Annotated in this window: 57 protein-coding genes (2 of these 57 only partly in view); 36 read left to right on the top strand and 21 right to left on the bottom strand. The window is 32.2% G+C overall.

The features are described 5' to 3' along the window. Positions 1 to 799 carry the 3' end of a DNA gyrase/topoisomerase IV subunit A gene (locus ACFO3N_RS11435; protein WP_379797830.1) on the top strand. The gene continues 1919 nt to the left of window position 1, outside the view, so only the last 799 of its 2718 coding nucleotides appear in the window; its start codon lies beyond the left edge, outside the window; the stop codon is at positions 797 to 799. A gap of 57 nt (positions 800 to 856) precedes the next feature. Here the strand turns inward: ACFO3N_RS11435 and ACFO3N_RS11430 are convergent, their stop codons facing one another. Both ACFO3N_RS11430 and ACFO3N_RS11425 read right to left on the bottom strand, forming a co-directional pair. Then, the gene (locus tag ACFO3N_RS11430; protein WP_379797828.1) at positions 857 to 3319 is read right to left on the bottom strand and encodes an AAA family ATPase; all 2463 of its coding nucleotides are present in this window, start codon (positions 3317 to 3319) and stop codon (positions 857 to 859) included. Positions 3320 to 3326: 7 nt separating this feature from the next. Next, a complete protein-coding gene (locus ACFO3N_RS11425) occupies positions 3327 to 4379 on the bottom strand; it encodes a PKD domain-containing protein (protein ID WP_379797826.1) in 1053 nt (350 codons plus the stop codon). 346 nt (positions 4380 to 4725) lie between these two features. On the opposite strand from ACFO3N_RS11425, the gene ACFO3N_RS11420 reads away from it, so the two are divergent. From ACFO3N_RS11420 to ACFO3N_RS11295, 26 genes are all read left to right on the top strand, one after another. Next, on the top strand, positions 4726 to 5367 hold the full coding sequence (locus tag ACFO3N_RS11420) for a C40 family peptidase (RefSeq protein ID WP_253251878.1): 642 nt from the start codon (positions 4726 to 4728) through the stop codon (positions 5365 to 5367). Continuing rightward, entirely contained in the window at positions 5351 to 6295 is a 945-nt protein-coding gene (locus tag ACFO3N_RS11415) for a type VI secretion system baseplate subunit TssG (protein WP_379797824.1), read from the top strand. Before ACFO3N_RS11420 ends, ACFO3N_RS11415 begins: the two co-directional genes overlap by 17 nt. A 2-nt stretch (positions 6296 to 6297) precedes the next feature. Further along, a complete protein-coding gene (locus ACFO3N_RS11410) occupies positions 6298 to 7266 on the top strand; it encodes a TssN family type VI secretion system protein (RefSeq protein WP_379797822.1) in 969 nt (322 codons plus the stop codon). A gap of 16 nt (positions 7267 to 7282) precedes the next feature. Further along, positions 7283 to 8341: a LysM peptidoglycan-binding domain-containing protein gene (locus ACFO3N_RS11405; RefSeq protein WP_379797820.1), complete on the top strand. Its 1059-nt coding sequence runs from the start codon at positions 7283 to 7285 to the stop codon at positions 8339 to 8341. 67 nt (positions 8342 to 8408) lie between these two features. Next, complete coding sequence (locus ACFO3N_RS11400; protein ID WP_379797818.1) at positions 8409 to 8906, top strand: DUF4280 domain-containing protein; 498 nt, start codon at positions 8409 to 8411, stop codon at positions 8904 to 8906. Between the two features lie 33 nt (positions 8907 to 8939). Next, complete coding sequence (locus ACFO3N_RS11395; RefSeq protein ID WP_379797816.1) at positions 8940 to 11816, top strand: peptidoglycan DD-metalloendopeptidase family protein; 2877 nt, start codon at positions 8940 to 8942, stop codon at positions 11814 to 11816. Further along, positions 11800 to 13014 carry an XAC2610-related protein gene (locus ACFO3N_RS11390; RefSeq protein ID WP_379797814.1) on the top strand — a complete coding sequence of 405 codons (1215 nt, stop codon included), beginning with the start codon at positions 11800 to 11802 and terminating at the stop codon, positions 13012 to 13014. The genes ACFO3N_RS11395 and ACFO3N_RS11390 overlap by 17 nt, the downstream gene beginning before the upstream one ends. A gap of 143 nt (positions 13015 to 13157) precedes the next feature. Then, a complete protein-coding gene (locus tag ACFO3N_RS11385; protein WP_379797812.1) occupies positions 13158 to 13832 on the top strand; it encodes a hypothetical protein in 675 nt (224 codons plus the stop codon). Between the two features lie 179 nt (positions 13833 to 14011). Beyond that, on the top strand, positions 14012 to 14854 hold the full coding sequence (locus tag ACFO3N_RS11380) for a hypothetical protein (RefSeq protein WP_379797810.1): 843 nt from the start codon (positions 14012 to 14014) through the stop codon (positions 14852 to 14854). A 122-nt stretch (positions 14855 to 14976) separates the two neighbouring features. After that, positions 14977 to 15954: a hypothetical protein gene (locus tag ACFO3N_RS11375; RefSeq protein WP_379797808.1), complete on the top strand. Its 978-nt coding sequence runs from the start codon at positions 14977 to 14979 to the stop codon at positions 15952 to 15954. Positions 15955 to 16047: 93 nt separating this feature from the next. Then, a complete protein-coding gene (locus ACFO3N_RS11370) occupies positions 16048 to 16785 on the top strand; it encodes a hypothetical protein (protein WP_379797806.1) in 738 nt (245 codons plus the stop codon). Positions 16786 to 16995: 210 nt separating this feature from the next. Further along, positions 16996 to 18165, top strand: a complete 1170-nt coding sequence (locus ACFO3N_RS11365; protein ID WP_250835489.1) for a hypothetical protein — start codon at positions 16996 to 16998, stop codon at positions 18163 to 18165. A gap of 23 nt (positions 18166 to 18188) precedes the next feature. Further along, a complete protein-coding gene (tssO, locus tag ACFO3N_RS11360) occupies positions 18189 to 18701 on the top strand; it encodes a type VI secretion system TssO (protein ID WP_095930975.1) in 513 nt (170 codons plus the stop codon). Positions 18702 to 18752: 51 nt separating this feature from the next. Further along, on the top strand, positions 18753 to 19202 hold the full coding sequence (locus ACFO3N_RS11355; protein ID WP_095930974.1) for a hypothetical protein: 450 nt from the start codon (positions 18753 to 18755) through the stop codon (positions 19200 to 19202). A gap of 21 nt (positions 19203 to 19223) precedes the next feature. Then, positions 19224 to 20594, top strand: a complete 1371-nt coding sequence (locus ACFO3N_RS11350) for a DUF5458 family protein (protein WP_095930973.1) — start codon at positions 19224 to 19226, stop codon at positions 20592 to 20594. A 97-nt stretch (positions 20595 to 20691) separates the two neighbouring features. After that, complete coding sequence (locus ACFO3N_RS11345; protein ID WP_379797803.1) at positions 20692 to 21219, top strand: hypothetical protein; 528 nt, start codon at positions 20692 to 20694, stop codon at positions 21217 to 21219. 58 nt (positions 21220 to 21277) lie between these two features. Next, positions 21278 to 21991 carry a hypothetical protein gene (locus tag ACFO3N_RS11340; RefSeq protein ID WP_379797801.1) on the top strand — a complete coding sequence of 238 codons (714 nt, stop codon included), beginning with the start codon at positions 21278 to 21280 and terminating at the stop codon, positions 21989 to 21991. Positions 21992 to 22002: 11 nt separating this feature from the next. After that, positions 22003 to 22434 carry a GPW/gp25 family protein gene (locus ACFO3N_RS11335; protein WP_095930970.1) on the top strand — a complete coding sequence of 144 codons (432 nt, stop codon included), beginning with the start codon at positions 22003 to 22005 and terminating at the stop codon, positions 22432 to 22434. 183 nt (positions 22435 to 22617) lie between these two features. Then, positions 22618 to 23004: a type VI secretion system tube protein TssD gene (tssD, locus tag ACFO3N_RS11330; RefSeq protein WP_012025247.1), complete on the top strand. Its 387-nt coding sequence runs from the start codon at positions 22618 to 22620 to the stop codon at positions 23002 to 23004. A gap of 151 nt (positions 23005 to 23155) precedes the next feature. Then, on the top strand, positions 23156 to 23551 hold the full coding sequence (gene tssD / locus ACFO3N_RS11325) for a type VI secretion system tube protein TssD (RefSeq protein WP_379797798.1): 396 nt from the start codon (positions 23156 to 23158) through the stop codon (positions 23549 to 23551). Between the two features lie 38 nt (positions 23552 to 23589). Continuing rightward, positions 23590 to 25398, top strand: coding sequence for a type VI secretion system Vgr family protein (locus tag ACFO3N_RS11320; protein ID WP_379797796.1), 1809 nt, complete (start codon positions 23590 to 23592; stop codon positions 25396 to 25398). 3 nt (positions 25399 to 25401) lie between these two features. Next, positions 25402 to 26724: a hypothetical protein gene (locus ACFO3N_RS11315; protein ID WP_379797794.1), complete on the top strand. Its 1323-nt coding sequence runs from the start codon at positions 25402 to 25404 to the stop codon at positions 26722 to 26724. A 210-nt stretch (positions 26725 to 26934) separates the two neighbouring features. Beyond that, positions 26935 to 27210 (top strand): hypothetical protein, encoded by a 276-nt coding sequence (locus ACFO3N_RS11310; protein WP_379797792.1) that lies wholly within the window; start codon positions 26935 to 26937, stop codon positions 27208 to 27210. Between the two features lie 1013 nt (positions 27211 to 28223). Further along, a complete protein-coding gene (locus tag ACFO3N_RS11305; RefSeq protein WP_379797789.1) occupies positions 28224 to 28358 on the top strand; it encodes a hypothetical protein in 135 nt (44 codons plus the stop codon). A 27-nt stretch (positions 28359 to 28385) separates the two neighbouring features. Further along, positions 28386 to 28853, top strand: coding sequence for a hypothetical protein (locus ACFO3N_RS11300; protein ID WP_379797787.1), 468 nt, complete (start codon positions 28386 to 28388; stop codon positions 28851 to 28853). A gap of 139 nt (positions 28854 to 28992) precedes the next feature. Then, on the top strand, positions 28993 to 30834 hold the full coding sequence (locus ACFO3N_RS11295) for a type VI secretion system baseplate subunit TssF (RefSeq protein WP_379797785.1): 1842 nt from the start codon (positions 28993 to 28995) through the stop codon (positions 30832 to 30834). Positions 30835 to 30895: 61 nt separating this feature from the next. Here the strand turns inward: ACFO3N_RS11295 and ACFO3N_RS11290 are convergent, their stop codons facing one another. The 9 genes from ACFO3N_RS11290 to murQ all read right to left on the bottom strand — a co-directional run bounded on the left by ACFO3N_RS11290 (position 30896) and on the right by murQ (position 39949). Next, entirely contained in the window at positions 30896 to 32680 is a 1785-nt protein-coding gene (locus tag ACFO3N_RS11290; protein WP_379797783.1) for a cytochrome-c peroxidase, read from the bottom strand. Between the two features lie 68 nt (positions 32681 to 32748). After that, positions 32749 to 34224 carry a PhoX family protein gene (locus ACFO3N_RS11285; RefSeq protein ID WP_379797781.1) on the bottom strand — a complete coding sequence of 492 codons (1476 nt, stop codon included), beginning with the start codon at positions 34222 to 34224 and terminating at the stop codon, positions 32749 to 32751. Positions 34225 to 34382: 158 nt separating this feature from the next. After that, positions 34383 to 35015 carry a 3'-5' exonuclease gene (locus tag ACFO3N_RS11280; RefSeq protein ID WP_379797779.1) on the bottom strand — a complete coding sequence of 211 codons (633 nt, stop codon included), beginning with the start codon at positions 35013 to 35015 and terminating at the stop codon, positions 34383 to 34385. A gap of 2 nt (positions 35016 to 35017) precedes the next feature. After that, positions 35018 to 36937: a DUF294 nucleotidyltransferase-like domain-containing protein gene (locus tag ACFO3N_RS11275; RefSeq protein WP_379797777.1), complete on the bottom strand. Its 1920-nt coding sequence runs from the start codon at positions 36935 to 36937 to the stop codon at positions 35018 to 35020. 183 nt (positions 36938 to 37120) lie between these two features. Further along, positions 37121 to 37492: a DNA topoisomerase IV gene (locus tag ACFO3N_RS11270; protein ID WP_250835502.1), complete on the bottom strand. Its 372-nt coding sequence runs from the start codon at positions 37490 to 37492 to the stop codon at positions 37121 to 37123. Positions 37493 to 37577: 85 nt separating this feature from the next. Then, complete coding sequence (locus ACFO3N_RS11265; protein ID WP_379797775.1) at positions 37578 to 38153, bottom strand: DUF1572 family protein; 576 nt, start codon at positions 38151 to 38153, stop codon at positions 37578 to 37580. Between the two features lie 2 nt (positions 38154 to 38155). Next, complete coding sequence (locus ACFO3N_RS11260) at positions 38156 to 38728, bottom strand: pentapeptide repeat-containing protein (protein ID WP_379797773.1); 573 nt, start codon at positions 38726 to 38728, stop codon at positions 38156 to 38158. Positions 38729 to 38758: 30 nt separating this feature from the next. After that, positions 38759 to 38980 carry a DUF6095 family protein gene (locus ACFO3N_RS11255; RefSeq protein WP_095930955.1) on the bottom strand — a complete coding sequence of 74 codons (222 nt, stop codon included), beginning with the start codon at positions 38978 to 38980 and terminating at the stop codon, positions 38759 to 38761. A gap of 156 nt (positions 38981 to 39136) precedes the next feature. Then, positions 39137 to 39949 (bottom strand): N-acetylmuramic acid 6-phosphate etherase, encoded by an 813-nt coding sequence (murQ, locus tag ACFO3N_RS11250; RefSeq protein ID WP_379797771.1) that lies wholly within the window; start codon positions 39947 to 39949, stop codon positions 39137 to 39139. A 169-nt stretch (positions 39950 to 40118) separates the two neighbouring features. On the opposite strand from murQ, the gene ACFO3N_RS11245 reads away from it, so the two are divergent. Together ACFO3N_RS11245 and ACFO3N_RS11240 are read left to right on the top strand one after the other, a co-directional pair. Continuing rightward, positions 40119 to 41252, top strand: coding sequence for a helix-turn-helix domain-containing protein (locus ACFO3N_RS11245; RefSeq protein ID WP_379797769.1), 1134 nt, complete (start codon positions 40119 to 40121; stop codon positions 41250 to 41252). A 156-nt stretch (positions 41253 to 41408) separates the two neighbouring features. After that, on the top strand, positions 41409 to 43787 hold the full coding sequence (locus ACFO3N_RS11240; RefSeq protein WP_379797767.1) for a TonB-dependent receptor domain-containing protein: 2379 nt from the start codon (positions 41409 to 41411) through the stop codon (positions 43785 to 43787). Positions 43788 to 44207: 420 nt separating this feature from the next. Here ACFO3N_RS11240 and ACFO3N_RS11235 read toward each other — a convergent pair whose 3' ends face one another. Both ACFO3N_RS11235 and ACFO3N_RS11230 read right to left on the bottom strand, forming a co-directional pair. Beyond that, positions 44208 to 44876 carry a ZIP family metal transporter gene (locus ACFO3N_RS11235; RefSeq protein WP_095930951.1) on the bottom strand — a complete coding sequence of 223 codons (669 nt, stop codon included), beginning with the start codon at positions 44874 to 44876 and terminating at the stop codon, positions 44208 to 44210. Between the two features lie 81 nt (positions 44877 to 44957). Beyond that, positions 44958 to 45722, bottom strand: coding sequence for a class I SAM-dependent methyltransferase (locus ACFO3N_RS11230; protein ID WP_095930950.1), 765 nt, complete (start codon positions 45720 to 45722; stop codon positions 44958 to 44960). 137 nt (positions 45723 to 45859) lie between these two features. On the opposite strand from ACFO3N_RS11230, the gene ACFO3N_RS11225 reads away from it, so the two are divergent. The 3 genes from ACFO3N_RS11225 (at position 45860) to ACFO3N_RS11215 (ending at position 48096) form a co-directional block, all read left to right on the top strand. Further along, positions 45860 to 47017, top strand: a complete 1158-nt coding sequence (locus ACFO3N_RS11225) for a THUMP domain-containing class I SAM-dependent RNA methyltransferase (protein WP_379797764.1) — start codon at positions 45860 to 45862, stop codon at positions 47015 to 47017. Between the two features lie 137 nt (positions 47018 to 47154). Continuing rightward, entirely contained in the window at positions 47155 to 47391 is a 237-nt protein-coding gene (locus tag ACFO3N_RS11220; RefSeq protein WP_095930948.1) for a hypothetical protein, read from the top strand. A 12-nt stretch (positions 47392 to 47403) separates the two neighbouring features. Next, the gene (locus ACFO3N_RS11215; RefSeq protein WP_379797762.1) at positions 47404 to 48096 is read left to right on the top strand and encodes an aspartate/glutamate racemase family protein; all 693 of its coding nucleotides are present in this window, start codon (positions 47404 to 47406) and stop codon (positions 48094 to 48096) included. 183 nt (positions 48097 to 48279) lie between these two features. Here the strand turns inward: ACFO3N_RS11215 and ACFO3N_RS11210 are convergent, their stop codons facing one another. Genes ACFO3N_RS11210 through rlmD form a run of 3 tightly spaced genes read right to left on the bottom strand, consistent with a single transcriptional unit; the run spans position 48280 to position 51053 of the window. Continuing rightward, positions 48280 to 49125, bottom strand: a complete 846-nt coding sequence (locus ACFO3N_RS11210) for a DUF6048 family protein (RefSeq protein ID WP_379797760.1) — start codon at positions 49123 to 49125, stop codon at positions 48280 to 48282. After that, positions 49097 to 49633 (bottom strand): DUF6452 family protein, encoded by a 537-nt coding sequence (locus ACFO3N_RS11205; RefSeq protein WP_379797758.1) that lies wholly within the window; start codon positions 49631 to 49633, stop codon positions 49097 to 49099. Before ACFO3N_RS11205 ends, ACFO3N_RS11210 begins: the two co-directional genes overlap by 29 nt. A gap of 7 nt (positions 49634 to 49640) precedes the next feature. Next, the gene (gene rlmD / locus ACFO3N_RS11200) at positions 49641 to 51053 is read right to left on the bottom strand and encodes a 23S rRNA (uracil(1939)-C(5))-methyltransferase RlmD (RefSeq protein ID WP_379797756.1); all 1413 of its coding nucleotides are present in this window, start codon (positions 51051 to 51053) and stop codon (positions 49641 to 49643) included. 330 nt (positions 51054 to 51383) lie between these two features. Here rlmD and ACFO3N_RS11195 point away from each other — a divergent pair, with 330 nt between their 5' ends. Then, entirely contained in the window at positions 51384 to 52259 is an 876-nt protein-coding gene (locus tag ACFO3N_RS11195; protein WP_379797754.1) for a sensor histidine kinase, read from the top strand. 64 nt (positions 52260 to 52323) lie between these two features. Here the strand turns inward: ACFO3N_RS11195 and ACFO3N_RS11190 are convergent, their stop codons facing one another. The 3 genes from ACFO3N_RS11190 to epsC all read right to left on the bottom strand — a co-directional run bounded on the left by ACFO3N_RS11190 (position 52324) and on the right by epsC (position 55125). Then, positions 52324 to 53310 carry an aldo/keto reductase gene (locus ACFO3N_RS11190; RefSeq protein ID WP_379797752.1) on the bottom strand — a complete coding sequence of 329 codons (987 nt, stop codon included), beginning with the start codon at positions 53308 to 53310 and terminating at the stop codon, positions 52324 to 52326. A gap of 134 nt (positions 53311 to 53444) precedes the next feature. Beyond that, on the bottom strand, positions 53445 to 54332 hold the full coding sequence (gene cysM / locus ACFO3N_RS11185; protein ID WP_095930941.1) for a cysteine synthase CysM: 888 nt from the start codon (positions 54330 to 54332) through the stop codon (positions 53445 to 53447). 1 nt (position 54333) lies between these two features. Next, entirely contained in the window at positions 54334 to 55125 is a 792-nt protein-coding gene (gene epsC / locus ACFO3N_RS11180) for a serine O-acetyltransferase EpsC (RefSeq protein WP_095930983.1), read from the bottom strand. Positions 55126 to 55315: 190 nt separating this feature from the next. On the opposite strand from epsC, the gene ACFO3N_RS11175 reads away from it, so the two are divergent. Next, on the top strand, positions 55316 to 56017 hold the full coding sequence (locus ACFO3N_RS11175) for a DUF1003 domain-containing protein (protein ID WP_095930940.1): 702 nt from the start codon (positions 55316 to 55318) through the stop codon (positions 56015 to 56017). Between the two features lie 83 nt (positions 56018 to 56100). On the opposite strand, the gene ACFO3N_RS11170 is transcribed toward ACFO3N_RS11175, so the two are convergent. Then, a complete protein-coding gene (locus tag ACFO3N_RS11170) occupies positions 56101 to 56367 on the bottom strand; it encodes a DUF2752 domain-containing protein (protein WP_379798157.1) in 267 nt (88 codons plus the stop codon). Positions 56368 to 56493: 126 nt separating this feature from the next. On the opposite strand from ACFO3N_RS11170, the gene ACFO3N_RS11165 reads away from it, so the two are divergent. Then, entirely contained in the window at positions 56494 to 56667 is a 174-nt protein-coding gene (locus ACFO3N_RS11165) for a hypothetical protein (protein ID WP_008462622.1), read from the top strand. 1 nt (position 56668) lies between these two features. Further along, the gene (locus ACFO3N_RS11160) at positions 56669 to 57220 is read left to right on the top strand and encodes a Smr/MutS family protein (protein WP_379797748.1); all 552 of its coding nucleotides are present in this window, start codon (positions 56669 to 56671) and stop codon (positions 57218 to 57220) included. Between the two features lie 149 nt (positions 57221 to 57369). On the opposite strand, the gene ACFO3N_RS11155 is transcribed toward ACFO3N_RS11160, so the two are convergent. Beyond that, positions 57370 to 57671, bottom strand: the 3' portion of a protein-coding gene (locus ACFO3N_RS11155; protein WP_379797745.1) for a hypothetical protein. Its footprint extends 688 nt past the window's final position; the window shows 302 of its 990 coding nt (coding positions 689-990); its start codon lies beyond the right edge, outside the window; it ends in the stop codon at positions 57370 to 57372.

Genomic DNA, 57671 nt, shown 5'->3' with positions numbered 1-57671 from the left:
TTTTTCACATAATCCAAATGGAGAAGCTGAGGTTGTGACTATTTTGCTTCGTCAGGTTGGAACGATTAAGAAATTGAAATTTGATATTGATTTTGCTAATTTAGCGATTAAAGGACGTGGTTCTAAAGGAAACTTGGTTACCAAATATCCAATTAAGAAAATCGAATTAAAAGAAAAAGGAATTTCGACTTTACTGCCAAGAAAAGTTTGGTTTGATGATACAGTAAAACGTTTAAATGTTGATGCAAGAGGAGAATTATTAGGCGAATTTAAACCAAGTGATAAAATATTGGTAATTAGTCAATCGGGTAAATTGAAGGTTATTATTCCTGAATTATCGACTCATTTTGATGAAGATATGATCGTTCTGGAAAAATGGAAACCTAAAAAACCAATTTCTGCAATTTATTATGATGGTGAAAAAGAGCGCTATTTCTTGAAACGTTTCCTTGTAGAAAATGAAGGTAAGGAAGAAAGCTTTATTACCGATCACCCGAATTCGCAGTTAGAGATTGTTTCTACAGATTATCGTCCGGTTGCACAATTGGTTTTTGCCAAAGTAAAAGGGGTTCAAAAAGATGATTTACATATTGATGTGGAAGACTTTATAGCCGTAAAAGGTTTCAAAGCATTAGGAAATCAGTTGACAACAGATAAACTAAAGCAGGTAAACTTATTAGATCCGCTTCCTTATGAAGAACCTGTTGAAGAAGTTCCTGAAAGACCAGAAATTTCAGAAGACGATCCAGTCGAAACAGAATTAGATGACGATGGCCAGATAGGCTTGGTTTTAGAATAAAAAATAAAAAACGCTAAGATTAATTTCTTAGCGTTTTTTTATAGATGGATTCTTCGATTAATTTTCGACAGGAACAATTTCTTCTTTAATCCATTTGACTTCGTTATTCTCAATAATTACCGTAACGATATCGCCATCTTTAACTTCTCCAGAAATTAGCTTCTTTGCCAAAGGCCTTCTCAAGTGGCTTCTAATAATGCTTTTAATTGGTCTTGCTCCATATTTGGCATTAAATCCGTTTTCGGCGAGATAAGTTTTAGTCTCAATCGGAATTTCGACTTCGACATTGATGTTTTTCAATAAGTCCGTAAATTCTTTTTTAAGATGTATTTCAAATATTTTAAGAGCATTTTCTTTACTAAGTGGAGCAAACGGAATAATTTCAGTTAATCTTCCTAAAAACTCAGGTCTGAAATAATTTGCCATAATTTCCATTAAAGAAGTCGAACTCGGAATTTCGCCGCTGTTAAAGGTTTCTACAATGTGATCTGCTCCAATATTGGATGTGAAAAGGATAATAGCATTCGAAAAATCACCTTCTTTTCCTAAACGATCATGGAGTTTACCTTCGTCCATAACTTGCAAGAAGACATCAAAAACAGATGGATGCGCTTTTTCAATTTCATCAAATAAAACAATAGAGTAGGGCTTCTGTCTAATTTTGTTGACTAGCAAACCACCTTCTTCATAACCCACATATCCTGGAGGCGCACCGTATAGAAGAGCTGCAGAATGTTCCTCTTTAAATTCAGACATGTCAAATCTGATAATTGCATTTTCATCTTGAAAAAGAAATTCAGCTAAACTTTTGGCTAATTCTGTTTTTCCAGTTCCTGTTGGACCTAAGAAGAAAAAAGATGCAATTGGTTGACCTGCCTTACTTAAACCTGATCTTGATTCTAAAATAGAACCTGCAACCGTGGCAATGCAATGATCTTGTCCGATCACCCTCTTGCTTAAAACCTCTTCAATTGTGTTAAGTTTATTTTTTTCTTCTTCGTTTAACTTGCCTGCCGGAATTCCGGTCTTTTGTGCAATTATAAGAGACAAATCAAAAGCCTCAATATGAACACGTTTGTCTAAAGCTCTCTTTTCGATTATTTGCAGTAGGTTTTCAATATGAGCGATGATAACATCAGAAGATTCAAATATTTTAGGATTATTCTCCTCATCAGCAAGCATTAAAAAAGCAGTTTTGTTTGCTAAATCGGTTAAAAACCAATTGCATTCTTTAATTAATTGTTCTTCAGATAAGCCCTTTTCATTTTGTTTAAGAGCTTCCAGTTTGCTAACAAGCGCAACTTTTTCTTTTAAAAAAGTTTCACCAGAAGTTTTTAGAACAGACATTGTATGGTCAATCAGATTTATAGCTGATTCTGGTAGACTTTTTTCTTTTAAATACCTTTTAGATAATCGAATAGATTCAGAAATCGTTTCGTCATCAATTTGTATTTTATGATGTTCCTGATATGTTTTTATTGATTCGCGGATCATTCGAAACAAGGTTTCATCATCAGATTCTTCCAGTTTCACAATTTCAAACATGCCCGAAAGCCCTTGCTCTTTTTCAATCCTTTTTGTAAATTCATCAATTGTCGAGGTTGCAATAATGTTTAAACCTTTTGCCAACTCGCCTTTTAAGACATTCGAAACTCCAGAATCTCCGCCATTTTTATCTAAAAGAGTATGTATCTCTTCTATAATTAAAATTGCTTTTGGAAACTGTTTTAACTCCTGAATACAGTTTTTTAAACGGTCTTCAATTTCTCCTTTGTACGAAGCGCCAGCAATTAAAGAAGATAAATCCAGTTCGAATAACTGCACTTTGTCTAATACGTCTGGAATTTTATTATTAATGACATTTTCGACCAGAGCATCAATTAAAATGGTTTTTCCAATGCCACGATCACCAATTAGCAATACATTGGGTTTAGAGAAACGGCATAAAATTTCTTTAATAGTATTTAATTCGGCTTCACGGCCTATTGCAGGTATTCTTTTCTTGTTCTTTTCAAGATTTTTATGAATGCAGTATTTGCCCAAAAAGCCTTTTTTAACTTCTTGTTTGACCGCGTTATTATTTTGTGGAATAACAATCTGATCCTCCAATAGTTCATTTCTGGAAATAGGATATGATTTCATCTGGTCAAAATTGAAAGCTACACCAGGCGAACTGATGGCAATTACAACAGCATAAAGGCTAATTTCGTCTTCATTTAATGCTATTCGAACAGATTCAGATTCCTTTATAATTTCGTCAATGAGATCGTGTGGTTCAGCATCAAAAACATTAGTCGTTTTAGGTTCTTCTTCAATTCGTACTTCAGCCCATTCATCAAGATAATAGACATCTTTACCCATAGCTTCTAGTCGTTTTAAAAGCGATAAATCTCTATTTAAAATAGCTTTTAGCAAATGAGGAGCCGAGTAATACTTGTTTGAATTGGTTTTAGCAATCTTTTTAGCAATTTCTAATGCGCTTAACAGCTCTGTACTGAAAATGTTTTTTTCTTCTTCCATATCCAATTTAATCTTTAGACCATATCAAATACTTTTTTACTTTGTAGCTGATATTTAGTCCTTTAATGCAGTTAGTTTGTTTGTCTTTGTTTAAGCGTATTGATTCGATTTTAATCTTCTTCCCTTTAACAGAGGCGCATAATTGCGCAAAAGTCAATAAATCTGCGTCATTTTTTACAACTGGAATATCAAGATCATCACATAAAAATTCGGCAAAATCATCTTTTACTTTACTGCCTTCAGCCACTTTTTTAAATAAAATCTCAAACTGATCTTCAGACATTTTAGGTGCTTTTTTGACTGTGGCAGTACTGTCTTTTATTGTTTTTGCTTTAGGAGCAACGGGTACGTACTGCAACATTTCTTCCAGAGGATCTTTTTTTACAGAACCGCGAGGAAGCGCAAAAGCTTCTGCTTTTTTCTCAAATTCATACGAACTAACATCCAACGGATTGGTCTTTTTTATAACTCTTGGATGCACATAAATTATCTTTTTTGCGACACGGCTAAAATCGCCATTTATGACCAGCGTAATTGTTTTTTCACCAGGAGTAATGAAGTTGTAGACTGGGTTTGAAGAAGTCTCATCGATGCCTTTATTTTCACCAAATGCCCATTCCCAAGTCTTGGCATCTTCAGAAATTGACTTAAAATAAGCAGGCTGTCCAACGGTGATAGTTCTAGGTGCAATAATCTTTGGCGTGCCTATTTTATCGGCAGCAAATTTGTCTTTTATAACCAGCTCTTTTGTATGGGTGCAACCACCGTTTATGGTTAGTGTTACATAGTATTTTCCTGGGTTTTTGTAAATATGAAAAGTATGCTTTCTGACATCTTTTTCTGATCCGTCTCCAAAGTCCCAAACCCATGATTTTGCATTAGGAGTTTTATCATAAAATTCTATCGATTCTTCTGATTGCGATTGGTCTGAAAAGATATAAAATTTTGCGTCTTCACAATCGACATGATTAAAAAATTGAACTATAAAGGCAATGATTCCAGCTAATAGCAGGATGGTGAAAAAAAACACAATCCTAATATCGATATTTTTTTGATTCATTTTGAAATTTTGGAATATTTTACTATGTAAGATAATTTTAACAAAAAACGGAAGCAAATGTAGTTTTTATTATTTTAAAAAACTTATATTTTATACTATAAATTTTACAAAAAAGATTTGTATTCTTACAAAATATTTTGTTAGGTTTGTAACCACCTCGTTCCAAAATGTAAATAAATTCATAATAAACGAGTTACGTCCAAAAATGAGAATTTTCTCAAGGTTGAAAAAGGAAAAATGAGCGATAAGTTTGTTTGTAATGTTGCTGAAATTTTAAAAAAAGACCCATTTTGGGAAGTCAATTATTTTTTAATTATCTAAAAAGAGCGTATTAATATTATTTTTTATGAGGCAAATTGTTATAATGATTCTTATGATGCATTTATTTACAGAATGCCATGCTCAAAAATATATTTCCCAAATTCCCTTCAAATATGATTATTCTCTGGAGCTGTTAAAAAAACAGTCTCAAATGACCGAAACAGGTTTAAAGAATAAAACAGTCGTAAATGATAACTCCGAGAATTTAAGCGACGAAGTATTGGCTCTCAAAGAGAAATACTCTATTATTCTGGCTGTAATGCCAAATAAAATCACCAATTACAAATTATACTCCTACATAGATCCTTGGTTGAACACGCCGTATAAAGAGAAAAGCTTTTCTAAAAAAGGAATCGATTGCTCTTATTTTCTACAGTCTTTATACAGTGATGTTTACAAGGTTACTCTTCCTAAAGATCCTGCTGGAATGTGGAAATCTAAATCGATCCAGATTTTTACGGGGAGGAGTTTTCTTGCCGAAGGCGATCTGGTTTTCTTTAGATATGATAAAGATCATCCAATATCTGATGTTGGCTTGTATTTGCATAATGACCGAATTCTGGCTTGTACAGACAAAGGTTTGGCAATATATAATTTCAATGATGAATACTTTCAGTTACGATATATAGGCGCAGGACGAATCAACGAAGATGGAAAGAAAAAGTAAAAAAAGTCTTGAGGAGCTTGCATACGAAATAGAGAGTATTTCCTATGATATAAGGGCAGAAGTTGTTGCTAATGAACTTCTTGAAAATAAAGCCGTGGCACAAGACGAAATCACGATTTCGAACCATGGACAGTTTTCACGAGCATACAGAAGTGATATTCTAGGAGCAGGAATTCAGGACGATAATTACGACAAACAGGAATATCTTAATATTAGGCTGTCGCGAGATAGTATGTATGATGCATTACCTGAGGGTTTTGTTCATAGTTTGACTGAAAATAATGCGGATAAATCTGTAAAACAGATGATTAAGGAGCATAAACACCAGAAAAAGCAAGAAGCAGAAGCTCGTGTTTTTTTTACTCCTTTTGAAAATGAGATTTTTCATTATCGAACTAAAATTGAAAGTGTTGAAAGGAATTTTCTGTATCAGCTGAATGGAAGTAAGCCATTGGAGTTTTTCTATGATTTTTGGGGATTGTCGCACATTTATCCAGAAATTTTAGTTTCAAAGTTTATTCAGCTTTTACCCTATGCGTATAAAATAGTGGGAGATATAGACTTGGCTTGTCATTGTTTGTCTAGTATTATTGAAGAAAAAGTAACTTATACAACGACTACTTCGAAAGAATATAGTGAAGAAGGAGAGCAGATTAAGTTAGGTGAAAATAGATTAGGAGTTGATTTTATTACCGGGAAAAATTACATGGATTATTCGATGAATTTAACCATAAAAATAGGCCCGATAGCGAATAAACCGTATCAGCATTATCTTAAAAACGGCGAGATAAAAATATTTATAGATTGTTTTTGCGAACATTTCTTTCCGATGGAAGTAGAAGTAAAAACAGTTTTATTGATTAATGAAGAAACCGAAGAGTTTAATTTTAGTAAAGAACCTGTGTTAGGGTACACAACACGAATTTAGTAATGGTAAAAAAACATTTATTAGCCCTTATTGATATTAGGCTTATTGTATTTTTAGTAGCGATTATAGCGGTGAGTTTTATACTTACGATGGTATTCAGCGATAAAATAAAAGAATTTGTAGTACAGTATAAAAGAAAATTTTACATCTATGTTTTCTCATTTGTATTGATATATGCCCTTGTTGGTTTTTTGGGCTATAACAAATTATTCACAGAGTTATCAGACGAATTTCGATTTTATCAAATAGCATCACTTTTGTTCGGAATCCTTAATGTTTACCTGTACAGATGGTACTTTAACGAATTCAATAAAAAAGGATCTGTCGGTATAGAATTGTTGTTTTCTTTACTAATAACACTTTACTCAAGCGTATTATTTGTCATTATCTACACGGCATTAAACGGCATTGCCTTGACTTTTTTAATGTGTTCTCACTTCTTGGTATTTATCGTTCCAACAGGAGTTTATGCTGTATTTAATTATATGATGCAGATACCTCCTAAAGAGTATGTTACTTGGAGAATACCCGAAAGAAAAAATCCTTTTCCTGAGATAGAAAACGTTCAAATGAAGGATTTATTACTGATAACATTATTGATTCAGAAAAAAGAAAGCGATACAAAATATACCTCAATTAGATCAAAAGGTCCGGTTAGAATTGATTTTGGCGCTCTATTTTATCATACCGTTTCAGGATATAATGAGCATAATGCGGAAAGTAAAATTGATTTAAAGCATAATGGAGAAAATTACAATTGGGTTTTCTTTTTGCAACCTAAATGGTATCAGACAGCAAAATATGTGGATGCAAAATATACTTTAGGGATGAACGGCATCACTGAAAATTCAGTCATTATTTGTAAAAGACAAAGAGTAAAAGAAATTACTCAAACAAAAAAAGAAGAAAAAGGCAAAGACTTTATGTTTGAACCTAAGATGGAAAATAAAGAAAAAGAGCTTGAAGTTTAACATTTTTTGAGACAATATGTATCATATAGATAAACCTGAAGAGTCAACATACGACAAGTTCCGTACTTACAAGATCAAAAAAGGAGATACACTTGCAAGCGTAGCCAAAGATCTTGGCGTTGAGGCCGATGAGCTTAGGTGGTATCATAATATGTATTGTGAGATTCAAGATTTAATAGAAGCTGATTTTAAAAGTTATTCTCAGTTTTTGATTCTGGCTCCGGAAAAATATATTGAAGAAAGAAAAGAAAAAGAAGAGAAAAAGGGACAAAAAGTAAGTTTAGGAAATGATTATGGTCTACCCTTTTTGCCAGAAAGAATAAATGAAAGATACAAGGTAAAATATACATTTGAGGTTGGAGACCATGTTGATGTCACAGAAATGGCAATAAATGTAAAATGGCTTGCTACAGATAAAAATCGATACCATCTTTTTGAAATTAACAGAAGTAAAATTGTTCATATCAATGGTTTGCCTCCTAGTTCTTTGATTGAGAAACTTGGAGCAAAAAACGCAGAAATGCTTTATCCTCTAAAAATTGTGGTAGACAAATTTGGTAAATGGGTTGATATTTATAATTATGATGAAATTGAAAGTCGGTGGGAAAATTTAAAAAATGAAATTCTGGATTATTACGAAGGCGAATTAACGGAAGCTTATATTGATCATACGGAAAAAACCTTAACAAATTCAGATACTTTATTAAGATCGCTTCGTTCAGATTTTTTTTTCAGGACATTTTTTAATGGAATTTATGTTGGTTATACAGCAGATTATTCATTTAAAAATGAAGTTTCTTTCCCTTTAGAGGAAGAAGTAGAAGCTATTTTTGAAGTTATGCAAAAAATCACTCCTCTTTTAGATGATGATGGTTTTATTAAAATAGGTCAAAAAGGTTCTTATATGGATTCGGGTTTAGGTTTTTTATATGGATATACTCCTTCAAAAGTGAATTATAGCGCTATTTACTTCTTGAATTCGGAAACTTATACAATTGAGAAAATGAATGTAGAATGCAATATTTTATCAGATAAGTATATAAAAAATACTATTAAGATTGAGCTTTTAGAATAATAAGGAAGATAAAAGTTTAAAATCAAGGAATATCAAGGATTGTTTTGACATTAAATGAAGTAAAGTTATGAGTGAAAAACATGTAGTAGTACAAGGAGCAACTTTAAAATGTAAGTTTAGCGTAGAGCCTAAATTGGATACGCTTAAGGTTAAAACACATAGTAGGCATTATGCTAATGATAAAGGTGCTGAAAGCAAACTCATAGCAACCGATAAAGAAATTGGTCAGACACTTGAGAAAAATACTTTTGGAAAATGTAAAATGCAACCTAACGGAAGCGGAGATTACTTGCCATGTCAAGCAGTAATTACTAAATGGAGTGGTTTCTATGAAAAAGTTACATTATCTAACAAAGGAAAAATTTTATTGGAAGACAGTAAAGGAACTTGTCCTATTGGTGGAGCTGACTGTATAGAAGTGGATAAACACGGCCAAAAAGCAGAATTGAACAGACAGAATTTGAAGAATGCTAAATCTGAAGTTTTAAAGCAAATAAATCCAATGGTTGATGTAAAGGAGCTATTCGCAATTGAGCATACAGACGAAGGAATAATATATAGTTAAGAAATAGTTTCATTATTTTCTAAAAGTATAAAAATGGCAAAGGGAGTAAAAAAAATAAAGAGGTTATCAAACAGCTATGAACTTGACAATTATTATAACGCTGGTGAAGTAATTTGTATAAACCCAAATCAAGAGGCTTCGTTTCTCGTTGGTGAATGGTATAGTGAAACCACGGAAGAAGAAAAAAGAAGAAATGTCTCATGGTTATGGATGGATCAGAAAAAGAGAAAAATTTTTAACCAAACAATGAAACCTGCAGGAGTGCCTTATGGTGTTACTATTCCTAGAAAATTATGTGGCTTATATGCCTTCTACTTAGAAGTTGGTTTATATGGTAGACATGATGAAAGAAATACGGGATTATATGTATTTAGTAAATGTGAAAAAAAAATAACTTCTTCTTCTTGGAGTAAAAAAGAAAATACAGCAGATAATAGTGAAATAAATTATGGACATGACCTATTTATCTCATTAGAAGCGGAAGGAGTTAATGGGGAGACACTAACATTGGAGTTATACAGTGAAAAAAAAATAACACGTATAGAAAAAGCAAAAGAAAAATGCATAGATGGAGCTCTTAAGACTAAGTTTAAAACTATGGCTTGTTATAGGGGAGTTCAAGGTTTGCCTAGCGATTTAGAAAAATTTCACATAAAAGTACTCGACAGTAAAGGAGAATATCTTAAAAATGCAAGTGGGAATGACAAAATAATATCTTTTACTATAAAAAATAAAAGTTTAATACAAATACCTGTATTTGAGCCACCAACAAATACAACTCCTTTTACTATTGATAACACTCCTAAAGAGGAAGAAATAAAAACAGAAGGTATTATTACGGCATATTTTGCTAAAGAAGAATTTTCGTTGGAAACAGCAGAGGTTGCTGACCAATTCGAATATAAATTTAAAAATAGAAATGCCAATATTGACAAAGACAAGATTGCTGCCATTATTAAGAAAAATGTAGACCCACAAGTAAAAGCAGATAAAAAATATGCTAAACTTGATGATATTAAAAATGCGCTTACAGAGAGGACTTATGAAAAGGGGGCTTCTATTTCTTTTAATTTGTACAAGTTAGGAGCAAATTATATAAAAATAAACAGTGCTCCTTTGGAAGAGGAAGTATATGTCGTAGCAAAAACATTTTTATTGGACGGCAAAGAAGTATCTATTACAATAAAAGAAAAAGAGACCATTCTGATAGATGCAGATGCAAACGTACCTGTTTTGGAAGCCAAAGAAGATGGAGCAGAACTTGCAACACTAAAAGCAACGGTTGAAAAAGGCATAGCAAAAGTAAAAATAAAGCTTCGCCCAAAAGCAGATGAAGATTTAAAAGAATGGAAAGAAAAACTGCTTAAAGGAAAAAAAGAAGAAGCTTACCGCTATACATTTAAAAACGAAACCGTAATTACAGATAGCAATAAAAAACAATTTGCAGTAATAATACTAAACAATGCAAAAGAAGGAAAACAAGGCAATGCAAAGATAGCAACCGGAAAAACGGCTTTTGCAGATGATGTTGAAAAAGCGTTAAAAAGCGAAACCTACAGCAGTGGTGCCACAATTAGTTTTGATACCTATAAAACACAAGCCGAAAGCCTTTGGTTAAAAGCCGAATGTCAAGGTGAGACTGTTAAACACGAAAAAGAATTTTTGAAAAGAGATGGGGCTTATTTTATAATTGGGAAAAAGTGTGAGTGTGAAGCAAGAATAAGAGCATTCATGAGGGTAATACGCATTGCAGAAGGAACAGGAGAATATATAAAAGGAACTAAACAAGCAAGAGACCCCGAATTAGGATATACAACTTGGTTTAGTGGGGCTGGAAATAACTTTACTTTATCAGATGATCATCCACGAGTAATAAACAGCAATAGTACAAATACGATAAGATCATCAGCTGCTGGTGCTTATCAAATTATGAGTTGGAAATATGATAACCTAAATGGATATACATTAGTATTTAAGGATGGATATTTTCAAAAAAAACTCCCTGAAGAATATATTGAAAAGTATGATAAAGCTAAAAAATACGATGCAAAAGGATTTTCTAAAGAGGCACAAGATAAGTTGTGTGTTGCTATATTAAAAGATGATGCCAAAGTAATAAATGCTCTTCAAAAAAAAGATATTAAGGAAGCAATTTCAAAATCAAGCGGAATATGGGTGAGTCTTCCTGGAGCAACAGCTGGACAACCCACTGCAAAAATGCAAGAGACATTGGATTATTATGAAGAGTTTTTAAAAGATGAATTGGCAGGAAAAAGTAATCTACATATCAAACAAGGGTTTTTGAAAGATTTTGATATTAAATGTAGTTGTGATTTAGGCGATTGTACTGAAGAAAAATGTACTCAGTATGCTGATGTAGTTCCAAATCCTCAAATAAGTACTGATAATGGAGGAAAGAAAAACAATAGATTTAACTCAGCAGGAGGAAGGAAAAACCCACATAGAGGTGTCGATATTTATACTGGAGATAATAAAGTTGATGTTCATTCTTTACTTTGTGGTGAAGTAGTCTTTACAGTGACCTCATTTGCTACAAATGAATACAACTCAACTAGTCTAGGTAATTTAGTTGTTGTAAAATCGAAAGATAAAAATGATGAAGTAGTTTATATAATGTATTGTCATCTAGACTCTGTAAAAGTAGCTAAGAATGATAAAGTTAAGCATAACGATGTAATAGGGATTTCGGGCTCTACAGGTAATGCTGGTTCAGTGTATGAAAATGGAAAATTGATACATGGTATTTCTCCAGAAAATTATCATATTCATATCGAGGCTTCAACCAGCTATGTTGCTGGGACTGCTACTTTTAAAAATGTTGCTTCTTCAAGAGTAAATCCTGAGGATTATATGAAAACTAAATTTGATATTGATGGTGAGAAAATATAGTAAACTAAAACAAATTATAGAAGTAATTCTAATCTTTTTATTGATTATTTCATGTAATGGGCAAGTTTCAAATAAGAAAAATCAGGTTTTAAATGAGGATAAAGAACAAACTAAAAATATAAAAGAACAGCCGCCTGTTGATTTTTTTGACCAAAAATATTTCAATGGTTATAAGATTTCCTTTGGAGATGAAGATATATCAGAACATCCATATCGCTATTATTATAATTATGAAAATAAAGAGATACAGTGGTTTGCTATAAGTTATGTGCCAAAAAACATTTCTTTACATAAATACTGGTCAAGCTATCTTCAGGGTTCGAGCTCAAATGAAGCGACACAAAGTTCAACAATTGAAAAAATAATCAATAAAGATTTGAGTTCATATAACATTTTTGCAGTTTATATACCTAAAAAATATTTGGATATATCAAATGGAGTATCAGAAGAGGCAATGTTTTTTAAAAATAATACAGAGTTATATTTTTATCTATATGATGCATTAGAGAATAAATGGAAATTTCTAAAAAAAACACAAACAAATGCACCATTAATTGGAAAACGTGATTTTTTCAGCAAACAGTTTCCAGAATTATTTTCTTTAAAAAAAGATTTGAGATTAAATGATAACAAGAATATTAGTGAAACAGAAAATATAACTTTATTAAGAAACTTTATTTTTGAGTTCTCAATATCTAAAATTGAAAATGAAGATGGAAACGAAATACAAAAAGTTAAAATAAACCTTAAAAACAAGGAAACAAATAAAATTCAGGTAATAGATTTCACTCCTAAATTATTAGTAACACAATTTGATGGAAGCTCAGCAAATAGTATATCATATTTTGGTAAAGAACAATCAATTATAAAAAGTTATCAAGAAATAGAAGGCGGTCATATGTTGATAGCTTTAGATGTAAATTTTGATGGGTTAGAAGATTTTGCAATAATAAATTATCAGGGAAGTAATGGAGGACCTCAATATGCTTATTATGTTCAAAAAGCAAATAAGCAATTTGTATTGGATTCATATCTAACAGAAAATGTTAGATTTTTTCCATCTGAAATTAATAAAGGTAAAAAAATATTAACAATAATTTATCCTTCGGGGTGTTGCCAGTTTCAAACATCTAAGTTTCAGATTCAATCAAACGGGAAATGGAAAAATACCTATTCGCATTTAGAAAATATTAAATAAGATTTGGTAAATATTTTTAGTTTAGATTCAAAAATTATTTTATTCAAAAAATAGATATAAAGCTCTTTGATATATTGAAAAGAAAAGCCCTAGCTAGCAAAAGCGCAATGCTTTTGTTAGCTGAGGGAATTAAATGAAAAAATATGAAAATGAAAAATTGCATGTATAAAACTTTTTTAAAATCATTTATACTTTTTGGAATAATAGTAAATGGTTGTAAGCAGGAGAACCAATCTTACTCAAAAGAAAATGAAGTAATTATTAAACGGGATGATTCTACAAAGGTCTCTTCAATCGCTGAAAAAAAAGATAGTATTTATGTAAAAAAAGAGATTTCATTTGACATCATTCATTCTTTTAAAGAAGATACTTCTGAAAATTCTTATATATGTTTTGATACGAGACTAACCTATAAGACAGATAATAGCTTTATGCTAACAAAAAAAGAATTTGGAATTACCGATGTTGATTTATCTGAAACAAATTATGAAGGGCCTGGTTTTTCTATGTATTCTTATGAATCTAGCAAGAATAAAGATATAGAAATAATTATCATTGAAGCTTTAGCAGATATTGGTACAAATTGGTATTATGTAATAATATTAAATAAAAAGGATTTAGTTGATAAATTTTACATTAAAGAACCTAGATCAAATTCAGAAATAACTCAGATAAAAGATTTTTTAAGTATTTTTTTTAGTAACGGAACATTAGTATTTAAGTTTAAAAAAGATAAAATAGCTAAATATTCAACAGTTAGCCCTGACTTAAAAAGTGATTTAGAATATGTTTATATTGAAAAAAAACTGAATTTATAAAATGTGATAATACCTAAAATATCTTATTACATAAAAGCTAAACCTAAATGAAGTTTTTTAATAGATCTTGGTAAAGAAAAGAAAACATTAGAATAATAAATGTACTAATGACAAAGACAATGATCACAACGACCATCTACATATACAAGGATATTCGCCAACACTAAAAGAAATTTAAAATGAAATACTTATTATACTTGGTTTTTTTTATTCAATTTCAAAATTGCAAATCCGAAACCAATATTGAGTCAAAAGATTCATCAAATAATGATGTAAAAGTTGAAAAGTTAACTCAAGAAAATTATTCAATAGACTCGATAGATAAAAGTGCCATTGGTAAAAAGATTAAGGAATTGAATAAGATTAAGGAATTAAAAAGCATATTGAAAAATTCCTTAGAGAGACAAATCGAGAGACCCTATATGTTCGATATTTTTGTTTCAAGTAATGATACTCTATTGCAATTTTATGATTATAAATTTTTTGAAATTAATGCGACTAAAATTAAATCATATTTTATAAAAATAGATTATGAAGATGCTGATTTTCAGTGTGTTTTATTGGTTAATGAAAGTTTGAATGTCGAATATAATAGTATGATAGTTTATGAAGAATTAAACTCTGAAGTAAAATATTTGAGAATTAGTGAAATAAAAGCAGACAAACTTTATATTAGTTTTAAAAGTCCTAATACAGTCGAAAACTTATTTTTTCAGTTAAAAGATGGTATGTTTTTAGATTATTTTGACAATCAGTCAGTTGATGAAAAATGGGGTGAAAGGGAAATTTTCGGTCAAAAAGAAATTTTTAAATATCTATTGAAAGGAAAAACAAATAATCATTTAAAAAATGGTTACTGGGTTGAGAAAAGGTATTTATTCGAATATGGCAAAAGTATAATTCAAGATGGATATTATATTAATGAATTAAGAAACGGTGATTGGAATTTTTCTCCTGAAGGTCCAGTAGATATGATAAAGAAATTTGATAAAGGGAGATTTATTTCACAATCATATCCTTAAAAAAATAAATAAATAATACGATTTTAAAGTAAAGAAAGCTCCTTGACATATTGAAAAGAAAAGCCCCAGCTAGCAAAAGATTTTTTCTTTTGTTAGCTGAGGGAATTTATAAATTAAATAAAATGAAAAAAATATTAAGTTTTGCAATTTTGACTTTATTGTTTGTAAACTGTAAAGGAGATTCAAAAATCAATGCCAGTCTAGGAAAAGACTTAAAAGAAGATTCAATACAAATAGCTTCTAAATTAGAATCAAGTCAAGACAAAGAGTTAAATGATAAAAGTTTAGCAGGGAATTATTGGTCATTTTATAAAATTTCTGAAAATTCTATCTCAGGAACATCTAAAATGACGAAAGATGAAATTGTAAGTCAATTTAAAAATGTTAAAATAGAAATTGATGAAAAGAAAGTAAAAATAGGAGAATTATGTATTTATGATTATTATAAAAGTAATAAAAGCCTAACAGAATATTATGAAAGTACTAAAACGGCTAAACTGTATGAGGATATATTTGTAAAAAACAAAATAAAGTTTGGCAATGAAATTACGGTTTATCAATCATTATATCCTGAAAAGGCTTGTGAAATTCCTTGGGACGAATTAATTATTGCTGATAATACAATTATTATAACATTTGATGATTATCTGGTGTTTTTTAAAAGGCAAAATGGCAATTATCAAGATGATTGTTATTCAAAGACTAAGATTACAAATTTACCTATAACAAATAAAATTATTAATGGTAATAATGTATGGAATCAACTAGATTGTAATATAGCCAATTTAGACAATAAAGATTATTTAAGATTACCAGACATAAAAGATGTTAAGGTTTTTATTTTAGCAAATTTCAATTTTGATGATTTTACCTATACGTTAGTAACCATAAAAAATGATAAAATTATTACAAAGCAAGATATTGGTTTTGCTAAAGATATTGATGAACCAAATACAATATCTGAAATAACAGAATTTGAAATAGATCAAGATTATGTTTTTGTGATAAATACTAAATCAAAAAGCGGTGAAGATTTAAAAATCAAAAACACAGAGCGATTTAAAATAGATGAAAATGGCTTAATTGTAATTATTAAATAATTAAAATTTGTTATACAACTTTTTTAAAATATTGAAAAAAGGCTCGACTAATAAAAATTTGAAAAATTAATGATACTTATAGTTTAGATGGTAATGAAAATAATGTTTAATTTTTTAATAATAGCTCTGCTAATTTCTTGTACTGGAAAACCAATAAAAAGTAATGATAAAAGTGTAGAAAAAATAAATTATTCGAACAAATCAATCTCGAATAATGATAAGGAAAAATTTACAGATAATGGTTTAATAGATACATTAACTACAATGATTGCAGAATACGGTGGAATTAAATTTTACACTGAAGATAAATTAAGAGGTGATGGTGTAGTTCAATTATTAATCGATATGGATATCGAAATTTTAAATTTTGATAAAACTGTATTTGGAAGTATAAAATTAAATAGCAATGTAGAAGAACCTTTTGATATAAAACTACCAAAAAGTGTTGTTGCAAGGGAGTTGATTCCAAATGTTGAATATAGAATATTCTGCTTCGATGCAGAACAACCTGAAAGCGATAATAATTTTTTAATTATTTATATAAATAAAGAAAAAAGATTAATTAGTAAACAGAGAGTTAAATATAAGTTTAGTTCATGGGAAGCATATGCAAAGACAGCTTTTGTTCACCTGACGCCAAAAGTTAAAAATAGTTCGAAAGAGGAGAAGCTATATTATTATGAAGTACTTCAAGTAAAAGGAGATTCTATGAAGATTAAATCTGTTTCTAAAACGTCCTGTGATTATGTGGAAGAATATAAAGATGTTACGAAATGGATAAAATGGAAAGACAACTCATATAAGTTTATCGCATTTGATTTTTGTAATTAGAATAAAAAAAACATTACAACAATTAATGAAGTTTTAAATCTAAATTATAAATCAAATAGGGAAGTTGAAAATCAGGCTCAATGCGCACAATTGTATCTATTTAACCCGTAAAATCTTGTTATAATAATAGAGCTAACAGTAATAATCAAAATCTAACCAAAAAAAAGAGGAGTTAAAAATTCTCATTTCAAAATAAAAACTAATAGAATTATGATAGAAAAATTAAGTCATTTTCCCGTAAACTGGATTGATGGGATGAAGATAAATAAGAGTCATTTTTTATCTATTCAGGACAACGTTTCTGAGTTGGTAAACGATGCAATTGGTATTCATACCACACCAATAAGTTATGGGTTGTTGGATTCTGGAAACCAAAATAAAGAAACTACAAAAATTACTTTAGGAATCGACAATCACAAACTGCTTCGTGTTCGAGTAGAAGAGTGCCACGCTATAACGCCAAACGGATCAAGAATCGAAATCAGTAAAAGCAATACCGATACATTAGATCTTCAGGTTCCGTATCCAGAAGACACTTATGAAATAAAAGACGGAGAACAATTGGTGTTATTAGCCTGTATATCGGTTAATTCAAAAAAGAGAATTCCTTTTGGCGAGCCAGATCCAGATGAGGTTCCGCCAAGATATCCGTATACACAGCCAGAATACAAATTGCATTTAATTAAAGCTGAAGAATTCCGCTCAGGAATTGGGTATGGCGGTTTTTACTTGGCAATAGGTAAAGTGCTTATTGGAGACACTACAGTTTTAGATGAAGATTATATTCCGCCATCAGTGACAGTGGCTTGTCATCCAAAATTAGTTGACATGCAGGCACAGATCGCCCGTTCGTTTGGTCAGATTGAAATTTATGCTGTTCAGATTTCTCAAAAAATAAACAGAGGGCAACAGGCAGGAGTTTTACCGCAGACTGTAATGCAGCTGGCAGACAATACTGGGTATTATTTAGGAAGTACTCTAACACAATTTCGATGGTTTTCACTGCATCAGCATCCCGCTTCAATGTTAGGCTCGGTAGTATCGTTTGCGAGAGTGATGAAGAATTTTATCGACTCGAAATCGGGAGCTGGAAAAGAAGAGTTGTTGAATTATTTTGCTGAGTGGTGCGATATTTCACAGGGAGATTTGGAGATTATGTTTACCACTCTTATTAATGCAGGTTACGATCACGTGCATATTGATAAAACAGCTTCATTGGTAATGAATGCTTTGGCGAGAATAGAGAAGTTGTTTGAAACATTAAACAAACTGGATTACATAGGCAAGAAGAAAGAAAACATCGAATTGTTTGTGGCAGAAACAGATAAAAAAGATATCGTTCATAACCCAAAACGTCACGGTTTCTTTATCAAAGATTAAAAAGTAAAATAGTAATATAAATTATGGAAGTATTAAATAAACAAGAACGCCAGAAAGCCTTTATCGCTTTTTTAATTGCCTTTATCCTAACTTTTTGCGTTATGCTGCTTGCTGTTTCGTTCAACTTTTATATGCCAGTAGCAGAAAATAAAATGCTGAAAGCAGAGAATGAAATGATGAAAAGAGAATACGATTATCAAACTAACTTTTCGGTTAAAATCGATAGTATTAGAATGACAATCGATTCGATTAATTCGCCAAAAGTAGATAATGATTTTCAGCAGCGTCTGGCAAATGTTATGATTGCGAATATTTATCAGAAAGTACCAAAAGATACGACTGAGAATAAAAAATTATACAACAATGTTATTCTGGCCTACAAGAATATTATTGATTACAAAAAGCAGATCAGAAGCCTTACGCACAATTCTCACTTAATAGACAGTTTGAACCAATCGGCCAAAACATACAAAGAAGAATTGGAAAAAGTAAGCAGAGATTTAGATGTATGTCGTCAGATTTATCAAAATCAATAAACAGAAATAAGAGTAAAAAATAATAAACCAATCATTTAAAAAATTCAAATTATGTTGTCAAATTATGGAATTGGAGGTAACGAAGTAAAAATAGATGCAGATGAAGCAATCACTGCAATCCCTCAAAACAGAACACTTGTTGCTCAGAAGTTAACAGTTGATGCTCCAGTAAAACCTGAATTGGTAGAAGGAATTACAAGTATCGAAAAAGCATTCGAACACTTTAAGCCAGAAGTAAAAGTAAATTTTGAAACTGTTGACGGAGCTACTAAAGTAGAAGCTTTAAACTTTAAAAATTTAGGAGATTTTGGAATAAAAGGAATTACTACACAAAGTAGTTTTTTATCTGATCTTGAGACAGAAAAGGATCAATATCAAAAAATTATCCGTCAGTTAAAATCAAATAAGATTTTAAAAGCGGCTTTAGAAGATGGAGAAGCAAAACAAGCTTTATTAGAAAGTCTTGGAGCATTGATCAATGAGTTAAAAGAGAACAAATAAGAATCTTAAAATATTTTAGATATGTCAAATAAAGAAGCATATAAAGGAGATCTTGATACAGCGGTATTAGAACCTAAGGCAGTAAAAGGAATTTCGATTGAAAAAAATGTTGAAAAACTAGCTAAATACGGTGGTTTTGATTTACTGGAAATGTCGATTGAAGGAGTTCAAAATCTTAATCCGGAGAGAAAAGCAAGAAGAAAAATCTTTTTAGGCGAAGTAAACAAAGCAAAAGAAAGAGAAACGCTTTTGAAAACATTAGAACTTTGGACTTCGGTTTTAAGCAATAATGAAGCTTTGACTGACATGGTAGCGCAAAGTGAAGACAAATGCAAAGAATCTGAAGCTTTGTTACAAAAAAACCTTGCAAAAGCTGTTGAAGATACAAGAGAGATTGAAGCGGCTTACAGAACTTTAGCTTTATTCTTTAAAAATACAGAAACAGATAAAGTAAAAAATGTTACGATTGTAAATGCTGAACTTGATCAGTTAAAAGATCTTGACAACACTCGTTTTATCGATGCAATTCACTCAGAATTAGTGGATAATTATGATCGTTTAGACCTTAAAAATAACTACGGAATTTTAGTAATTCCTGGATATTTAGGTTCTAATAAAGTGATTGAAAAATGGGCAAAAATCGCGCATGAAAATAAAGTAATGCTGGTTACAGATTTCGAACACTTAGATGAACCGGATGATGTAATGGAAATGTTTGATGCTGCTTCTTTAACTGGAGGAGATGTTTACCGTTCTAACGTAATCATGACGTGTAACTGGCTTGTTGGACGTGGCAGATTTGATCAAATTGGAGAAAGCGAAGATTTACACGTTGCGCCTTCTGCAGCATTAGCAGGAAAAATTTACAAAACATTAATGTCTCAAGTTACTGCAGGTAAGAAATTTGGAGGAATTAATGAAGTAGACGGAGTAAAATTTGATCTTAAGAAAAGCGAAATCGCAAATCTTGAAAACTTAGGTTTGGTTCCAATGGTAAACGAGTACGGAAAAGTTATGGCTTTTTCTGCTAAAACATTATTCAGCGGAGATAACTTAGGTTTACAGACTTATTCTGTAGTTCGTGTTTTTGATTATGTAACTAAAGTATTAATGGATTTCCTTAATCGTCGTGCTTTCGAAAACTTTACTGCTAAAACACGTAAAGAGATTATGAATCAGATTGTGGCTTTCCTTGACGGAATCACAGGTCCAGATAAATTGATCGAGAATTTTGAAATCCGCAGATTCGAACAAGATCCAATTCAAAAAGACAGAATTTATATGGATATCCACATGAAACCTTATTTCCCTGCTAAAAACTTCCTTATTAAAATGGATGGACACAAAGGAGATGACGGAACAGAATGGGATACAGATTACGAGCAAAAATAATTGTACAGTAAATAAAAAAAGGAAGCACATAAAATTGTGCTTCCTTTTTCAACAAAACATTGATCTTTTGAATGATCAAACCAAATAATTCAAATTCATGAACGTACTTAAAATTTTACTTTTAGTCGGTTTGTTTTTCATATCAAGTTCGATTAAAGCACAAAAAGTAAAACAAATTGATACTTTAAGTTGCCCTATTACGCAAAACGATTTATTGCTTTCAGGAAAGTTATTTGCAAGTGCGACCCCAATTTTACTTCGTGTTTACAACGAAGACTATGAATACGCTGTTTTTCAGTTAGGAAAAAGAAGAGGCAGCATTTATTTATACTTTAAAATTTTTACAGATAATGTCTGTGTAAAACAAGAGCAGCCACTGGAACTCTATTTTAAAAATGGAGAAATGTATATTCTTAAAAATACTTTCAAGGTAAATTGTGATGGAACTGCAGCTCTTGAACTTTCACGAAGAGACATCAAGAAATTAATGTCAAATAGTATCAATACAATTAAATTTTTCACACTTAAAAAAGACTATGAATTTAGTCCCACAGAAGCTGATAATCAAAATATAAGGTTTTATCTACACTGTTTAAAGCTTTATAAAGTGAGAAAGAAAAAATAGAATTCGATTGACATAATTTGACGCAACCTAAATATAATCTCTAATAAAAAATCAAGATATGCCATTTCCAGAATTGAACCTTTCATTAGGACTTACAGATAACGACGGTTCTGTTTTCTATGCGGGAAGCGGAGAAGGAAAAGTGATTGTAAAAACAGATTCTGCTTTAAAAAAGCATAGTATCAATATCACAATTTCAGAACAAGAGGTTGGATCCGTTTATTTGAATACACATTTAAAAGATGTCGAAATTCCTGCTGAAATTGAAATTCCTGTTTATCAAATGATTGTTACAGATGATAAAACAAACGAAAAAGAAATCTACAAAGTTACTCGCGATACTTTTTTCTATAAACAGCAAACAAAGAAAAAAGGATTATGGAGTTTTTTGGGTTTAAAATTCTTAGCTCCTAATAATTTTCTTTTTGAAAATATCCCCTTCGAACCTTTAAAAGAAGAAATGGAAATCTATGAAATTTCAAAATACAGAAAGCTAGATCAAGATAAATTGACTTATACTTTTCAGAAAGGAGAACAAAATATTCAGCTTTTTGCTGGTGATATTAATACGCTAAAAGTAGAGAAGGGAATAAGCTATTTTGTAGTTGTTGATGAGAAAAAAGGACAAAGATTCATTGGCGATATACTATATAGAGAAAAATTTCTAAAGCTAACACCATCGGTTAAACTGCATATCATTAAGCGCAGACGAGTTTCTAAAGAAATGGAAACAGATAAAAAAGGCCAAGCTAATAAGTTGATTTATATTTAAGAAGCAAAATTATGAAAGGAGCATTTTACAAACTTCCAATAGATTTTAACAGCGTAATGCAAAAAAAAGAGTTAGAAAAAACCTCGATTGAGCATTCTATCGCCCAACAGATCATTTTACTGGCTACTACCACATTTGGTGAGTGCAAGTTTGATGAAACGTTTGGTTCAAAAATCTGGGAAATCGACTTTGATTTGCTGATGAATGAAAATACGTTAAAAGAAATCATTTCAAAAACAATGAAACAGTCTTTGGCTTTTCATGAAAAGAGAATAAAAGTAAACGAGCTTAAAGTTGAATTATCTGAAACGATCTATTTTGTTGATGATGTGAGCAGATCAAAAAAGAAAGTCGATATAATAATTGAAGCAACAATTAAAAGTACAAATCGTGATTTTGACTTTAGAGGGTACTTTTTTGTTGGACCGCTATCTTATAAATAGCTTTTTTTAGTGCGATTTTTATTTCAATAAGCTAAAAAAGTGTGTTTTTTTAGTTTTTAAATATCTGATAATTTGATAATTATATATTGTAAAGAAAGTTTTATTAAATAAATTATTATAATAAGATTTTATTTATATATTTACAGCATAAATAAATAAATTAATAATTAAAAATTTTTCATTATGTCGTTTTTAACATCATTAACAGTAGCAGGAAAAGATTACAAAGTATTAAACGTTAGTTATGATTTAGCTCAAGAAACAGATGCTTCTGGGCGTCCATCTACAGTAACACGTGGAGGAAGAATCATGATCGAGGTTGAATCAACTGGAAGTACTGAATTGTTTGAGTGGATGACTAACAATTTCGAAAGAAAAGACGGGTCAGTAAAATTCATCAAACGTGATTCAAATGCTACTTTAAAAGAGCTAAAGTTTACAGAAGCTTACATGGTTAAGTACAAAGAAAACTTTGATCATAACAGTGAAAATCCATTAACTGAAACTTTTATGATTTCTGCTCGTAAAATTTCGATGGGTGGAGGAGAATTTGATAATGCTTGGGTATAATCCTTTGGACTTTATCAATCTTAATTAAACTAAAAGGAAGTCCGATAAGTGGACTTCCTTTTTTGTTTTCTTTTTTAGAATATCTGGTTTTCAATTCCCGATTACCTGGATTTTCGCACTTCCTAAATTAATCATCTAAACAAATCTACAAATGAGTTTTTTATCTAAATTACATATAGACGGCGAAGAATATAATGTTCTTGAATTTAATATTGGTTTCAAACAAGAAATTGACACAACAAGCAAACCTACAGGAAACGCTAAAGGCGGAGTAATAAAAATGATTATCGAAGCAAGTCAGAACAGTCATTTTTTGTCTTGGATGTTAAACGGAGATTTAACCAAAGATGGTAAAATTGTTTTTTATAGAAGAGATGCATTAAGTAAAATGAAAGAGCTTTCGTTTACTAAAGCATTTTGTATTGGTTACGATGAGCAATTTACAAGCACTACCGAAATCCCAATGAGAATTACTATGGAATTAGTGGCAAAAGAATTGACTTTTGGAGACACTAAATTCTCAAATAATTGGATTGCGTTAGATTAATTGTTTAAAAGCTCATTAAAAAACAAGGACACATTATTATGGCACATTTTTCAGAACAAGTACATATAACTATAGGAGGTTTTACCCAAAACGTTGTTTATTATGATTTAAAGCTATCTCAAAAAATGGCCGATCATCATCATTTTTCGTTTGTTTGGCAATACACAGGTAGAGCAGTAATTAATCCGGCAGATCAGGCAAAAGCGCTTAGAACCTATCTTGGTGATGAGGTTATTTTTACTTTTAAAAGTCTTACTGGAATTCGATTAATGAGTAAAGGAATCATTACGGAACTTTCTTCTATTGATCTTGATGGAAGTCCAGCTGGATTACACGTTTCTGGCGTAAGCCACAGTATTGTAATTGACGATATGAAAAAGTCAAGAACATTTAAAGATCGCAGTATGGATGATATCGTACTGGGAATTTTTGCTGAAGGACCTGGAGAATTTTATCAAAGAGATTCTATTAAATCAACCTATCTTAAAGAATTTAGAAACCTTTTGCAATATAACGAAACTAGCTTTGAGTTCTTAAAAAGAGTTGCTAAGCGTTATGGGCAATGGTTTTATTTTGACGGAATGCGTATGCAGTTCGGACAAACAAAAAGTAGTCAGACCAAGTTAATTAACGGGGCTTCATTGCATAGTTTTAAGATACAAGCTAATATGAGCTCGCATAAAATTTCACTGACTGGTTATAATTATGAAAATGTAGCAACCTTTCGTGATGCTGCCGCTAAGACTTCCACCGGAAGTAAAGATAGTTTTGCCGCTATTGTTGGTTATAATCAGGGAACGGTTGCAAATTCTGATTTAAATAATGGTGCTTATACTGCAAATGCTACAAATAAAGAAGAACTAGAGGAAATGATTAAACTGCAAACTGCGGGTAGTGATGCCAACAGTGTATATTACAGCGGTATTTCTTATTTTCCAATTGGTCTTGGACAGGTTTTTACAATAGTAAACCAAACTGTAGTACATGAGCTAATTGCTATAGAAGTTGTACACCATTCTCAGGTTCACGGAAATTATTCTTGCGAATTTAAAGCAATCCCTGCCGATGTATCGGCTCCACATTATACAGATGTTTTTGTATACGGTAAAGCAGAAACACAGCCAGCAAAGGTAAAAGACAATAATGACCCAGAAGGATTAGGACGTGTACAAGTAGAATTTTATGGTGCAAGCGGTACAGCAGTTACAGATTGGATAAGAATGGTACAGCCTTATTCTGGACCAGGAAAAGGATTTTATTTTGTTCCCGAAATCGGAGAAGAAGTTTTAATTGGTTTTGAAGGCAATAACGTCCAAAATCCGTACGTAATTGGTGCGCAATATAACGGACAAGATTCAAGCGGTTATGCTGATGCTCAGAATAATATAAAAGCAATTCATACCAGAAGCGGACACGTAATAAAATTTACGGAAGACGAAAGCATCATAATTGCCGATAAAAATGGTAACGAGATAGTAATGGATACTGTTGGTGGTAATATTAGTATTACAGCAAACAATACGATTGATCTTAATGCACAAAACATCAATTTTAATGCTTCTCAGAATATTAGTGTAAGTGCTGGAATGAATATTACAGAAAGTGCTGGTGCTGACAAAACTAGTGTTGTAGGTATGATGCTTAATACAACAGTTGGTGGCGACAATATGTTATCAGTTACAGGAAACTTCATGGAAAATATTGAAGGTAATTTGGAGTCACATACTGCAAAAGAGAGACAGGAAATTGGAGTTAAAGGAATTGATAATAGTAGTGAAGGCGGAATAAATAAACACTCTAAAAAAGAAATACAGGTTAATAGTGCCGAAAAATCTAAATCACACTAAGGTATGAGTAGAGTAAGAATAGTTGGAGGTACTATAACCAAAACTACAGGAGGAGATCACAATATTTATTCTGACGGTAATATTGTTTATAATTCTGGTACATCAGTTAGTTTAACAAGTGATACAGGTATTACTCACGGAGAACCTAAAGATTTGCCTGTACAAATAGTTAATGAAGCTGTAAAGGAAATTGAGCTTTTGACAGCTTTGGATCTGGGGTCTAAGAATGATAGGTCAGGAACTACTCAGCTCGGAATGATTTTTGGGAAAGCATATCATTTTAAAGTAAAGAGTTATGTTAAAAGTCCTCCAGCAAATATCAGAGATATAAAATGGATGATTAAGTACCATAGTTTATCACAAAATAAGTGGTTGGAAATACCTCTTTCAACAAAAGGAGATTCAGTAACAATAACGATGAATGATGAAGATATGTGCGGACGTTTTGTTTATGTCCGAGCATATATAAAAGATCCAGAGAAAGAAGGTGAATATAAAGAATGGAAACATAATCGTTTTAGATGGTTTGATAGAATGTTTGTTGAAGACGAAATAACTGACCGTACAGACAATGGTAAACCTTGGTTAATTAACCAGTCGGGAACTTCTTTGTGTGGTATGGCATGTATATTTTATTTGTTTGCTAAAGAACAGCCAGACACATATAAAAAATTTGCAAAGCAACTTTTTAGAACTGGAGTTGCTACTGTTAATAGTTATACAGTAAAGCCAAGTATTGAAGTTTTAGATAAAAACATTAAAATTATAAAAAATGGTAGCAAAATAAAACAAATAATTCCGAATACAGGCGCTAATGGTATGCCATTTGTAGATTATATCACAATGGCCAGTACAAGGAATACGGATAATTCAAGTTACAAAGGAGGAGATGAAGAATTTCAGGCAATTAATTGGCCGCCATTAATGACTACTTTAAGTGAAAAATTATTAGGCTTCAAAGATGTTCATTCTAAAGGTGTTTACAATCCTGTAAAGTCTTTGGCTTATACAACATTGGATGTTGAAAATAAAATTAACGATATAAATAAACAATTAAGTTCTGGGTATAGATTAATATTAATGATAGACTCTGATTTAATTGACGACGTTTGGGATATTTCCTCTTTAGACTTGCATTGGGTTGTATTAGAATCTCCAATTACTTGGAATTATAAGCCTGGACTTTTTGGGGCAAATCAAGATGAAATAGATTTCAATGTTTATACTTGGGGGACTGATCCATTTGGTAGTTCTAAATATTTAAGAAAGAAAATAACATCGAATCATTTTATGAATAATTATAATGGCTATATCAAGTTAAAATAAATAAAAGGAATGAGGAAAAAAATATTTTGGTTTGTACTTTTTATTTTGGCAATTGGATTGTATATATATTTAATGGATCGTAGACAAAATAACATAAAATCTGAAATTTGCACAAATTGTACAAATGATACAATCGTTAATTTAAGAAACGGAGACTTGTCATTAATTTTTAGTAAAAGATATGAAAAAATGACTAAAGAGAAAATGACAATGCAGGTAATAAGGAAAGGTCAAGTTTTTGGAGAATTGAACTATACAAAAAAAAATGGTAATGTTGAAATAAAACCAAAACAGCATAAATTATATACCACTGACAGTTTAAAAATAACATTTAGTAATAACAAATCTATATACATTCATGGGTTTGAAAACGAGGCTGAATATGCATATGGAGAACATTTTATAGGTTGTTTTTTATTGTATTATAGAGTAGATAATCAGGAAGGACAAACTATTCACGACGGATCCAGAATTAACATTCTATGATCTTTACCAGTAGAAAAGAGAGGGGTTGAAAATCCTCACTTAGCATATTTAGCAAAGATCGATTCTGAAACAGGAAGAATTGATGTTGTAAAAAACTAAGCCTCTCCATAATATGAGCATCTCGCTCGTGATATTTGTAAGAATAACTTAATTGAACTCATGAGCGAGACGCTTGCACCAGCGTGGGATAACCCGATCGCGCAGATTTATCTCCGAAACTATCGCTTGGATTTGTAATCCGTGCCCACAAAGAATTGTTTATAATTTGTTTTAGTGATCTTTATTCTGTCAAACTGTTGCGGGCACGGATTGCAAATCCGCGCTATCGGGTAAAATTAAACAAGAGATACCATGAAATTATTTTGGAAAATTAATCTATATATAAACTTAATAGTATTTATCTTATTCTTTATTTATGTTGTTTCTATAAAGTTTGAAATAATAAATTTCTCCATAAGTTTTATATTTTTTATATACGGAGCTTTTTTAGAAATAATTCAAATACCTATTTGTCTAATAGGATTATTCTTTAAAAATAAACCCAAAAGAGTTTGGTTATTTTTTTTAATGATGATTGTGTTTCTCATTACGAAAATAACGCTTTACATATATGTATTAGGTAGTGGATTGTAAAAGATAAAGTGAGTAATTAATCATTTTAATGTGAAAAATTAGATGTATTTCTCTCGCAGGCTAGAGTATCTCGCTCGTGATATTTATTAAGAATAACTAAATTGGGTGCACGAACGAGACGCTCGCGCGAGCAGGAGATTATCGAAATGCAAATAAGTGTAGCTCTTCTGAATATGTTGCTAATGGGGAAAGGGTATGGATAAGGTTAGATCCACATTTTAAAAATTTGAGTCTAAAAGAAATTAAGATTAAAGCATCAAATAATAAAGAATATGATTATAAAATAGATACTTTAAGTAATCTCAATTTTTATATAGATTCGAAGATTCTAGTTGAAGATACTTTAACTATTTTGCTAAAAGATAAAATATATAAAATTTATGATTTCAAAAACGGCGTCAAATGCAGGACAGGATAAAGGTAATTTTCATTGCGGTATTCTCAATGCAACAATAAATGGTAAAGTTTATAATTTTTACGGCTATAATGAGATTTTTCTAGGAAAAGATTTTTAAAATGCATCATTTTTATGGCAAATTATAATGGATACATTAAAGTTAAATAGAATATTATTGATATTTTTTCTTGTTTTGTTTAGTTGCAACACGCAAGAAGCTAATAACTGCAATACTTACGTGGCCGGAGGAGAAGGCTTTTGGATATCTTTTAAAAACTTTTCAAAGAAGTATTCAGAGAAAGATTTAAAACATCTTAAGATTTATGTTAAAAACAGAAATGTTAAATATATCAAAGAAGATTTACAAGATTATTTGTATGCAAATAATTATAATATCGGTATATCAGAGAAAATATTATTGAAGGATACCTTAATAATTAATGTTAAAGATGAGATAATCAAAATACACAATTTCTCTAATCTGATTGAGGAAGGATTTGATCAAAGTCATAGAAAAATTAGAGTTTGCCGGTATTGTACATCGACAATCAATAACAAAAAAATAGAAGATCAAGGTAATAATATTATTATAGTTGATTTCGATGAGCTATAAGTTTTGATGATTTATCAAGAGAAGTTATCACGAGCGGACGCTTGCGGGAATTAACACTTACGAGAGAGACGCTCGAACTATAGCGGGGTATCCTACAAAAATTACAAGCCAATTACAAAAACAGAATTAAAACAACACAATGAGACAAGATCGAATAAAAGACAGAGTGCTAAAAAGAGCAGCTAGGTCATGGGGCTTTTCAGATGTTGAGATGGAAACATCTTTCGATCCTGTTGTATCAATGATGCTTAATGCATTGTCTTACGAACTGGAGAAAGTAGCCCATGAACTTGAAGACTCTAAAACAAGAGTTGTAGAAAGAGTTCTAGAAATTATGTTTCCAGAAGTTACGGCGGGAGTAAAGCCAGCAAGAGCCATTTTGCATGCTTTGCCAATAGATAATAATATGAAAGTTTCATTGCAGAATCAAATGTCGGCAAGTCGAAGAATTCATAATATTTACAATCCGTTAGCCCCAATAACCAAAGAAATTGCACTTTCGCCGACATTAGAAGTAAAATTAGCGTCTGCTGAGGTAAAGTATATTGCTTACGAGAGAAACTTATTCGAAATTTCGAATCTTTTTTATAAAGATGCGATTCGTGATTATAAACATTCTCTTCCTTCTGGTATTGTGTTTATGGGAATTGAATTAAAAAATCCAAAAGCACTGGATTTGGAAGATTTAATGCTGTACATCGATATTAAGAACACGCATCAGAAAGAAATGTTTCATTACTACTTGAAACAAATGAAGTGTTTTCAGGATGATGTACAAATCATGGTAGAAGAAGGATATAATGTTCCTATAAATAACATTGATATAGAAAGCATTATAAACCGCAATTATACACATTTGAGCGAGATAATGCAGGAGGTAAATGAGTTTTATTTTGATAACTTTTACACGCTAAAAGGAGCATTAAAACATAAGCCTATTAGAGAATATGGTGAAGAATACAAATGTTTTGAAGCGATAACAAATAGAAATGATAATCCTATTATTTGGGTGAAAATGGTTTTTCCAGAATCTTTAATTCCTCAAATATTAGATAATGTTTCTTTTACCGCAAATTGCTTTCCAGTAATTAACAAAAAGAAGCACATTATAAATAAAACACTTGGTAATTTCTTGTCGTACATTGCTTTGGAAACAGACAATAATATCTATTTGGATGTTGATACTGTTGTCGATGGATTCAATAATCATTACGAAATAAAAGAATTTAAAGATGGTGTTATTGAAGAAGGAAATGCAGTATTAAGAACGGGTGGAGTTTCTAGATTTGATTCTAGAAGTGCATCAGAACTGCTTCAGAACGTATTAGATCTTTTAAAAGATGAAAGTTCTTCTTTTGCAGGTTTAGGAAAAGACTTTATGAACAGTTCTTTGGTTGAAATTAATCAGCTTTTGGCTTCTGTAGAGCAGCAGGCTAAAGAAAGTAGTTTTTCTAAAAATAATGATCCTTATTTAATGATTAAACCAAAGTTTGATGAATCTTTAGGGAAATCATTTTCAATACATTATTGGTCTACTTGTGCAGAAGAAGGAAATGATATAAAAGCAGGAACTGTTTTAGAAACCAAAGAAGATATGCAGTTTGTAAGTAAAGAAGCCGTACTGATTACCAATACTGTTGGCGGAATGAACAAACAAAATAATAAAGATAGAATTTTAGCATACCGTAATGCTTTGCTAACGCGCGGTAGAATTGTGACGTTTGCAGATATAAAGGCGTTTGGATTTAATCATTTTAAAAGCTGTATTTTAGATATTAAAATAGAGAAAGGAACTCGAAAAGAGATTTCGGTAAAAGCAGGTTTTAGCCGAACGGTCGATATTCATTTAAAAGTAAATCCGATTGAGAAAGAGTATCTATCGGCAACAGAATGGGATTATTTGTGTGAGAGTTTTATGAAGAACTTAAAAAACAGATCCTCAAATGTATTTCCGTACCGCCTTTTTATAGAAAACGAATAAAACAAAACGCCAGAAACTTAAAGTTCTGGCGTTTTTGATTTACTGAAATCTATTTTGGTTTTTACTGGTATTTCTTATCTGTAAGTGTTTTCATAAAAGCTACGAGTGCTTTTTCTTCCATTTTAGTCAGCTTTAGTTCATCAAAAGGGAGCGTTTGATTTTCGACTTCGTAGCCTAAACCTTGACCGCCTCCTTTATTGTAAAAATCAACGACTTCTTCTAAAGTTTTAAAAACACCATTGTGCATATAGGGAGCTGTTACAGCTGCATTTCGAACTGTTGGAGTTTTGAAAGCGCCAACCAATTGAGGCATTTTATTGTATAAATACCGTCCTTGATCTACGCTCAATTTCTTACCGGAAACATCTTGAGGAGTTCCAATAACTTCATTTTCGCTTTTTGAATAACTCGGAGGAACGGTTCCGTTAAACAAAGGCGTAAAGTGACAGGTTGCACATTTTGCTTTTCCCATGAAAAGATTCATTCCTTCTATTTCCTGATTGTTCAGAACATTTTTGTTTCCTCTCATGTATTCGTCAAATCTTGAATCGAAGGCGTTTAAAGAACGCACATAACTCGCAATAGCATTTTGAATCTGCCAAGCTTCGGGTTTTGAAGTTTTTGGATATGCTTTTTTGAAAAGGCTGATATATGCTGCATTCAATAGAATTTTAGCGTGAATAGCATCCATTGAACCATGCATTTCATCTTTGTTCTGAATTACGTCGACACTTTGTTTTTCTAAATCTAATTGACGCATATCCCAAAATTGAGCATTTTGTAAAGAAGCGTACGTAAGAGTAGGTGTGTTTCTTGCAAGATTAGACCCTGTTAAGGAAACGTTTGTTTTTAAACCATCTGTAAATGCTTTTTCTGGATGATGGCAACTTGCGCAGCTTCTGTCGTTATTTTTGGAGAGGCTGGTGTCATAGAATAGTTTTTCTCCCAGTTTGGCTTTATCTGTGGTATAATTGTAATCTTTAGAAAGTACAAACGCATTTACATCAAAAGCATCTTTATCAAACAATGTTTCAATTTCGGGTTTTAAAGGACTTGTTTTCTTAACGTTTTTAATGTTTTCTTCTTTCTGAAAAGTTTTAATTTTTTTCGAAATCGGATTCAAATATTCTGTTATAAAAAAGGCTCGGTCAAAAGCATTGAAATTATTGTTTTCTTTACAATATTGCTGTGCTTCTGCGATTAATTTCTTTAAATCGGCTAATGCTTTATTATCGGAATTAATGATTTCAAGAGGTTTAGAAATTGATAATAAACTTTCTCCGGCTTCAGGAATTGAAGATTGTAAAATTGGACTATCAAAACCTGTAATTCCTAAAGCAATAACACGAAATATATTCTGTTCAAGTGCATCCAAAACATAATCGTCAGAAATAGTGATTACTTCAAATGTGGTTTTCAGCTGCTTTATGTTAGATTGAAAAATATTCAATTCTCTTATGACATTTTCTTTATCCTCGATTTTATATTCAGGATAAATCATTTCTTCGATTACTTGAAAACCATGTGGCTCAAAAGATCTGTTTTCTTCCAGTTCCATTTCATCCAAGGCTGGACCATTCATAAAACGAGCCGTTTCGGGAATAAAATATTCAATTGCCCATTCCGCTTTTTTATACAACAAACGTGATTTTTTAAACTGTTCTACAATTTCTTTTGGAGAAGCATCACGGTCTACCAGCTTTTGAAATTGGGTAATTTCATTGCTTAATTTGTTTAAGTCAACAAGAAGATTCTGTTTGATTGTTGTTTTAGAGGTTTCATTTTTTTGACACGAAAAGAACAAACAAAGTGCTAAAAATAGAAATGAAAAATATTTTAATTTCATAATAGTGTTTTAATAGCAACAACCCTTATCGAAAAATAAGGGTTGTTAATAGATTTTGACTGAAATTATTATCTCTGTACGTTTCTGATAATTACAGTTTGTCCTCCCTCTTTGTTGGTTTGAGTTCCTGAACCGTCTGCATTTTTGAATGCATCACTTTGCCATGTGTGCGGATGAATGTTTACGGTAAAAGTATCTGGAACACCAATGATATCTGAAATATCTTCCATAGCACCAAACTCCCAGCTTCCTAATCTCATTTCGCCAGTTTGGTTGTATAAAGTATTCCAAGCCGCATCGGTTCTTTTGTGGTTCATATTTAACCAAGGTTTGTTTTGCTTTGTAGCAATACTATATTGCCAGATATATGAATCGTGTTTAGCATCGGCATAGTAGCTGTCACCATCTTCTTGAATGTAAACGTAGTTCTCTGTTACACATAAGTTATCTGGGTTAATAATTCCAGTTCCTGGAGTACTGTCACCTTCAACGGCTAATTCTAAAGTTCCTTTTAACGGATTTGCAGCATCTAGTTTCACTTTGTAAACTCTTCCCCACATTGTGTAACCGTCAACAGGAGCATTGTTAGTTGCTTGACCTGTAGCAGTAAAATAAACTTCTCTATTGTTGCTTGCGCTTCCTTTTCTGTAATCTACGTCTTCAACTCTAGAAAAACGAATCGCTTTTAAGTCGTTAACAGTTGTATTGATAACAGCGCCAGTAAGGTTTTTTGCATTTGGAATTTCAACAAATTCAACAGGATAACTGCTATTTAATTTGATATCCGTTTCAACTTGATTTCCATCAGTTCTTTTTAAGGCATATAATTTTCCGTTAGACAAATCACCAACAGTACTCACATACATAATTAATTGTCCAGCACTTACGTGTGAAGTTGCGTAAGATTGATCTTCACCAATTAGAATTACGGTTTTTCCTGGATAAGCTTCTTTAGGAAGCGGAACAGCGTTTTCCATACTCGCTTTTCCTAAAGCGGGTAAAACTCTATCTTTTCTTGCTTTATCTGAAGATTGTCCCAACGGATTGATTCCGTGCACCATACTTTCTTGTCCGCTTTCTCCAGCAGTTAAGAAGATTGGTCCAAATCCGTGAATTTCTGGAGTTGCCAATGTAGCAGAACACAAACGAGTTAAACCACCAACGCCATCAACAATATAGTCACCTTTTACTGGTTTGAAAGTTTTGTCTAAATAAACTCTTGATACAGATTGCAGAATTTCGTGGTTGGTAATCAAGATATATCCATTGCCATTTGGATCTTTCATTAATCCAGCTCCATCAGGCTGTGCACCATAAACAAAAGAAGGAGATTCTGGAAGAACATCTGTACTAGCAATTAAAGTACTGATTTTTAGATTTTCAAAACCTGTCATTGGATAAACAAAAGGTGGCACTTTTGAATGCGAAGTAAAATCGATACTAGCATTTACACTATTCGAATCTTTGTCGTCATTTTGGCAGCTTATTACAGAAAGGCCTGCAATTCCAAGCAAGGTAATTGATTTTAAAAAGTTAGCTTTCATAATTGTTTTTGTGTTTTTTTTGATTACGACAAAGCTATCTTTCAAAAACAAAATACAGGTTATGGCTATTTTTCTTTTTTGCTAATTTTTATAAGTCTAGTATTATTAAATGGTAAATTATAGTGCTTAAATGTAAAGTTAAGATTCATAAAAAAATCTTAAGGTTTGAAAAGCTGATTTAAATTAATTGCTTTTTTCTCTCTCAATTTCTTTACAATCTTAAGAAAAGCAATGGCAGTGATGTAGGCATCGCCCAGTGCTGTGTGGCGATCTTTCTTAGAAATATCAAATTTGTCTGCAAGATCATCTAAGGTGTAATGATCCTTTCGTTCAAATAAATGAGATTGAATTAAAGTCTTTTTATACAAATATGCCGTGTCTAAGGTTTTGTTCGTTAAAAGAGGAAGTCCGTTTCTTTCTAAAGCTTTATTAATCATTGTAACATCAAAAATAGTATGATGCGCAATGATAATGGAGTCTCCTAGAAAATCTAGAAACTGCTGTAATGCCTCCATTTCAGTAGGACGTTTAATTAGTAAATCTTTTAAAATACCATGAATCTGAGCGGTCGATTTATCGTAATGATCTTGTTCTAAATATACTTCAAAACTTTCCTGAACATTAATAATTCCGTTTTGAAGAACTAGTGCGCCAATGCATAGAATACGGTCATTTTCATAATCAAAACCAGTTGTTTCGGTATCCAAAACCACAAAACGAGTTTCTTCAATCGTAATATTTTCATCGAATAGATTATTCTCTTCTTTTTTCCAAAAATTAAATAAACTCATTATTATACTAGATTTGAGATATTAAAACGCACCGAAATAAGTTCCTGAAGTTCCTTAATGGTTTTAAAAGTGCGTTTCAGCTTAATTTTTTCCATTTTGGTCAAAGATTCCAATTCGATAAACTGACCAGAATCATGATGCAGAAGACCCTGCTTGGTTCTAAATTTTAATAAAGCTTTGAACGAATAGGAGCACGATAAATACAATTCTCTATTGTTAGGTTCCAGTTCTGCTAATTTCTCAAAGCGCTCTGCTGTATTGCTAATCGATTTTATTGAGTGTGATAAAATTAAAACGCGTGCAGCATCGGTTAATGGCATTAAAGCTCTTCGTTTAATATCAAAATTATCTTTGTTTGCGCCATCTTGCTCCACCAAAAACTGTCTAAAGAAACCCGTAGGAGAAGGGCTTTGCAGAGCTCCACTCACCAAATGCATATAAAAAATAGGATTTGCTTTTAAATCTTCAAAAATATAATCAGACAATTGATTTGCTACTTCGGTATCTCCGTAAGTTAAACTATAATCAAAGAAAATAAAGGACAATAAGACCTCATTTTTCCCCGGATTTGTAATCCAATGATGCACATTGCTTTTCCATTCGTCTACACTCATGCACCATTTTGGGTTTGAAGCCATCATTTCGGCAGGACAATAATCGTATCCAATTTCAAAAAGCCCTTTATTGACAAGTCCGGCAAATTTTAGAAAATAGATTTTAGTTTCTTCTCTAAAAACTTCATTAACATTTTCATAAACAATGGCATTATCTTGATCGGTATGTAACATTTGTTCGCCACGACCTTGGCTTCCAAGCGCGAGCCAAGCAAATTTCACAGGCGGCGGACTGCTCATTTTTTCTAAGCAAATCTCAATAACACGAGTGGTGCAGGCTTCGTTAAGTTCGGTAATGATTTTAGTAATCAAAGTCATCGGAATATTTTGATCCAAATAACCTTGTAATAACTGCATAATACGATTACGAATAGGTTTTATTTCCTTAATTTTTTTAGTTCGTTTTAAGGCTTTAATTAAAACTGCAGGATTGTTTCCGAGCGCAACCATAACGTCGTGTTTCGATAAAATTCCAACCGCTTTTGTATTTACCGTTCCATCTTTCGTCAAACACAAATGGCTGATATTGCTTTTCATCATGGCCATTTGCGCCTCAGTAACCGTCATTTTTTTAGGATACGTAATAACAGGTTTAGTCATTATCGTTTCGGCAGTAGTTGTAATTGGAAAATCTCCTGTAACGATTTTATTTCGAAGATCTTTATCTGTCAAAATACCAATCGGAAGCATTTCATCAACAATCAAAATAGCACCGACTTTCTTTTTATTCATAATCTTCGCTACTTCCTTAACAGTGGTTGACGGACTGCAGGTAACTATTTTTTTAGAATATTTTATGGGTGCCAAGTCAAAAGAATGATTGCTCGAATGCAGATTTTCATTTAATTGATCATCACCATATAATTTATCTTTATGAATGTCTGAATAAGGATTTCGAGTATTCGAAGCATAACTTTCAATCAAGAAATTACCAACATTTCTATTCTCGAGTGCATAAGGTTTAAAAACTGCAATAGGAATGGCGTACAAAATGCTTTCTTCGTGAGCGACCGCTTCCATGATATAATTTTCTTGTGCCAATAACGGACGCAATCCAAAAATATCGCCTTCATCGCACATATCTAAAACGGTATTTTTAGTGCTTTTTTTAAGTGCAACAGCGCCTTTATGAACCACATAAAAAGAATCGTGGGTTTTGTCATTTTCAGCAAAAATGACAGCATCTTTTTCTTTATAAATAATAGAAATCTGTTCAGAAAGCTTTTCTAAATCTCTCTGATGAAGAAAATTAAACGGCGGATAATTCTTTAAAAAATCGGCAACTCTCTGCGAAATGGTATTTTTCATTTGGTTAGATTAGAGTTCTAATGTACTATTTAAAATAGAAATGTAAAAGAAACACGTTTGTTTTTTTAGTTACAGAGGGATAAAGATTCAGAGTTGCAAAGTTTAAAAAATGAGAATAAAAAAACTTGGAGACTTTGTGCCTTTGTGGCATAAAAAAAGCTCCAAAATTGGAGCCTTTATTATTTAATCAACTTTATAAACCGTTCCTCGCTGTTTTTCTTCAGAACCAACCAAGCCAAATTCGAAAGTATAAGAATCTTTAGAAGTATTTAAAATCTTCATGCTGATTGCTTTTTCTTCAGCCATATTTTTAGGATGTTTCTTTTGCAACACGTACTCACAGTCACTTACCCAACGTATTGTAGCAGTATCGGTTTTTCCTTCGTAAGTTTCAATTTCAATATCGTCTTTACGTTCAAAGTAAGTTGTTTTTTTTACGCCATTGACATCTGTTTCAAATTTGAATTTTCCGGTTTTAAAATCCTTGCAATTGTGTTCTGCATTATAGCATGAAACTAAAGCTAGAAAAGGGAATAAGAATGCTATTTTTTTCATTTTAATTAAGTTGTTTTTTTAGAGCTAGAGATTTCATTTTTATGTCACAAAAAGGTCTTCGACTTCGCTCAGACTGACAAACGGGTCATTTCAATCTTTTTAACTCATCATCGGTAAAGTTCTTGATTTCTTTTTCTTTGGCAAACTTTTCAGCATTATAATTTCCCGATTTGTTTTTCGGAATCGATAAACTATTCCATTCACTGTTTTTCAGCTGTTTGGCATAAAAAACAATCTGTCCGACATGATACGGATAATGTGCCAATTGTCGATTTATAGCTTCTATAACCGTATGGCCTTCATTTCTAATATAAATAATGTCCGAAAGCTGATTGGGTTGTAAGCTTTCAATAGCATTTTCGAGACAATTCCATCCTTTATTCCACAGTTCAAGAACTTCATCTTTAGATTGTAAATCATTTTCAAATTCAGAATCTCTGTTGCGCCATTCTTTTTCACCATCTGTTGTAAGAAAATCAGTCCAGCGGGACAGCATATTGCCCGAAATGTGTTTTATTATTGTAGCAATGCTGTTGGTATCTTCATTTACCGAAATAAAAAGCTGATCTGGTTCAAGTTGATCCATTGCTTTTTCGCCAAGCATTTTATAATACAAAAACTGCTTTTTAACGCTTTCTAAATAAGATTGATCGGCACTCATAACTAAACGATTTTGATATCATATTTATCTAATAATCCGACAATTCCTTCTGTAGAAAATTGTGCTTTTTTCATCGGATTAAATTCTGGATCGATTTTGTAATTGTAAGCGGTTTTAAAATTGACCGATGCTAATTGTGTTTCATTAAAAATAGCTCCATCAAGATCGCAATTATCAAAAACGGAACTCGTTAAATTGGTTCCAATAAAAGTTACTTCGCGAACAGAAGAATTAATGAACTTAGTTTTTGGCATTTTTTTGTTTGAAAACAATGCATAATCGAGAACGCATTCATCAAAATAAACCTGGAATAGAAAATCGTCACATTCGTTAAATGCAATTCCGAGAAGTTTACAGTTTTTAAAAGTGACGTTCTTTAAACTTGTTCCTGCCAAACTTGTCATTGATAAATTACAATCAATAAACTCGCAGTCAAGAAAGGTATTAGAATTGAAATTGCTGTTAGAAAAGTCGCAGTTTTTAAAAACACAATCTTCAAACTCGCGATTGTTTATTTTCTTATCAATATAAACAATTTTCTCAAATGTTTTCTGAATGTGAATTAGAGCTTCCATAAGTGTTTTTGAAATTTAGGGTTTCAGTTCTTAATCGTTAAATATACCTTTCATAATAATTTTCAAACCCAAAAAGATCAAAAGCATAGAACTCAGGCAAGCCACAATTCCGATTCCTAAAACAAGATAATGCCAGTTGGTATGCTGATTCATAAAAGCATTATAAATCAATGTTGGGCCAAGAAACATTAAAGGCAGCGCGCCTGATAAATATTTCACTCCTTTTTTTAGTAATTCTTTATTTGTTGCCATCTTTTTTGTTTCAATTTTAAGGTTGCAAGCTGTTGGCTTGTATTTAATCGCAAAGTACGCTAAGTTTTTTATATGCTATATTTTTATAATGACAAAGTTCGCAAAGTTTTGGACAAAAACCTTGCGAACTTTGCGGTTAAACGACAATAAAACTTTTTAATTTTTATAATTGTCGACAGCATTTCTTACGCTGCCATATTTTTTCAATAATTCAGACGCTTCGTCATACGAAACTGAAATTTCATCCATAATCATTTTTACACCACGATCAACCAGCTTTACATTGCTTAACTGCATATCGACCATTTTGTTTCCTCTTACTTTTCCTAACTTAATCATAGCTGCAGTCGAAATCATGTTTAAAACCAGTTTTTGTGCAGTTCCAGCTTTCATTCTTGAGCTTCCTGTTACAAATTCTGGTCCAACTACAACCTCAATAGGAAATTGCGCCGTCAGTGCCAACGGACTTCCTGCATTACAAGTAATACAACCGGTGATAATATTGTTTTGGTTACAAGTTTCTAATCCGCCGATAACATACGGAGTTGTTCCCGAAGCAGCAATTCCGATCACAACATCATTAGAATCGATTTTATGGTTTTGAAGATCAATCCAAGCTTGTGTAGGATTATCTTCTGCGTTTTCTACTGCACGTCTAATTGCTGTGTCGCCACCTGCAATAATGCCATTTACTAAGTCGAAAGGAACGCCAAAAGTGGGCGGACATTCAGAAGCATCAACAACACCAAGTCGGCCAGAAGTTCCTGCTCCAATATAAAACAATCTGCCGCCAAGTTTTAATTTGTCGACTATCTGCGGAATCAAAGCTTCTATTTGTGGTAAAGCTTTTTCGACTGCATAAGGTACAGTTTTATCTTCCTGGTTTATATTAGATAACAATTCATGAACAGACATCTTCTCTAAATGTTCATATTTTGAGGCTTGTTCAGTAGTTTTCGTAAATGTCATTTTATCGTTATTTAGACTCGTCAAAATTAATATATTTTATTTCAATCTTGCAAAGTCTCAGAGATTTAAAATCATTTTTTTTCTTCTATTTTTTTCTCTCTAAAGACGGTTTTATTGTGGCTTTGTTACAAAAACGAAAATATTATATTTGTCTAATATAAAAAGATAGATGGATCAATTAGATTTACTACAGGGAATTGCTCGAATTTCTGTTTTCGTTTCCTTATTAATGGCATTTTTTCTGCTAACCGTTAAAACAGAAAATAAACTGGCAAACCGCTTGTTTGCTTTGTTCTTTATTTTTTCGGCAATTGATCTTAGCGGTTTTTTTATGTATCTGTATACAGAAGATCACAGAAATTTAGAAATTTTTAGAGCAACTTTCTGTTTACTGGGAATGCCATCATTTTATTTGTATGTTTTATCTGTATGTTATTCAGACTTTAAGTTAAAATGGAAACATCTCATTCATTTGCTTCCTTTTGTAATAGTCAATTTAATTTTTATACCAAGAATATATTTAAGTATTGTAAATGGCAACTTTATAGGTCCTTTAAATGAAATGTCTGAGATCTATTTTATACAGATTTTAATAGAATTTCAGTACGTTTTTTATATCGTAAGTGTATTTTTGATCTTGAAGAAATACAAAGAAATTTATCTAGAAAACTACGCCAATCCGAGCGTTTCTACTTATAAATGGCTTTTTCAAATGACATGCGTGTTTCTTGTTGCACATTCTATTGTACTTTCAAAAAATATATTGAGGTATAGTGGTTTCAAAGAAGTTTTTTTGTGGGCAAATGTCCTTGTTGGAACTATAGCTTTATTTATAACGTGCTGGTTTATAATGAAAGCTTTAAAATATCCAGAACTTTTTAGAGGTGTAAATTCTAAATTAGTATTAACAAAAGATATTTTGCCAGAAATTGATGAAAAGCCAGAAGCTGTAAACCAGCAAAATGATTTGATCAATGCACAAATTAGTACTTTAAAACAATATATGACTGAGAAAGAACCATTTCTCGATCCGTCGCTTACTATTCAGGAATTGGCCAACCAGATTAGTATTCCTGTTCGCGATTTATCTATTTTAATTAACCACCATATCGATCAGCATTTTTTTGATTTTGTGAACGAATATCGCATTCAAAAAGCCATGCAAATTTTAAGAGATCAATCAAAAAATCAATTAACTGTTCTAGAAATATTGTACGAAGTTGGTTTTAACTCCAAATCTTCTTTTAATACTTCATTTAAAAAATATACCAATTTAACCCCAACAGCCTACAGAAATAGCTAAAAATAAAGGGTTTGTAAAAAGTCGAACGCCTTGCCTATATAAAGTCGAACCAATTTCTATTTGAGAAAATGGTTCGACTTTTTTTGTCGGTCGCGTAGGAAGATTTTCTAAGGCAACTTTGCTTCAAATTAATCGAACAAGTTAAAATTAGAAATCATGAAAAAATTAAATCTCCTAGTCTTTTTACTATTGCCTTTATTTTGTTTAGCACAATCAACACTAAAAGGAAGAGTCGCTAGTGAAACGAAATCTTTAGAATGGGCTGAAATTTCAATATTAAATAAAGAAGGGAAAATTATTGATGGAACTACGACTAAAGAAGATGGTTCTTTTGAAATCAACCTAAAAAATGACTCTTATAAAATTGAAATCAGTCTTTTGGGTTTTGCCGATTATGAAAAAGAAATTTCATTAGAAAAAAACACCGATTTAGGAACTATTATTTTAAAAGAAAACGAAACCAAATTAGTTGAAGTTGTGGTTCAGTCTAAAAAGAAAACTATTGAACAGAAAACAGATCGTTTGGTTTATAATCTAGAAAACAATGTTACAAATGTTGGAGGAGACGCTTTAAGTGCCATTAATACTGCGCCTGGAGTTGTAGTGAAAAATGATGTAATAACCATTTTAGGAAAGGGAACTTCGCGCGTCATGATCGACGGACGTTTAATTGAATTGACTGGCGAAGAACTGAACAATTTCTTGAAATCAATTTCGGCAGCAGATATCAAAAATATTGAAGTTATAAGCAATCCGCCCGCAAAATATGAAGCAGATGGAACAGGTGGACTTATTAATATCATTATGAAAAAAGGAGTCCGCGATTCGTGGAAAAATTCGATTACAGTTTCTTACGACCAGAATAAATATGGAATTTACACTTTGAGAGATAATTTTTTCTATAGCAAAAATAAGTTTAGATTTTCGGCAAGCGTGAATGGTAAAACAGGTTATAAAAATGCTATAGAGAATTTATATATGTATTTTCCTGATGGACTTTCTACAATGGATGCCGATACAAAAGTTAAAAATGAGAATTTTTCTGGAAAATTGGCATTAGACTATGATTTGTCTGAACGTACAACAATTGGTTTTCAGTTTATGAATGACAGAAATAATCCTGATTTTGGATCGGATATTAGAATTGAAAAGTACAATACGCAAAACGAATTACAGCAGGTTACATTGAATAAAAGTTTTACAGATAAAGGTTCTAAAAATCAGACTTATAATGCGCATTTGATTACCAAATTTGATTCGAAAAAGAAATTATCCTTTGATGTGGATTATTTCAATTACAACTCAAAATTTGATAGAGATTTTATAGCGAACAATTTTAATCCAGATATGGAATTTATTGATGTCAATCAGGCGGGAAGAAATATTTCCAATCAAGATATTGATAACTGGAGTTTTAAGGCAGATATGGAACATCCGTTTGAAACTTTTAATTTGTCTTATGGGGCAAAAATGAGTTTTACCAATAGCATCAGCGATGTGGTTTTTTACAATACTATTACTGGCACTCCAGAATTAGATCCTAGTCAGTCAAATCAATTTAAATACACTGAAAATAATCAGGCGTTTTACATTAACGGGGATAAAAAACTAAATGAAAAATGGAATCTGCAAATGGGTTTACGATTGGAGAACACACAAACAAGCGGATTCTCTGAAACCATGAATCAGGAAAATGTAAATGATTATTTGAAGTTGTTTCCAACTTTTTATGCTTCGTACAAGAAAAACGAGAACAATACTTTTAGTTTGAATTATGGAAAAAGAATCAACCGACCACGTTTTGATTTGCTGAATCCGTTTAGAGTTTATATTAATAGTAACAGTTATTCTGAAGGAAATCCGTTTTTAAAACCTTCATTTAGTGATAATTTTGAGTTTGCTCATTCATATAAAGAAATTTTGAGAACCAGCGTTTTTGTGAATTTAGTTTCAAATGGTTATGGCGTTTTGTTTACTTCAAACCCAGAAACGAATACACAGATTGTAACGCGTGAAAATTATTTTAAAAGTATAAATTACGGTGTTGGAGAAACTTATTCGGGCACTTTTACAGATTGGTGGCAGAGTGAAAATAGTTTGTACTTTTTAGGCGCTCAAACGGAGTTTATAAAAGATATTAATGCAACGCCATCAAATAGTTTACAGATTGATTTTACGACGAATAATACTTTTGTATTAGGAAAAAGCACTAAACTTCAAATTGATTTTAATTATAGTTCGCCTTTTAAAAGTGGTTTGTATGAGATTGGTTATGTTTCAAGTTTTGATATTGGTTTTAAACAGGATTTGTTGAATAAAACGCTTCAGATTGCATTTTTGGCCAATGATATTTTTAATACTTCTTATTTGAAAGATTTCACTTCGGTTGTAAATGGAGTAAAACAGGTTTATAGCCAAAATGAAAGTAATCGTTTTGTGCGTTTGTCTTTGGTTTACAATTTCGGAAATAAAAAGATTAATGTGAAGGAGCGTGCTTTCGGAAATCAGGACGAGAAGAAGAGGGTGGGGAATTAAGGAATTAGATAATTTTCATTGGGCTTCGACTTCGCTCAGCCTGACACGCGAGTAAAACTTGAAACCTGAAACCTGAAACCTGAAACAACTAATGCCAGCCTGAGCGAAGTCGAAGGGCAACTAACAAAAGAGCTTCGACTCCGCTCAGCCTGACACGCGAGAGTAAAACCTGAAACCTGAAACAAACTAATGTCACCCTGAGCGAAGTCGAAGGGCAACTAACAAAAGACTTCGATTCCGCTCAGCCTGAAATGCGAAAGTAAACCTGAAACTTGAAACCTGAAACATGAAACTTTTTCTTGCGTGAGGGATAGGAGCAAATTACCGAAGTAATGCGGATAGCCCGACCGAATTTGCGAAAGGCGCACGTAAGCGGTTTGTTAAATTGCGCCTTTTGTAAATTTGGGCACGCCCAGATGATTATAAAAAGAATGCCAACAAAATTCCTAGAACTATCATAGAAACTTTGGCAATATTGAATTTATGTCCTTCGCTGCTTTCAAAAATGATTGTTGAGGAGATGTGGAATAAAATACCTATTACGATTGCTGTTATTTCGGTGTAATATTTACTTAAAAAGGGTAAATATTCTGAAGCTACAGTTCCGAGTGGCGTCATGATGGCAAACGTCAGCATGAAGGCAAAAATGGCTTTTTTGTTTAAATCTGCATTGATGAAAAATGTGGTTAAGATAACCGCAATTGGCAGATGATGAATGGCAATTCCTACTGCTAAACCATGATGATGGCTTACTGGAAACCCTTCTAAAAAGGCGTGAATACAAAGGCTGATAAATAAAAGCCATGGAATTTGAGACATTTTTGCGTGACCGTGAACGTGTCCATGTTCGGCACCTTTTGAGAAAAATTCAAGTACGATCTGGAATAAAATTCCGACCATTATAAAGATTCCGATATTATGATTGTGCGATTCGTAAACATCTGGAAGAAGATGCATTACGGTTAAAGATAATAAAAAAGAACCGCTAAATGCGAGTAGTAATTTTAAATTATTTTTGTTTTCTGGTTTTATAAATAAAGCCACGCCATATCCTAAAAGTACAGAAAATAAGGGTAATAAATAGTTCATTTGTATTTGTTTAACCGTTGATTTGTTTAATCGTTTTTTGCTTACCGATTAAACGGTTCAACAAATAAATGATTAACTAATTTACTTAAAAATCATGATTAATCTTTCGCTTTCGGTTTTATGGAATTTTTTGAGTTTGTAGTCTCCAAAAATGTCTAAAAGAAAAATTCCAGCCTCGTCCATTAAATCCTGAAAGTCTTTCAAAGTTAGTGCTTTTACTTTTTCTGTAAAATGATATTTTCTGCCTTGGTCTTCAAAATCAATTTCTTTGAAAATATGCCCGTCTTCGACATATCTTTTGATGTGAAAATCTATTTCGTCAACTGTTTTTACTTCTTCGGGAACAAGATTTTCAATAACGTTGGGTACATTCATGAAATCGATTACAGCAAAACCGTATTCTGATAAGCTTTCTTTAATTGCTTTTAAAGTGGTCAGATTGTCTTCGTCGCTTTCAAAATAGCCAAAACTGGTAAAAAGATTGAAAATAGCATCAAACTTTTCTTCAAAAGGCTCGCGCATGTCGTGCACTTTAAAATGAAGGGTTTCATTGCTGTTTTTGCTAGCTTCGGCGATGCTGTTTTCAGACAAATCTGCGCCTAAAACATCGTAGCCTAATTGATTTAAATAAATAGAATGACGGCCTTTTCCGCACGCTAAATCCAATACTTTGGCTTTCTCGGGCAAGTTGAGATAATGCGTTAAATTGTCCATGAAAACCTGAGCTTCACGATAATTACGATCCTTGTAAAGAATATGATAATATGGCGTGTCAAACCACGAAGAATACCAGTTTTGATTGTCATCTTCTTGATTTTGGATTGGTGCGTTATGTTTTACAGACATTTATTCTATTTCAATTAATTCAAAAGTCCGGCAAATTTAGTGTATTTTTGCCGAAAAATAACTATTTCGCTTCGATACCTATTTATAACAGTATAATAAAATGTTATAGCGATTAGCTTTTTTTAATTGAAAAAGAAATGGAAGAAAATTTTAAAATGATTGCCAAATGTTTTTTTGGCTTTGAAGAAATACTAGAAAAAGAATTACGCACACTTGGCGCTCAAGATGTTGAAAAAGGTGTGAGAATGGTAAGCTTTAAAGGAGACAAAGGTTTTATGTACAAAGCCAACTTGTCTTTGCGTACTGCCCTTAAAGTTTTAAAGCCAATTTATTCTTTTAGAGCTAATAATGAACAGGCTTTGTACAAAGGAATTTTGGGTATAAACTGGTCTAAATACTTAAATGCGAATCAGACTTTTGTGATTGATAGCACGGTGCATTCGACTTATTTCAATCATTCTGAATTTATTTCTCAGAAATGTAAAGATGCGATCGTAGATCAGTTTAGAGAAAGAACAGGACAGCGTCCAAGTATTGATAAACAGTATCCAGATTTGCGTATAAATATTCATATTGACAAAGATCAGGTTTCGGTTTCTTTAGATACTTCTGGAGCTTCGCTTCATCAGCGTGGTTACAGAACGGCTACTAATATTGCGCCTATTAATGAGGTTTTGGCAGCTGGAATTCTTTTATTGTCTGGTTGGGATGGTCAAAGTGATTTCTTGGATCCTATGTGCGGTTCTGGAACTTTCTTGGCAGAAGCAGCTATGATTGCCTGCAATATTCCAGCAAACATTAACAGAAAAGAGTTTGCTTTTGAAAAATGGAAAGATTGGGACAATGATTTGTTTGATATGATTGTTGATAGTTTAATGAAAAAAACTAGAGAGTTTCATTATACAATTAAAGGTTTTGATAAAGCCCCAAGTGCTGTAAGCAAAGCGAAAGACAATATTAGAAATGCTAATTTAGAAGATTATATTAAGATTTACGAAGAGAACTTTTTTGATACAGAAAAAGAAACAGAAGGTAAACTGCATATTGTTTTCAATCCGCCTTACGATGAGCGTTTAGATATTCAAATGGAAAAATTCTACGCCAGCATTGGAGATACTTTAAAGAAAAATTATCCAAGAACAAATGCTTGGTTTATTACAGCCAACCTAGAAGCCTTAAAATTCGTAGGATTAAAACCTTCCAGAAAAATCAAACTTTTTAACGGAAGCCTTGAAGCACGTTTGGTAAAATACGAAATGTACGAAGGAAGTAAGAGAACGAAATTTCAAGTCTAAGTCTCTAAGATGCTAAGAGTTTTAGCAAAATGGGAAAAAGAATAATTTTAAATAAATATCAAGTTTCTAAGAATATAAGTTGCAAGGAAAAAAACTTAGCATCTTAGCCTCTCAGAACCTTGGCAACTCAAAAAAAAATGTCAAAACTACAACTACGCGCTTTTTTATACCAATTGGCTGCTTTTGCAATTTTATTTCTTTTATTTAGATATTTGATTGCGGCTTACACGGGATTAACTGGAATCTGGATTCCGATGACGGCATTTGTAATAGGAACTATTATTGGACCTAAATTTCAGGCGGTAAGAACTAAAGACGGTGAAAAGCTTTTTATGAAATGGCTTTTTATAAAAGGAATTAAAGAAATCGGATAATTTGGAAAATATATGAGGAAAATTGGACTTATTGGAGGAATCAGCTGGGTTTCTACATCTGATTATTATACTTTAATTAATAAAGGAATTAATGAAAAACTCGGCGGACTAAATTTCTCTGAATGTCTAATCTACTCTTTTAATTATGCTGATATTAAAAAGAATAATGATGCCAACGACTGGGATTCGACTTTTAATATGTTGCTAAAAGCGGCAGAAGTTTTAAAATCGGGTGGGGCAGAAGCTATTGTTTTATGTGCCAATACGATGCATTTAATTGCAGACAAACTGCAGCAAGCTATTGGACTTCCGCTTATTCATATTGCTGAAGAAACAGCAATTGCAATTCAGAAAAAAGACTTGAAAAAAGTCGGTTTGCTGGGAACAAAATTCACAATGGAATTGGATTTCTTTAAAGATAAACTTGCTCAAAAAGGAATTGAAGCAATAATACCAATAAGCGAAGCTGACAAAGATTTTATTCATTACACCATTTTCGAAGAATTGGGAAGGGGAATTGCAACTGAAGAAACGAAAAAGCGTTATCTTGAAATTGCAAATGAATTAATCAAAAATGGAGCAGAAGGCATTATTTTAGGATGCACCGAAATTCCGCTAGTAATAAAAGAAGGAGATTTAATTGTCCCTATTTTTGATACAACTTTAATACATACACAAGCAGCGATTAATTTTCAGTTAACTTAAAAAAGATGCTAAGATTCTGAGATGCTAAGGTTCTAAGTTTTTAATCTTAACAACATAAAAAAGCGGTAAATTCAAGTTGAATTTACCGCTTTTTTTTAAACTTAGTATCTTAGAGTCTTAGAAACTTAGCATCTCAGAAACTTAGCATCTTAGAATCTTAGCATCTTAGAACCTTAAAAAAAACTATTTTTTCTTTTTAGGCTCTTCTTTTTTTACTGTTTCAGATGCCATTGTTTTTTTCTTGTAAATTGGAATAAAGTAGGAAACTGTGTAGTTGAAACCAATTCCAAAACTTCCATCATAAGTTCTGTTAAAACCTGGAATATAAAGGTTTTCAAAATTATTTGGTTCTTTATTAGAAGTCAGAAGTTTAAGCTGAACACCGAAACCAACAAATACATTTTTCACAACTTGGGCTTTTAGTCCTAATGCAACTTCGATCCAAGTAGCGGTAAGGCCGCTATATTTATTGTCTGTTGCTATTGGAGGTAATTCTCCCCAATACGGATTCGGGTTATAGATCTTATAGCTATGCAATTCTTGCGCAAAACTACTAAATCCGCCACGTAGTCCTATCGTGATAAGGTTTTCCATATCAAGCCAGTTTTGATAAAAATTATAGTCAAAACCTGCTTTTATATAAGTTCCGTTAGCAGAAGAAGTCAAACGGTCATCTTCTGTAGTTTTATCTTCGTAGCCTAATTCTGCCGCTAAGAAATACTTTTTGGTTAATCGCCAGTCTCCAACAAATTCTACTCCTTTATAATCTTTGTCATAAAGACCACGAGTAAGTTTATACAAATCAACACCAACACGAAGTCCGTAACGGTCTGTTTTTACAACGCTATCTTTTAGGGCTTGAGCTTCCTGAATTTCTGGTTTTGCCGTTTTTACAGTTTCTGTTTTTGGCTTTTTAGTCGCTACTGTGTCCTTCAAATTTTTAGAAATCTCAGGAACATCCTGCGCATAACCTAAAAACATTGAAAACAATAATGAAAGACTAGAAATAAACTTTAATGTGTGTTTCATTTTCAGATTCAATGTTAGGGTTTTCTAAATCAACTTCGGTCATCCAAAACGTATCTCCGTCTGGATCAGTATGTACAAAAGGCAGAATATTTTTTAGCTGAAAAATAGTTTTAAAGCCACAAGCTCTCGAAACGTATGCATTTTGCGTGTTATAGTTAAATTTAATAACATCTGTATTGATGGCTGTGGTGCTTAACGAGCTGTAAATAAACTTAAAGGTTGCTGTAGTATCATTGACCTTTAACGGGATTGATACCGTACTTCCGCTTGTTACATATCTCAATGAGTCATCTTCTGCAAGACTCTCATTAAAAACAATCCCTTCTTCCATTCCGTCACCAATAACTTTTAAGTTGGTAACATTTTTTGTTTTCGTCGGACTAGAAATATCATAAAATGTCATAACCAATCTTGGTGTAGTTGGTGTATTGGCATCGCAGATGTCATCTTTCTCGCAGCTAGATAAGCCGAAAGTGAAGAGCAGTAAAAGAGAGATTAATTTTTTCATGTATTTTTTATCGAAGTTCTAAAAGTACAACATTTTCAACATGATGCGTCTGCGGAAACATATCTACAGGGCGCACACGAGTTACTTTGTATTTTTCATCCATTAAAGCTAGATCGCGTGCTTGAGTTGCAGAATTACAGCTCACATAAACCACTTTTTTAGGAGCAATTTTTAAAATTTGCTCTACAACATCTTTATGCATTCCGTCGCGAGGCGGATCTGTAATAATAACGTCTGGTTTTCCGTGCTGTGCAATAAAAGCTTCATTAAAGACTACCTTCATGTCACCAACAAAAAACTCGCAATTTGTAATATTATTGCGTTCTGCATTGGCTTTAGCATCAATAATAGCTTCAGGAACACTTTCTACTCCAATTACTTTTTTTGCTTTTTTAGAAACGAACTGAGCAATGGTTCCCGTTCCTGTATATAAGTCATAAACTACTTCATTTCCTGTAAGTCCAGCAAAATCTCGTGTTATTTTATATAATTCGTAAGCTTGATCAGAGTTGGTTTGATAGAAAGATTTCGCATTAATGCTGAATTTTAAACCTTCCATTTCTTCCAAAATGTAGTTTCTTCCTTTGTAAAGAATGACATCCTGATCGTAAATTGTATCGTTTGGTTTTCCGTTTACAACATATTGTAATGAAGTAATTTGAGGGAATTTCTCGAATAAATGGTCAAGAATTAATTCTCGGTTTTCTTTATCTTCTTCAAAAAACTGAATTAAAACCATGATTTCTCCAGTAGAAACTGTACGAATCATAACCGTTCTTAATAATCCAGAATGTTCTCTCGGATTAAAAAACGCTAAATTGTGTTCGTTTGCAAAAGCTCTAATTTCGTTACGAATGGCATTTGAAGGATCTTCTTGTAAATGACATTTGTTGATGTCTAAGATTTTATCCCACATTTTAGGAATATGAAAACCTAAAGCGTTTCTGTTCCCTAAATCTTCAGTGCTTCCAATTTCTTTTTCAGTTAACCAACGGCTGTTAGAAAAAGAAAATTCCATTTTATTTCTATAGAAAAACTGTTTCTCAGAACCTAAAATTTCTTCAAATTCCGGAAGTTCGATTTTTCCTATTCTTTGTAAGTGATTTTTAACTTCATTTTGTTTAAATGCAAGTTGCTGGCTGTATTTCATATTTTGCCATTTGCAACCTCCGCATACACCAAAATGTTCGCATATTGGCTCTACTCTATATTCAGATAATTCGTGAAATTTTACCGCTTTACCTTCGTAATACGCTTTTCTTTTTTTTAGTGTCTGTACGTCTACAACATCTCCAGGTACCACATTCGGAATAAAGATAACTTTTCCGTCAGGTGCTTTGGCTACTGAAACCCCTTTTGCACCAGCATCAAGAACTTGAATTTGATGAAAGACAATTTTGTCTGTATTTTTTCTTCCCATAGCGCAAAAATAAGCCTTTGAAAACTTTTACAAATTTAATTTTAGAAAAAATTTAGAAATTCTTCAAAATATTAGTTTAATTGGGGATAAAAGCTAATTTTGTTTTCGTAATAATCCCAATAAAATTACATATTAACCTGCTATTTTTATCTTTTTATGAAGTTGTATCACAAACTTTCACAAATCAGCTTTCTTAAAAAAAGTTATGCTTTCAAATTTTTATTTGTTGCTTTTATCGGTATACATATTCCCTTAATCGGAATCTTGTTTTTTGTTCTATTTTTTGAACATAAAGTATCCTCAGCTTCTATTCTTATTTTTTCTTTAATTATGACATTGCTGGCAACAGCAATAACGCTTTTGGTTTTGAATAAACTGATAAAGCCAATTGCTATAGCCTCAAAAGCATTAGATGACTATAGAGATTCAAGAAAAATAGCTGCTTTGCCAACAGATTACACAGACGAAGCAGGTCTGCTTTTGTGTAACATACAGGAATCTATTAACGAAGCAGAGAATTTTATAAACGAAAAACAGGATCTAGTGTATATGCTTTCGCACGATTTGAAAAATTTTGCAGGAAATCCGCAAGGTTTAGCGAAGCTTATTATAAGCGAAGAACCATCAGAATCGGTTAAAAATATGGCCGAGCTAATTTGCGAATCCACTGAACTGCAATTTAGATACATCGAAAATTTTATCAAATTGTTAAAAGAACAAGATGATGTTGTAAAAGTAAACCCAGAAGTGAAGACAGTTTTGTTTTCGAATATTGTGCCTTTTATTAACGAACAAGTTGAGCAGCGTTTGTTGGATAAAAATATAAAAATGGATTTGGTTTTGGAATGTAATGAAGCAAAACTGAAAATAGACGAGGGACTTTTGGTTCAGGTATTGGTAAATCTAATAAGCAACGCCGTTAAGTTCTCTTATTTTGATAGCGAAATTAAAGTCAGAATCTTTTCTGCAGATTCAAAATTGATTATAACGGTTAAAGATTACGGAATGGGTTTTGATCGAAATCAGATTGAGGAATTATTTAAAAAATTCACCAAAATGAGCCGTTTAGGAACCGCAAACGAAGGTTCTACAGGAATCGGATTGTATTTGTGCAAAAAAATCATAGAAAGAAACAAAGGTCGATTGACCGCATCTAGCGAAGGAAAAAATAAAGGTGCAGAATTTAAAATAGAATTCGACGTTTAAATAAAAAAAAAATAAGGCTGTAAGATTTTATTCTTGACAGCCTTTTTATTTTAACAGTAAAGATTTACCAAAGCTGATGAACAGAAGGTTTGATAAGGTCATTATAGATTTTATTCATTGCTGAAATCTGCTCTGAAGTTAATTTTGGAGTGTCATAAACCGATAAATTTGATAAAACATGTTCTGTTTTGGATGCTCCAGGAATAATACAGCTTACTTCATTAAAACTCAAAATCCATTGTAACGCGATTGCGGCTAGATTTTTAGATTCTGGAAATAAAGCTTTTAATTCTTCAACAGCTTTTAAGCCCAATTCGTAATCAATTCCAGAAAAAGTCTCGCCTTTATCAAACGCTTCTCCGTTACGATTAAAATTTCGGTGATCCTGAGTGTCAAAAGTTGTTTTTGCATCAAATTTACCTGTTAAAAGTCCGCTTGCTAATGGAACTCGGGCAATAATTCCGATATCTTTCTTTTTAGCTTCCGCGAAAAACAATTCTGAAGGTCGCTGACGAAACAAATTGAAGATAATCTGAACCGTTGTTACGTTTGAATATTCAATGGCTTTTAAAGCTTCTTCAACTTTTTCAACGCTTACACCGAGATTAAGAATTTTTCCCTGATCTTTTAGTCTATCAAAAAGTTCAAATATTTCTGGACGATAGTAAACTTCAGTCGGCGGACAATGCAGCTGAATCAAATCAAGCGTTTCTAATCCCGTTCTTTTTAAACTGTCTTCAACAAATTTTTGAAGTACTTTTGGCGTATATCCCTCATTCACATGCGGATTAATTTGGCGTCCGCATTTTGTGGCAACAAAAATACGTTCAGAACGAGAACGAACCACTCTTCCAACAGCAGTTTCGCTTAATCCATTTTCGTAGACATCGGCCGTATCAATAAAGTTTACACCATTATCAATAGCAGTATTCAAAAGTTCATCGGCAGTTTTATCATCAAAACCCGATCCCCATTTTCCGCCAACTTGCCAAGTTCCAAGTGAAATTTCAGAGATATTAAAATTGGTTTTTCCTAGTTTTCTGTAGTTCATTTTTTTTTAAGATTCTAAGGTTCTAAGTTGCTGAGATTCTAAGTTTTTTTTAAAGTTGCTGAGATTATAAGACACAAAGTTTTTTAAATTATCCAAATCTTAGCACCTTAGAACCTTAGCAACTTAGTATCTTTTTAGTCAAATAAATCCGAAGACAAATAACGATCACCGCGGTCGCAGATTACGGCAACCACAACTCCAGATTCTAATTGTTCTGCAATTTTTAAGGCAACTGCAACAGAGCCTCCGCTGCTCATTCCTGCAAAAACACCTTCTTCCAGCGCTAATCTTTTGGTCATTTCTCGTGCTTCTTCTTCGCTCACATCTACAACAGTGTCCACTTTAGAAGCATCAAATATTTTAGGAAGATATTCCTGTGGCCATTTACGGATTCCAGGAATCTGAGAACCGTCACTTGGCTGTGCGCCAACGATCTGAACATTTGGATTTTTTTCTTTCAAATAAGTAGAAGTCCCGATAATAGTTCCTGTTGTTCCCATTGCCGAAACGAAATGCGTTACCGTTCCGTCAGTATCATTCCAAATTTCAGGCCCTGTTGTTTTGTAATGCGCTTTCCAGTTATCATCATTAGCAAACTGGTTCAGCATTAAATAGCCTCCTTGCGCTACTTTTTTATCGGCATAATCTCTAGAACCAATAATTCCTTCGCTTGCAGGCGTAAGAATAACTGTTGCGCCATAAGCACGCATAGTTTGAGTACGTTCTTTGGTAGAATCTTCGGGTAAAACCAGTTCGATTTCAATGCCAAATAACTGAGCAATCATAGCAAGCGCAATTCCAGTGTTTCCGCTGGTTGCTTCAATTAATTTGTCTCCTTTTTTGATATCGCCTCTTTCTAATGCTGCAGCAATCATATTGTATGCCGCTCTATCTTTTACGCTTCCTCCAGGATTATTTCCTTCTAGTTTCAGTAAAAGTTTTACATTTTTATTTTTAACTAGATTGACCGTTTCCATCAAAGGAGTATTGCCAATTAGGTTTAATAATTTATGTGAATTCATGTTATTTTTTTTCTTTTATTTTAACGTCGGTCGTAGTGGTGTTTAAAACGATAGAATCTTCTGGAATAGATTTGGTAACCCATGCATTTCCTCCAACAACACTGTTTTTTCCAATCACAGTTTCTCCGCCCAGAATTGTTGCATTGGCATAAATGCAGACATTGGCTTCAACGGTCGGATGTCTTTTTGCATTTTTCATGTCTTTGCTTACGCTTAATGCACCAAGCGTAACACCTTGATAGATTTTTACATGTTTCTTGATAACGGTAGTTTCACCAATTACAATACCAGTAGCGTGATCGATAAAAAATGGCGATGCAATATCGGCTCCTGCGTGAATATCTGTACCTGTAATTCTATGTGCGTATTCGCTCATTAATCGAGAGAATAACAATAAATCTAAATGATATAATTCGTGACTAAGTCTGTAAATTGCAATGGCATAAAAGCCTGGGTAACCCAAGTAGACTTCATCAATGCTGTTTGATGCAGGATCGTTTTCAAGGATATATTCGGCATCTTGATTTAGTTTTTCTAAAACTCCAGGAAGTTTCTCTAAAAAGCGATCCCAGATCGATTCGCATAAATTTTGAGGTTTTTTACAAGCCAAAACCGCAATTTCTTTAAAGCGAAACTCTAGTTCATCAATGCTTTCGTCAAGTGCGGCATTCGAATCAAAAAGCGTGTAAAAAAGCTTTTCTGTAAAGTCTTCTGTTTTGGTTTTAATACCGTAATTTATGTGTGAGTGGCTCTTTAAAGCTCTTATATTTTGTATGATATTGTCTTTTGTCACAATGGTAAAAATGAATGAATAATTTTGGAACGTTAAAAGTAAGGCGTTTTTTGGAAATAAAATCACGATTTAACGAAAGAAATTTACTTTGAGAGGTTTGATTTGTGATAAAAAGCAAATTCTAAACGGTTCTTATTTATGCAATTCTTAAGAAGTTAATTGCGTAAATTAGCTTTCAAAATATACTAAAATGAAAAATAAGCCAACATTTACGAGTGCAATTTCTGGGATCTCTTTTAATGAAAATGAGAAAATTTACGGAAGAGCAATTCATGATCCTATCTTGGGATTGATTAAAAAGGAATATCCTGATTTTAATGCCGAAGATTGCATTTCTATAAATGAATTGAATGTCTACCGCCAGAAATACATTTCAAATTATCTTTCTACCGAAATAGGAGCACTTTCGGCAATGGAGAAAAATGTCATTTCTTCATTAAAAGAAGATAAATCGATTGTAAGCATTGTAGAAGAGGAGGAAGAAGCTAGAAACTTAGGACAAAAAGTGGCCGATAAAGTAGCTGATTTTGGTGGGAGCTGGACTTTTATTATTTCGTTTGTTGTTTTTATTACGATTTGGATTGCTTCAAATGTTTATATTTTTCTAAACAAAGGTTTTGATCCCTATCCATTCATTCTTTTAAATTTAATACTTTCTTGCGTTGCAGCTTTGCAGGCGCCGGTTATTATGATGAGCCAAAACCGTCAGGAAGAAAAAGATCGTAATCGCGCTAAAAAAGATTTTATGATCAACCTGAAATCGGAATTGGAGATTAGATTAATTCATGATAAAATTGATCATTTAATTATGCATCAGCAGCAAGAACTAATCGAAATTCAGAAAGTGCAAATCGAAATGATGAATGATATTTTGGATCAGATTAAGAAATAAAAAGTTGTTAAAATACCAATTTTTTTAAATCCCAAATTCCAAAAGGAGTGAAGCGAATTTTTAGAAAATCTAAAATCTAAAATCTAAAAATAAAAGTGTTTGAAATAATAGCCGCCGAGCATAAAAATGAAATTTACCACGGCAATGTTCCAAACGATTTTTTTGTGATTTCTAGACTTATCTAAGAAATGAAACACGATAAAAAGGAAGAGTAAGAGACAAGTATAAATGGCCGGATACATTTTAAAAGCACCAAAAAAATCACCTTGAAAAAGTAAGAATAGAGAGCGCTGAAATCCACACCCTAAACAGTCATAACCAAAGAAGGTTTTGAATAGGCAAGGGATCATGTATTTCTCTAAGCTCATGGTGAATCTTTTTTGCAATTTTACTAAAAAAATATGACAAACGTTTGGAGTGGTATAGAACAAGTACTTGAAAGTTTTATACTTTTGAAATCTTAAAATACAGGAAGGATGAAAACTTTTAAAATTATAATAATGATTCTTGCGATTTCGGTTGCGCTTTATGAGCAAGTTTCAGAGGAAAAAAACATCTATATCATGATTGCTGCAATTGTAGTTTTCATGTTCGGAATGATGCAGCTTAGTGCTAAAACACCAAGTAAAAATAACGATAAAGAAGAGTAGAATGCTGGCAAAAGGAGATAAGGTTTCTGTACTTGATGAAGCCATAAACGGAACGGTGATTTCGGTTAAAAACAATGAAGTTTTGATTGAAAGTGAGGACGGATTCATGATGACATTTTTGGTCAATGAACTGATTAAAATACAAGAAACCAGTAATTTAATGAATTCTATTAAAAGAATTGATTTAGATGAATTTTCAAAAGAGAAAACAGAGCCAAAACCGAGAAGTTTTGTTAAAGAAAAGAAAGATAAACGCGATGTTGGTGTTCCAGAATTTGATTTGCATATCGAAAAACTAGTTCCAAATAAACGCGGAATGTCTAACTATGATATTTTGACCTTACAGACCGAAACGGCAAAAAGACATATTGAATTTGCGATTAGAAATCGCATTCCGAAAATCGTTTTTATTCATGGTGTGGGCGAAGGAATTTTGAAAGCCGAACTTGATTTTTTATTGGGCCGTTATGACGGAATTGATTTCCAAGATGCCAATTATCAAAAATATGGACTTGGAGCAACTGAAGTTTATATAAAACAAAACAATAAATAAAACCGCTTTTTTTAAGGGAAAAGATAAATTGCAAAGCATAAAAAAAACGTCTGTTTTTTGAAAAGATTTATACTTAAATCAAGACAAAAAACAGACGTTTTTTTTTGTAAGAATTATTTCGGCTGATTTCTTTTTAGAAATCTATATTTTTAGTCGGTTGCATCTCTGGTAACTTTTCCAAGAACGAAACTGCTTCCAAGTTTAAAGCTACTTTTTCCTTTTTGTAAAATTACGTTTTTAAGAACAATCGTGTGTTCATAAACTTGCCCTGTTCGCGTCGTCGTTACTTCAATAATTCCACTTGCGTTTGCTACACCCAGTTGGCCTGTCCATGTTTCATCGATTGCAGGAGAACTTGGCTGTACTTTAGCGCAAATAAAAGCTGGTGTAATAGATCCAGTTTCTGTCAATGCGGTTCTGTAAAATACTTTGTTTTGTGTTGCTGTTATTA

The organism is Flavobacterium chungangensis (assembly GCF_042654045.1).
Lineage (GTDB): Bacteria > Bacteroidota > Bacteroidia > Flavobacteriales > Flavobacteriaceae > Flavobacterium > Flavobacterium chungangensis.
The sequence above is the reverse complement of the archived record's forward strand: the minus strand, read 5'-3'. Positions and strand labels throughout refer to the sequence as shown.

Bases quoted from the DNA above. Each gene is read 5' to 3' on its own strand.
- ACFO3N_RS11220 (WP_095930948.1), top strand. From the start codon at position 47,155: ATGTCAAAACTACAACTACGCGCTTTTTTATACCAATTGGCTGCTTTT.
- ACFO3N_RS11350 (WP_095930973.1), top strand. From the start codon at position 19,224: ATGTCAAATAAAGAAGCATATAAAGGAGATCTTGATACAGCGGTATTA.
- tssO (WP_095930975.1), top strand. From the start codon at position 18,189: ATGGAAGTATTAAATAAACAAGAACGCCAGAAAGCCTTTATCGCTTTT.
- ACFO3N_RS11265 (WP_379797775.1), bottom strand. From the start codon at position 38,153: ATGAGTGCCGATCAATCTTATTTAGAAAGCGTTAAAAAGCAGTTTTTG.
- ACFO3N_RS11160 (WP_379797748.1), top strand. From the start codon at position 56,669: ATGCTGGCAAAAGGAGATAAGGTTTCTGTACTTGATGAAGCCATAAAC.
- ACFO3N_RS11270 (WP_250835502.1), bottom strand. From the start codon at position 37,492: ATGAAAAAAATAGCATTCTTATTCCCTTTTCTAGCTTTAGTTTCATGC.
- tssD (WP_012025247.1), top strand. From the start codon at position 22,618: ATGTCGTTTTTAACATCATTAACAGTAGCAGGAAAAGATTACAAAGTA.
- ACFO3N_RS11315 (WP_379797794.1), top strand. From the start codon at position 25,402: ATGAGTAGAGTAAGAATAGTTGGAGGTACTATAACCAAAACTACAGGA.
- ACFO3N_RS11170 (WP_379798157.1), bottom strand. From the start codon at position 56,367: ATGATCCCTTGCCTATTCAAAACCTTCTTTGGTTATGACTGTTTAGGG.
- ACFO3N_RS11420 (WP_253251878.1), top strand. From the start codon at position 4,726: ATGAGGCAAATTGTTATAATGATTCTTATGATGCATTTATTTACAGAA.
- ACFO3N_RS11225 (WP_379797764.1), top strand. From the start codon at position 45,860: ATGGAAGAAAATTTTAAAATGATTGCCAAATGTTTTTTTGGCTTTGAA.
- ACFO3N_RS11165 (WP_008462622.1), top strand. From the start codon at position 56,494: ATGAAAACTTTTAAAATTATAATAATGATTCTTGCGATTTCGGTTGCG.
- ACFO3N_RS11395 (WP_379797816.1), top strand. From the start codon at position 8,940: ATGGCAAAGGGAGTAAAAAAAATAAAGAGGTTATCAAACAGCTATGAA.
- ACFO3N_RS11365 (WP_250835489.1), top strand. From the start codon at position 16,996: ATGATAGAAAAATTAAGTCATTTTCCCGTAAACTGGATTGATGGGATG.
- rlmD (WP_379797756.1), bottom strand. From the start codon at position 51,053: ATGGGAAGAAAAAATACAGACAAAATTGTCTTTCATCAAATTCAAGTT.
- ACFO3N_RS11320 (WP_379797796.1), top strand. From the start codon at position 23,590: ATGGCACATTTTTCAGAACAAGTACATATAACTATAGGAGGTTTTACC.
- ACFO3N_RS11295 (WP_379797785.1), top strand. From the start codon at position 28,993: ATGAGACAAGATCGAATAAAAGACAGAGTGCTAAAAAGAGCAGCTAGG.
- ACFO3N_RS11385 (WP_379797812.1), top strand. From the start codon at position 13,158: ATGAAAATGAAAAATTGCATGTATAAAACTTTTTTAAAATCATTTATA.
- ACFO3N_RS11275 (WP_379797777.1), bottom strand. From the start codon at position 36,937: ATGAAAAATACCATTTCGCAGAGAGTTGCCGATTTTTTAAAGAATTAT.
- ACFO3N_RS11375 (WP_379797808.1), top strand. From the start codon at position 14,977: ATGAAAAAAATATTAAGTTTTGCAATTTTGACTTTATTGTTTGTAAAC.
- ACFO3N_RS11210 (WP_379797760.1), bottom strand. From the start codon at position 49,125: ATGAAACACACATTAAAGTTTATTTCTAGTCTTTCATTATTGTTTTCA.
- ACFO3N_RS11175 (WP_095930940.1), top strand. From the start codon at position 55,316: ATGAAAAATAAGCCAACATTTACGAGTGCAATTTCTGGGATCTCTTTT.
- ACFO3N_RS11430 (WP_379797828.1), bottom strand. From the start codon at position 3,319: ATGGAAGAAGAAAAAAACATTTTCAGTACAGAGCTGTTAAGCGCATTA.
- ACFO3N_RS11205 (WP_379797758.1), bottom strand. From the start codon at position 49,633: ATGAAAAAATTAATCTCTCTTTTACTGCTCTTCACTTTCGGCTTATCT.
- ACFO3N_RS11240 (WP_379797767.1), top strand. From the start codon at position 41,409: ATGAAAAAATTAAATCTCCTAGTCTTTTTACTATTGCCTTTATTTTGT.
- ACFO3N_RS11190 (WP_379797752.1), bottom strand. From the start codon at position 53,310: ATGAACTACAGAAAACTAGGAAAAACCAATTTTAATATCTCTGAAATT.
- ACFO3N_RS11400 (WP_379797818.1), top strand. From the start codon at position 8,409: ATGAGTGAAAAACATGTAGTAGTACAAGGAGCAACTTTAAAATGTAAG.
- ACFO3N_RS11215 (WP_379797762.1), top strand. From the start codon at position 47,404: ATGAGGAAAATTGGACTTATTGGAGGAATCAGCTGGGTTTCTACATCT.
- ACFO3N_RS11390 (WP_379797814.1), top strand. From the start codon at position 11,800: ATGGTGAGAAAATATAGTAAACTAAAACAAATTATAGAAGTAATTCTA.
- ACFO3N_RS11280 (WP_379797779.1), bottom strand. From the start codon at position 35,015: ATGAGTTTATTTAATTTTTGGAAAAAAGAAGAGAATAATCTATTCGAT.
- ACFO3N_RS11300 (WP_379797787.1), top strand. From the start codon at position 28,386: ATGGATACATTAAAGTTAAATAGAATATTATTGATATTTTTTCTTGTT.
- ACFO3N_RS11415 (WP_379797824.1), top strand. From the start codon at position 5,351: ATGGAAAGAAAAAGTAAAAAAAGTCTTGAGGAGCTTGCATACGAAATA.
- ACFO3N_RS11285 (WP_379797781.1), bottom strand. From the start codon at position 34,224: ATGAAAGCTAACTTTTTAAAATCAATTACCTTGCTTGGAATTGCAGGC.
- ACFO3N_RS11380 (WP_379797810.1), top strand. From the start codon at position 14,012: ATGAAATACTTATTATACTTGGTTTTTTTTATTCAATTTCAAAATTGC.
- ACFO3N_RS11230 (WP_095930950.1), bottom strand. From the start codon at position 45,722: ATGTCTGTAAAACATAACGCACCAATCCAAAATCAAGAAGATGACAAT.
- ACFO3N_RS11405 (WP_379797820.1), top strand. From the start codon at position 7,283: ATGTATCATATAGATAAACCTGAAGAGTCAACATACGACAAGTTCCGT.
- ACFO3N_RS11370 (WP_379797806.1), top strand. From the start codon at position 16,048: ATGAAAATAATGTTTAATTTTTTAATAATAGCTCTGCTAATTTCTTGT.
- ACFO3N_RS11310 (WP_379797792.1), top strand. From the start codon at position 26,935: ATGCAGGTAATAAGGAAAGGTCAAGTTTTTGGAGAATTGAACTATACA.
- ACFO3N_RS11345 (WP_379797803.1), top strand. From the start codon at position 20,692: ATGAACGTACTTAAAATTTTACTTTTAGTCGGTTTGTTTTTCATATCA.
- ACFO3N_RS11195 (WP_379797754.1), top strand. From the start codon at position 51,384: ATGACATTGCTGGCAACAGCAATAACGCTTTTGGTTTTGAATAAACTG.
- ACFO3N_RS11355 (WP_095930974.1), top strand. From the start codon at position 18,753: ATGTTGTCAAATTATGGAATTGGAGGTAACGAAGTAAAAATAGATGCA.
- ACFO3N_RS11425 (WP_379797826.1), bottom strand. From the start codon at position 4,379: ATGAATCAAAAAAATATCGATATTAGGATTGTGTTTTTTTTCACCATC.
- tssD (WP_379797798.1), top strand. From the start codon at position 23,156: ATGAGTTTTTTATCTAAATTACATATAGACGGCGAAGAATATAATGTT.
- ACFO3N_RS11335 (WP_095930970.1), top strand. From the start codon at position 22,003: ATGAAAGGAGCATTTTACAAACTTCCAATAGATTTTAACAGCGTAATG.
- cysM (WP_095930941.1), bottom strand. From the start codon at position 54,332: ATGAATTCACATAAATTATTAAACCTAATTGGCAATACTCCTTTGATG.
- ACFO3N_RS11255 (WP_095930955.1), bottom strand. From the start codon at position 38,980: ATGGCAACAAATAAAGAATTACTAAAAAAAGGAGTGAAATATTTATCA.
- ACFO3N_RS11290 (WP_379797783.1), bottom strand. From the start codon at position 32,680: ATGAAATTAAAATATTTTTCATTTCTATTTTTAGCACTTTGTTTGTTC.
- ACFO3N_RS11340 (WP_379797801.1), top strand. From the start codon at position 21,278: ATGCCATTTCCAGAATTGAACCTTTCATTAGGACTTACAGATAACGAC.
- ACFO3N_RS11260 (WP_379797773.1), bottom strand. From the start codon at position 38,728: ATGGAAGCTCTAATTCACATTCAGAAAACATTTGAGAAAATTGTTTAT.
- ACFO3N_RS11410 (WP_379797822.1), top strand. From the start codon at position 6,298: ATGGTAAAAAAACATTTATTAGCCCTTATTGATATTAGGCTTATTGTA.
- murQ (WP_379797771.1), bottom strand. From the start codon at position 39,949: ATGACATTTACGAAAACTACTGAACAAGCCTCAAAATATGAACATTTA.
- ACFO3N_RS11235 (WP_095930951.1), bottom strand. From the start codon at position 44,876: ATGAACTATTTATTACCCTTATTTTCTGTACTTTTAGGATATGGCGTG.
- ACFO3N_RS11305 (WP_379797789.1), top strand. From the start codon at position 28,224: ATGATTTCAAAAACGGCGTCAAATGCAGGACAGGATAAAGGTAATTTT.
- ACFO3N_RS11245 (WP_379797769.1), top strand. From the start codon at position 40,119: ATGGATCAATTAGATTTACTACAGGGAATTGCTCGAATTTCTGTTTTC.